Genomic DNA, 56,906 nt, shown 5'->3' with positions numbered 1-56,906 from the left:
CACTAACCTTCGCCAGTTCGTCAAGGACCACCACCTGAATCCGTCGAAGACTGGCAGCTTCAATTTCCGGGAGATTTTTGCCCCAAGAGACCAAGACGACCTGCGCTACAACACGCCCCGGATGTGGTATGGGCAAAAGCTCTTTAACCCGGAAGTGGATCAGGCAATCGACGACTTGGACATGCCGTTTTGCCGGGTGCCAGCCAAGAAGATCGCCATCGAAGACGTGCAATTTTACCTGAGCAGCCACTACGAAAACACGGAATATGACTACTTAACTAAGGAAGAAAGCCCGGTCAAGAATGCCTACCGGCCAATTTCCGTGACGGTATCCCAGGAATGCTCCATCATGCAGATCAGAAACGACCGGCCAGAAGGCTACAAGTCCATCCAGTGGCTCTGCTTCGGCCTTTACGCCGCAGCGCCTTGGGTGCCTTTCTACACCAACATCAAGGACACCCCGGCCAACTACCAGATCAAGACCGGCCAGGCTGACCCGATGGGTAGCGCCTACTGGCTCTACAAGTGCATCCAGGCCCTGCTTGAAGGCAAGCAGCAGGATTGGCAGAGAAAGCTCCGGGCCTTCCAGGCTGACTGCCAGAGCCTGGCGATCCAGCATGTTGATGAAACTGACAGAGAAGCTGAAAAGTTAAGCCAAGCAGACCTGGTAGACTTTTTGACGGAAGCCAATAATGCGATTGCTGATAAAATCACGGCCAAGGGCAAAGAACTCTTCGACCAGCTGGTAAAGGACAATCTCAACAACTCGATTTACAAGTACCGGCCCTAATTTCTTGCCAAAAATAGTACAATAGAAATGTTGTAAGTTTTTAATGTAAAGTAAGAAATCGTAAGGAGTTTTTTATGGAAGAAGAGATGACCTTAATCAGCGCCAAGGGCAAGTTAAAAGGGACTTGGGGCGAAGCAGTCAACCCAATTGAAGGGCTGACCCCCTTGGTAATTTTGGCCAAGATTGGCGATAAGGACCAGGCCCGGTGGCTGAGCCGCTACTTAAATGACGCCGGCATCTTGACCTTCACTTTTGAAGCAGAAGATTCAGCCAGCGCCATCAGCGGCTACCACCTGGCCTTTGACGAACTCAGAAACGACGACCGGGTAGCCAGTGAGTACATCGTTTTCGCCGGCTATGGGGAAGCTGGAGATGCTGCCGCGGTGGCCGCCAGTGAAATCGGCCGCTCAGTCCGGGGAATCTTCCTTATGTCACCAGTTATCAAGGACTGGGACAAGATCAAGGGCTACCAGGGCCGCAGCTATATTGTTGCCGGCAGCGAAGACGACCAAGCTCCTTTGGCTAGCCTGGAATTGATGGCCAAGCAAATGAAGCAGGGCGAACTTTTGCAGATGCGGGGCGCCGGCCACGACTACCGGGAAGAAGACTGGGAAAGGGCAGGGATGCTGCTCAGAACCTGGGTCTTGACTGGACTTAACTAAAGTAGAAAAGAGAAGGAAGCAGCGATGACGGATGTAAAGATTGACCAGGTCGCTGAAAAAGATCTGCCGGCCTTGGTGGCCATCAGCCGGGAGACTTTCGCCGACACTTTTGGCGAGTACAACAGCGCCGAAGACATGGCCAAGTTTTTGGATGAAAACTATAATGAAGAAAAGCTTGGGGGAGAAATGGCAACTCCAGGCAGCTTCTTCTACTTCTTGAAGGTGGACGGGGAAGTTGCCGGCTACTTAAAGCTGGACGTTGCCGACGCCCAAAACGAAGATGTCGACCCAGATGGCTTGGAAGTTGAGCGGATCTACCTGCGCAAATCCTTCCAGCACCGGGGCCTGGGCAAGCAGCTCTTTGAGTTCGCGGAAGAAAAAGGCAAAGAATGGGGCAAGTCCGTCCTCTGGCTGGGCGTTTGGGAACACAACGAAAACGCCAAGAACTTCTATGCCAGCCGCGGTTTGACCCGGTTCAGCGAGCATGTCTTCGTTCTTGGCGATGACCGTCAGACAGATTTTTTGTTAAAAAAGCCTCTCGTCTAGTCCTGGCTGATTAACCAGTCGGACAAAAGCTTTTGGTACTTGGCATTTTCCTGGACAAAAGGCATGTGGCCGCAGCCGGCAAAGAGCTCCCAGCGGGCGTTCGGCAAGTGGTCGTACATGCTTTTAGCCACCAATGGCGTGCACAAGTCGTCAGTGCCGCTGGTAATCAAGACCGGCAAGTGCAGGTCCTTTAAGCGGTCAGTGTACTCATAGCCGTGCAGGTTGCCAATCGGCGTATATTCATTAGGGCCCCAGCCGGTCAAGTAGGCCAGGCTGCCGCCCTTTTTTTTGCGCAAAACTGGCTCCGGCATGTCCGGCGTAAGCTTGATGGCGTGCTGATCCATGAAGTGGGCATTGGCCGCCTGGTAGGCCGGGGAGTCATAGTTGCCACTTGCTTCAGCTTCCTTGATAGCGGCCTGCTCGTTTTCTGGCAGGTACTTGATCAAGCGGTGCAATTCCTGGCTCCAGAGCTTGGCGGAGGCTAAAGTAGAGGAGAGGATCAGGCTTTTGACCCCTTCAGGCTGGTAGTCGCACAGGTAGATCAAAGCCAGCATCCCGCCCCAGCTTTGCCCTAGGAGGTGGATCTCGTCAAGGCCCAGCTGCTTTCTGACATTTTCCAGCTCCTTGACCCAGGTCTGGGCCGTGTAGGCCGTCTCTGCCTGGTCGTCGGGGATGCTGGAGTTGCCGCAGCCTAGTTGGTCATACATGATGACTTGCCGGCCGCTTTTTTCAGCAACTTGGTCGAGGACTTCAAAATAGTTGTGACTGCTGCCGGGCCCGCCGTGGAGAAGCAGGAGCGGGGCGCGGTCAGTCGCCTCGCCCACGATCCGGCAGTAAGTTTGCCAATTTCCGAACGGAAGATATTTTTCTGTGATTTGCATCATTATTTTACCTACTTTAAACAACTTCATTTTAAAAAAATGGTAACATGAATAATGAGTAAAATGAAGGTGGGGACAGCCATGATTAAGCAACAAATTTTTCCAATTGAAACTGACTTTAACTGGTACGACGTCAATGGCTTGAATGAAGCTGACAGCCGGCGCCTGCAGACGGAGTTTTATTTCACCCCGGAAATCATTTCCTACGTTTCCGACCGGCATGAACGGCCCCACTACGACTACGACCAGTATACCGACACCCACCTGCTGGTTTATGACGTGCCAGTCTGGCCAACGACGACCAGCAAGCACTTCACTTCCCGGCCAATCACTTTCTTGTTGCAGGACAAGAACCTTTTTTCTTTCCATACGATCGAGACCAGCTATGTCTTTGACGAGTTCAACGATCCCCAGGTTTTGCGCCGGCTGTCCCACGCCCAAGACGTGACGGAGCTGCTGGCGACTTTTTTGATGTATGCTTCCCAGTACTTCCAGCGGGCCATCACCCAGCTGGATGCTGAGCGCAACGACCTGGACGTCAAGCTGAGCGATGACATTGACAACAAGGACCTGGTGGAACTGTCCAATATTGAAAAGAGTCTGGTCTACCTGTCCAGCTCGATTCAGACTGACCAGATGATGCTGCACAGCCTGCAGCACTCCCGGCTGACTTTTTCCAAAGCGGCCAAGGAAAGACTGGACGACGTCTTGATCGAATCCAGCCAGTCTTCAGAAATGGTGCAGATTTCCCGGCAGGTGACCAAGACTTTGTCATCGACTTCCAATAACATGATGAACAACAACCTGAACGACACCATGCAGTTCCTAACGGTTTGGTCCATCGTTTTGACCATCCCGACTATTCTGACCGGTTTTTACGGGATGAACGTGAAGTTGCCGGTTTTGGGGGCCAACTATGACTGGGTGATCATTATCTTGATCACCGTCCTTTTGATGGTCTGGCTGATCTTCCTCATGCGCAAGCACCATCTTTTTTAAAGGAAATTAGGAGCTAGAAACAAGGAGTTACATGAAGAACAATATTGTAGTCGGGGCTTTGATCGCCTCCCTGCTGGCTTTTGTCGTCTACACCAGCACCAACAAAGATGCTGAAATGCGGAAGGTCACGGTGGTGCAGGTAAAGAAGTCCGGCAACGTAAAAAAGACGGTTTCTTCTACTGACAAGGAACCTAATGTCAATTCCATTGAATATGACAACCAGGTCAAGAGCAGCAAGGGCAGCGACAAGCAGCTGGTCAAGGCAATCAAGAAGGCCATGGGCCAGGACGTCAGCTACCAGGTGGCGGCATATGACTTAAGCAAGAGCAGCCATTTCGCGGAAGTGGCCAACACCAAGAGCAGCCAGGATTCCCAGAAGATTTTTTACCTCTATCTCTTGATCGCCCTTTATGCCCAGGAAAAGTCCGGCAAGATCGGGGCCAGCACGGCTATCAAGATTACCAAGGCTGACAAGGCTGGGACAAGTACGGCGATCGCGGTCGGGATCAGCTACGGGCCAAGCTACTTGCGCGAGCAGATGCTGAAGGGCAACAAGACCGCGGCTAACGCGCTTTTGCGGACAATCGGGACTAAGCAGGTCAATAAGGTGTTGAAGCAGTTGGGGGCCAGCCAGACCAAAGTGACTGGAACCTTCTCCAAGTCCGTGGTCGGCAAGACGACAGCCAGTGATCTGGCCAAGATCATGGTTTCCATCTACCAAGGCAAGCTGGTCGGCAGCTACAATCAGCAGGTTTTGACTGCTATGACAGGGAAGACCAAGCTGGCCAGCAAGGCTAAGGGGACTGTCTACCAGTATGCTGATGGCAATTTAGAGGTCGCCTTGATCAGCAATAACGGCCACAATTACGTGGTCAGCGCCTGGTCCAGCAAGACTGATGACTTTGCTTCCTTAGGACAAGCCGTCAAGAAAGTCATGGAAAAGTAAAGGCAGACCAAACTGAACAGAAGAAATAGAAGTTACTTCAAGACACCTCCAAAATGACAGAGTTTATTTTTGGAGGTGTTTTTATATCAAAAAAGTAGGGTGAAATTATGGCAACGATTAGGGATTTAATAGAAGTATTTAAGGACACGCAACGATTTTATCGTAGCAGTCCGATTTTAAAAAAAGCAATAGAGTATTCTATTTCCAATACTGAGATCATTGCCCCGGGATTTACAACTGATTTGCAAAAGAGATATGTTCACACGGATATTGTGGTGAACAGCAATAGGAGCTTTGAAGATGCTCAGTCTATCAATAAATCCGATCCAACAGAAAGAACTTGTGTCCATAATTTTGCTTCATTTGAGTATCCAGGTGGCGGAGTGGTTAATGGGTCAAGAGCTCAAGAAGAGAGCCTCTGTCGTGTTTCGACCTTATATCCTGTTTTAACTTCAGCCAAGCCGATGGAGAAATATTATCTTCTACACCGCATTAATCCACAGCCTGCATATTCAGATGACTGTATTTATTCTCCGGATATCATTAATTTCAAGTCTGATGAAGATCTTCCCCAGTTGATGGAGGAAAAAGATTGGATTAGGGCAGACGTAATTACTTGTGCTGCTCCTAATTTGCGCACTTATTCTGGCCGTCTTCTTAGCCCAGAGGATCAATACGCTATCCATGTTCAGCGTGCCCGCCAGATACTTAACGTTGCTGCTGCACATCAAGTTGATTATCTTGTCCTTGGTGCATTTGGTTGCGGTGCTTTTAGCAACAGCCCGACTATTGTTGCTCATGCCTACAAAAAAGTTATTCCAGAATACGATGGAGTTTTCAAGGAAATCCACTTTGCGGTTTATACTAACCCAAAAGGGCTTCATGGTGATAAGAACTACACGGTCTTTAAGAAAGTCATGGAAAAGTAAATCCAGAACGAATAATTAGAACAGAAGAAATGAAAAACGACTCTACAGCCAGACAGTAGAGTCGTTTTGTGCTTTCTTGCGTTTACGTGGTTTATAAGTTTTCTTGGCCAGCCACATGTACCAGGCGAATTGGAATTCCCCGATCATAATGCAGATAGCCAGCAGCAGGAAGGTCACCACGAAAGGATTGATGCTGCTGCCGTCAGCGTAATGAAAATTGAACATGAAAACATTTAGATAAATCAGTAAACTGAACCAGTAAAAGTTTGCGAACCACCAGATTTTCATTTTTAGTTTTCATCTCCTATCTGAATATATGATAGCGCTTTTAGGAACCGTTTTCAACAAAAAAGAGGATTAATTTACAATCTGTAGATTGAAATCTTCAGTCAGTAGTTATATAATTGCTACAGTTGAAAGGAAATGGTAGAAAGTATGACTCAAAAAAGAACTTTGGACTTAGGCAAGGTCATCGCCAAAGCCACGGAAATGATCGAAAGCCGGGGCTTAAGCGAGACGACCATGCCAAATCTTGCCAAGGCTCTGGGCGTTCGCAGCCAGTCGCTCTATCATTACGTGAAGAACCGTTCTCAACTTCTGTCGCTGGTCGCGGCCAGCCGGATCCGCCTGCTCTACCAGGACTTGCTCAAGCAGCTTGTTGGTTTGTCAGGCCACGAAGCATTGTTTAAGTTTGCTGACGTGGTCCGCGACCGCCTTTTGGAAGACCAGGCCCTGGCGACTCTGCTTTACCATATGGATGAATTTTCAGATGATTCAGACCTGGTGCAGGAAGTAGTCAAGATCCTGGACTTGGGTGAGCAGCTGCAGGTGGACACGGGACACGTGGTTTCCCAGCACGCCTTGGTTGGCGCGGTCCTGGGCTATGTCTTTTTAGACAGGTTTGCCAAGGACCAGGGAAGCCGGGATTTTCCGGAAAGCCCGCAAGAAGCAGAAGAGAACTATCACGAAATGGTCTGGCGGCTGGTTTCGCCCAGCACCCAGCAGTCAAATGCCTAGCTTAGTAGACTGATTGTAAAAGACAAAGAAAGGAAAAAGGACGTTGAAGAAGTTACTGAAGAACCACCTTGGCGCTTTGATCGCCTGGGTGCTCATTCTGGTGATTTCTTTGGTTGCCCTGCCAAACGTTGACTCACTGACAAGAGCTCACAGCGAGATCTCTTTGCCAAGCAGCGTGGAAAGCGAAGCAGCCAAACTAATCAAGAACGAATGGGGCAGTAAGAAAAAGAATACTTACGAAGTCGCGGTTGTTTTCAACAAGAAATCCGGTAAGCTGACCGAGACCGACCAAGGCAACATTGAAGCCTCGATCGACCGCTTGACCAGCAACAAGAAGAAATACGGCATCAAGGATTACCTGGCGCCGCAAGATAACATCGCGACCAAGAAGCTGCTCAAGTCTAAAGACGGAACGACTTGGGTAATGCAGATGAACATCTCCAAGAGCCATGGGACCATCTCCCAGGTTTACGACGAGATCAACAAGGCCGTCAAGACCAGTGGGGTCAGAACCTACGTTACTGGGGCAGACGTCCTCAACAATGACTTTACCAGCTCGATCCAAGAAGGGATCAAGAAGACGGAACTGATCACGGTGGTCTTCATCTTCATCGTGTTGATCATCGTCTTCCGGTCACCGGTTGTCCCGCTTGTGTCACTTTTGACGGTTGGGATTTCCTTCCTGGTTTCCTTCTCAATCGTGACCAACCTGGTCAACCAAATCAACTTCCCGTTCTCCAACTTCACCCAAGTCTTCATGGTGATCGTCTTGTTCGGGATCGGGACCGACTACAACATCCTGCTATACAACCACTTTAAGGAGGACCTGGGCAATGGCCTGGGGGTGGCTGAGGCCACGAAGGACTCGATCAAGAAGGCCGGCCGGACTATTCTTTACTCCGGCTCCTCAATCCTGATTGGTTTCTCCGCTTTGGGCTTAGCTAACTTCTCCGTTTACCGGTCCGCTTCCGGCGTTGCCGTCGGCGTTCTGGTTCTGCTGGTTGTTTTGCTGACCTTGAACCCATTCTTCATGGCCACTTTGGGCAAGAAGATGTTCTGGCCAAGCAAGGAATTTGCCGGGGAAAACCCAAGCAAGATGTGGCACGGGATTTCCAGTGCTACTTTGAAGCGGCCGATTGTCTTTTTGGCAGCAGTAGCAGTTGTCGTTGCTCCGTTCTTCGTTACTTACTCCAACGTTTTGAACTACGACGACACGGCGGAAATTTCAGATTCAGTTCCTTCCAAGCAAGGGCTGAACCTGGTGCAAAAGCACTTCTCCAAGGGGATGGCTATGCCGTCATACCTTTACATCAAGAGTGACCACAAGCTCGACAATGAGAAGGACTTGAAGCTGATCGACGAATTGACGCGGAAACTGCGCAATTCTGAAGGCGTGGACAAGGTTATGTCCGCGACTGAGCCATACAACGAAAAGATCAAGCTGCTCTACGTTAAGAAGCAGCTGAAGTCAGTTACCGACGGGACCGCTAAATTGGAAAAGGGTGTCGGCAAATTGACTAAGGGCAGCGAGCAGGTGACCAGCGGGGCCAAGAAACTGGCTAACGGGGCCGACCAGCTTGACGAAGGCACCGGCACTTTGAGTGACGGGGCCAAGGACCTGTACACGGGGACGGTTAAGCTTTACAACGGTTCAATCGCCCTCTACGATGGGGCAGGTACCCTCTTTAACGGGACCAAGACCCTGTCAGTTGGGGCAGATGCCCTTTACTCCGGCACTAAGAAATTGTCCAGCGGGGCCAACACCCTGTCTGCTGGTACTCAGAAGCTGAAGAGCGGGACCAGCTCCCTGGCCAGTGGGTCAAAGACTCTGGCTAACGGGACCGGTTCTCTGGCAACTGGTGCTCAAACCTTGAGAAACGGTGCCGGCACTTTGAAGAACGGTACCGCCAGCCTTTACACTGGTGCAGGTACTTTAAAGAACGGTACTGCCAGTCTTTACACTGGCGCTGGTACTTTGAAGAACGGTACTGCCCAGCTTTTGACTGGCAGCACTAGCTTGAAGAACGGCACCAGCTCTCTTGTGACTGGTGCAAACAGTCTTTACACTGGCACTCAAACCTTGACCAATGGCGCCAAGGACTTGACGGCCAATATGAACACTTTGGTTGCCGGTCTTGACCAGTTGAAGAGCCAGCTGTCAGAGAATGCCAGCTCCTTGAACGCTGACCAGCTTGACCAATTGTCATCTGGTTTGACCGACCTGAACAACGGCTTGCAAAGCTTGAACAGCAAGGTCAGCCAAATCAGCGTGCCAAACATCGACACTTCAAAGATCTCTAGCCTGGTCAGCGGCCTGCAAAGTCTGCAAGGGCAAGTTTCATCACTTGAATCTGGTTTAACCAATGCCAAGAGCGGTTTGACCACTGCCGGTACTGGTCTGGGAACTGCCAGCTCAGCTGCAGGCAGCCTGGCAAGCTCAATCAGCAAGGTTTCAGACCCAACTTTGAAGGCAGAACTTGAAAAGGAACTCCAAACCCTTAATAGTGGCCTGTCTTCTACTAAGAGCGGTTTGGGCACTGCAGGCAGCGGTTTGACTACTGCGGGTTCTGCCGCAACCAACATGAAGAGTGCTTCATCCAGCATTCAATCAGCAGCTGGCAGTTTGAGCAGCAGCAGTTCTACTGCTTCAACGGCTGACTTGAGCGCTGAAGTTCAGCAACTGCAAGCGGCTGTTTCTCAGCTTGCTTCTGGCTCAAGCACTTTGAGCACCCAGGCAGCCAGCGGGATTAGCAGCTTAAAGTCTGGTTTGAGCAAGATCAGCCAGATGCAGTCAGCAGTTGATGCCCTAGCAACCGGCGCCCACAAGCTTTACACTGGTTCAAACTCAATTTACAGCGGTTTGAGCAAGGGTATGGCAGGGGCCTTGGCCTTGTCACAAGGTGCTACTAAGTTAAACAGTGGTGCCGCATCCCTTTACAACGGGATCAGCCAAGTCAACACTGGTGCTTCAAGCCTTTACACTGGTGCCGGACAAGTTAACTCCGGCGCTTCCAGCCTTTACACTGGCGCCGGCAAGCTGAACACTGGTGCCGCAAGCCTTTACTCCGGCACTGGCACTTTGGTCAGCGGGGCTAACCAGGTCAACTCTGGTGCATCCTCTGTTGCAAATGGTGCCAGCCAAGTCAACACTGGCGCCAGCCAGGTTAACTCCGGTGCCGGCCAATTGGCTAACGGCTTAGCCAGCGGCGTCAGCGGCGCGGCTCAACTGGCTAACGGCGCGAGCCGCTTGACCAGCGGTGCAAGCTCACTTAAATCCGGTGCTGGTCAATTGCAAAACGGCCTGGCTCAAGGCGTCAACGGTTCAAGCCAGTTGGCTGAAGGGGCTGACAAGCTGCAGTCCGGTACCAGCCAACTCTCAAGTGGCGCAAGCAAGCTGGCCACTAAGACGCCAGCCATCACCAGCGGCTTGACTGCCGTCAACAATGGTCTGGTTTCCGCCGGCTCATACTTGAACGGCCTGCGCAAGTCCAAGGCTTCCGACACCTTCTACGTGCCAAGCTATGTCTTAAAGCACAACGCCGACCTGCAGAAGTCCCTCAAGGTCTTCCTCAGCCCGGACAAGAAGAGTGCCATGATCATCATCATCCTGGACAGCAACCCAAGTTCTGAAAGTGCTGCAGAGCACTCACAAGCTTTGAGCGCCATGGCCCGCAAGTCCCTGAAGGGGACCGACCTGGGCAAGGCTGATGTCGAAATGGGCGGGCAAAGCTCAACCATTGAAGACACCAAGAACACGGCCAGCGGCGACTTTACCAGAACTATGGCTATCATGCTGATCGGTATCGGCATTGCCTTGATCTTCGTCACCCGGAGTCTGCTTCAGCCGATCTACATCCTGGGGACTCTGCTTTTGGCCTACATCAGTTCTCTGTCAATCACCCGCTGGGTTGTCAGCGGCGTGATGGGCCGGAGCACCCTGGCTTGGAATGTGCCGTTCTTCACCTTCATCATGTTGATCGCCCTCGGGGTCGACTACAGCATCTTCGTCATGATGCGTTACCGCGACAGCGATCCGCACGCCTTGCCTAGCGCAAGAATCCTGGAGGCATGTACGGTTATCGGGACGGTTGTCATCTCAGCCGCCGTCATCCTGGGTGGTACTTTCGCGGCCTTGATCCCATCAGGCGTGCCAACCTTGATCGAAGTGGCCATCGGGGTCATCATCGGTCTGGCTATCTTGGTCTTCTTGATGCCAATCAACCTGTCAGCTGCAACCAAGCTGACCTACGAAGGCTTCCCATGGTTAAAGTGGCCGATCCGCAAGAATGGCTTCAGCTTCAGTAAGAAGTCTTAAATGAAAGCTAAATAATGCATTAAGAACCCGTCATCTTTGGCGGGTTCTTTTTTGCCGCTGCTAGGAAAATGCTATAATGTGGAAAAAGAAACACTAGCAAAGGACGATTACTATGAAAAAGTGTCCCAACTGTGGACAGACCCTGACTGGCCAGGAAAAGACCTGCCCAAACTGTGGATTCAATGTGGAAAAATACCGCCGCGACTACTTTACTGAAGAAACCGCGGAAGAAAATGTGGAAAGAACTGAAATAAACAGGGAGGAAGCCGACCGGACTTTGGAAAAAGATCCATCCGGCAAGCTCAGCCGGTCCGCCTACCGGCAAAAGCAGGAGCAGAATGCCTTTACCGGCAACCCAACCGTGGAAAAGATGATCCAGTGGCTGAGAGACAACACCACGATTGCCTTCCTGGTTGGCGTGGGCCTCTTGATCATCATGAGTTTCTCCCGGCCCCTGGGCTGGACGGCTTTTGCTGTCTCCATGGCTCTGCTTATCTGGACCGGTCACCGGGACTCCCAGGGCGAATACACGGCTGACCGGAACTTGACTGAGTATATCCGGAATTGGGGCTCCAAGGTCTTCAATGCCTTTGACGACAAGGAAAACGAAATTGAGGAGAAGAATGAAGAGTTTACCGAGTCCCACCCGAAATTTGAAGCCAAAGTGGAAAAGGTGAAGAAGAAGACCAAGAAGCCGCGGAATTTTGGTGTCATCCAGCTCTCCATTCTCTTGACCAGCTTGATCACCTTGGTCCTCCTTTTCCTGGGGACAGGCTTCGTAACCTCCAGCAGCAAGCTGACCGTGGCCAGCGTCTTCTTTGAAGTTGCCAACAGGCAGATCACGGCGGGCAAGATCGTTCCCGCCTTGATTCTTTACCTCTTCCTGGCGGTTTTCCTGCTTTTGCCGGTCTTCATCATGCTGGCCGTCAGCCAGAATACCAGGGTTTCCCGGGTCCGGGCCTTCGCCTTGTCCCTTGTTGAAAGCCTGGTCTTGATCTACCTCTTTTACCAATTGGCCCAGACGACTAGCGCGACCAGCTACTTAAGCCAGGCTGTTTCCAGCTTGAAGAGCTATGCCGTGGCTATCGGCATTTCCGGCTACCTCTTGATCCTGGTCTCTTGCTTGACTACGGTTTTGGCCGGCATCAACATGTTCCAGCCAATGGCCAAGGCAGATCAAAATAACGAAGAATAGTTTTTGTTAGCAGAAAAAAGGCTGCTGGTCTGAGTGACCAGCGGCCTTTTCTTGCTATTTTTCTACTTGGAGATTCGTGAAAAACAAAAACTAAAGAGTGGAAAATTTGAATTAGTACAAAAGAAACACTAAAAAGAAAGTAGGTAATGTAATAAAGATTAAAAGAAAAAAGTAAAAGTGAGTGTAATTGAAAGAGATTGATTAAATTCCGTTTATTGCTTGTTTTGGTCAGTAAAGTCGATAACCAGGTGCTCGTTGACGAAGGCGTCCAGGCCCAAAGGACTGAGCTCGCGGCCGTAACCTGACTTCTTGACCCCGCCGAATGGCAGGCTGCCGTCAGTGATCCAGCGGCCGTTGATGACTGTCATCCCGGTTTCAATCTGGCTGGCTACTTCTTCAGCATGCTTGATATCACTGGAGATGACGGAAGAACCCAGCCCGTAGCTTGAGTCGTTGGCTAAGGCAATGGCTTCAGCCTCGTCTTTAACCTTGTAAACCACGCAGACTGGCCCGAACATTTCCTGGTCAAACATTGGGTTGTCCTTGGCCATGTCCGTCAAAATAATTGGCCGGCTGAAGGCACCTGGGGCGTCAATTTCCGGGTACTCGTAGTAAACCTTGGCTCCGCCGGCAATTGCCGCTTCAACCTGCTTGGCCAGCTTCTCTTTTGCGGCTTGGGAGTTCATCGGCGGCAGGGTAGTGGAGTCTTCTAGCGGATCGCCCCACTTAAGGCCAGAGTAGATTTCCTTCATGTCTGCCAAAACTTCTTCATAGCGGTCGGCCAAAACGATCATCCGCTTGGATGAGGTGCAGACCTGGCCATTATTGTAGCTGCGGGCGTCGCTCAAGGCTGCCTTCAAAACTGCTGGGTCAGCGTCGCTTAAGACGATGAAGGCATCGTTGCCGCCCAGTTCCATAGTGGACTTCTTCAAGTTCTTGCCGGCGTTTTCGGCTACGGACACCCCGCCTCTTTCAGACCCGGTCAAGGCCACCCCTTGCACGCGCGGATCAGCGATGACCTGGTCCAGTTGGCTGTAGCTGAGGTAGAGGTTGATCAAGCTGCCTTCCGGCGCCCCGCCAGCTTTCACGATCTTGGCGGCCAGGGCAGCAGAAGTTGGCACATTGTGGGCGTGCTTAAGCAGCATTGGGTTGCCGACCACGAAGTTCGGGGCAAAGACCCGGATGACTTGGTAAAGAGGGAAGTTCCATGGTTCACAGGCCATGATCACCCCGGTAGCCTGCTTTAAGTAGTAGGCGCGGCCGTATGGGTTGGGCAGGTCGACCGGCTTTAAAAGTTCTGGGCCGTGGTCGGCGTAGTAGTTGAGGATGCCGATGCAGATCTCAACTTCTTCCTTGGCCTCACTGAGCTTCTTGCCCATTTCCAGGGTCATGGTCTTGGCCATTTCTTCTTCCTTTTCCTGGAACTTGGCCGCGATGTCCTTCAAAATGGCTGCCCGGCTGCTCGGTTCTTCATGCCGCCACTTCTTGTAGAGGGCGTGGGCTAAGGCCAGAGATTCTTCAATCTGCTGGTCAGTCGGGTTCTCGTAGCTCGCGAAGACTTCATTGGTATATGGGTTCACTGATTCGTATTTTGCCATAGCTGTTTTCTTCATCCTTTCGAATTAAAAGTTGATCAGACCGGCCTTTAGCGCCAATCTAGTGTAAGATTCACAAATATCCCTCTCTCTAGTATAAACCGCTTTCTGATTTTTGGTATAGCTAAAGGCTGAAATAATTTTATTATCTGAAGGAATATTTTAACGGCAATTTTTTCAATTTTTTGGTAAAAATCTCTCCTTTAATGAAAAAATCCTGCCAGCATGGTAAAATATTTAAAAATTGAAAGGACGAGATTATGCGGATCAACGTTTTGCAGCACACCCCGAATGAGGGGCCGGGGGCCATCAAGGCCTGGGCCGAAGACCGGGGCAACAAAGTCTATGTTTACCATCCGGAAACTTTCGGTATTTTTCCGAAAGCTGATGAAACCGACATGCTGGTCGTTTTGGGCGGGCCGATGAGCCCGGGCGACGACCTGCCCTGGCTTAAAGAAGAACGGCAACTGATCAAGGACTGCCTCAAGCAGCACCTGCCGATTTTGGGCATCTGCCTGGGTGCCCAGCAAATTGCCATCTGCTTAGGCAGCAGCGTGCACCCGGCCGCCCACAAGGAAGTCGGCTGGGCTCCGGTCTACAAGCAAAGTGATGCTATTGCTGATTTGCCAGACAAGCTCCTGGCCCTGCACTGGCACCAGGACATGTTTGAAATGCCAGCTGGCAGCCACTTGCTCTATTCCAGCGACCTCTTGGCCAACCAGGGCTTTTTGGTCAATGGCAACGTGATCGGCCTGCAGTTTCACTTAGAGCCCTTGGCTGACAACGTCCGCGAAATCGTCATCAATGACGGCGCCTATGCCGAAAGCGGCAATGACTTACACCAGACACCAGCCGAGATTCTGGCCCAGCCTTTGCCAAGTGCCAATAAGCGCGCTATTTACACCATGTTAGATTATTTAAGCGTCCACTAGGAGGATTCATGACGGCAACTGCACGTATTTATTTAGGTTCATCTTTTCACCGCGACCACCATCAAGCCCGGGCCAAGCAGGTCCGCGAATATCTGGCGGCCAACCCGACGGTCGAGCACGTTCATTTTCCTTTTGACCAGCAGGTAACCGACCCGGCGGAAGACCCGAATGTTGGTTTTGGGGATGAACGGAGCCTCTTTTGGAAGCAGCAGACTTTCCAAAACGACATCAACGGCTTGTCCATGGCTAATTGCGGCCTCTTCCTTTACGACATGGATGAACTGGATGACGGCTGCGCCTTTGAAATCGGCTTTTTGCGGGCGCAGAACAAGCCGGTCATCATCGTACCTTTCACTAACCACCCGGAAAAGAAGCCGATCATGAACCTGATGCTGTCTGAAGGGGCAACGGCTTTTATCAAGGGCGACCAGGAACTGGAACTCTTGAAGACTTACGACTTTAACAACTGCCCATGCCGGCCGCTGACCGGTTACGGCACCATTTAAGGCAAAAATAAACGGTCAATCTCGCGATTGACCGTTTTCTTATGCTTTCTCTTCGAGTTCTTTGAGGAGCTTGCCGCCTTCTTTGAGGATAACCTCGTTTTTGTTCAAACGGGCGAAGGCCAGGGCGTCGTGCAGGTGTTCCAGGGTGGTATTTATGGACCGCTTTTGGGCCAGGTCGTCTAAGGCCAGCTGGTAAAGGACCCGGGCCAAAAAGTAGACCACATGATGTTCGGAAGCCAGCTCGTAGGCATAGTTGAGCAGGTCGTCAGCATGTTTGTACTGGCCGCTTTGCCCGTAGAATTCGCCGGCCGCCGTCAAAATGGACATGACCTGGAGTTCTCTCAAGCTGTCTTTGATTTCGACTTTCTTGATCTGGTCCAGGATCTGGTCAAAGTAATGAGAGGCCTTGCCTATGTCCTGGCTGGCATAAACCTGGCTGCAGCCTTTAAGGGCCAGGAGGCGGTAGATGTTGCCGGCCTTAAGGTTGTCGGTTGTCAGGATATTGTTGAAGTAGAAAAGGGCCGAGACTTCGTTGTGGTCCCCGTCCAGAGCCAGCTGCCCGCAAAGGTAGTTGTAGTGGAGAAGGTCTTGCTTGTCGCGGATCTTTTTCTCATTGACCTGCTTGAGGATCTTGCGGACCTGGTCATAGTCATAAGTGATGAAGCAGAAGTCCGCGGAAAAAAGCTTCTGGGCAATTTCGCTTTCCGTGCTGGTCAGCATGATGTCAGATAAGGAGATGTTCATCCGCTCGCAGAGCTGCTTGAGGATCTTGAAAGAAGGAATCTGCCCGTTGTTTTCGAACTTGCTCAAGGTTGACTGGGTGCAGATCCCATTGCAGAGCTCATTTTGCGACAGCTTGAGCGACTTGCGGATTTTGATGAATTTTTCAATGTTTATCATGGTTAATCGCTTCCTGTTTTCAGACTGAGGGCATAGTTGAGATAAGTTATGCTTTCCCTGAGATAATCCCGGCCGTAGTCCATGGCGTGGCCATGACCGGGGATGATTTCCAAGTCAACCTGGTGGCCGCGGCCAGCCAGGCGGCCGGCAAATTCAGTAACGCCGGCCAGGTCGGTCAGTTCAGCCGCTGAGTTCATCATGAGCAGGCGGCTCAACTTGGTATAGTCGTAGCTTTGGGCATCCAAGTCGGCCAAAAGGTCAGAGTCCTCGCTGCCGGCGTAGGTCAAGACAAAGTACTTGTAAAAGGCTTCATTGATGGCCTGCTGGGTGGTCAAGCCCAGTTCTTCCTTGCCATTGACTGAAGGCTTGACCTCTTGGTGGTCGGCCAGCCAGCTGCTGAAGTCGACAGGGGCTGACCAGGTGACCGTCGGGAAGCCGTACATGCCGGCGACTTTCAAGGCCAGGGTGCCGCCGGAGCTGGCGCCGATCTGGACGATGTTGTTTTCATCGCCCTCATCGGTGTAGTTTGATGCCAAAAGCCAGGCCGCGAAGTTAAGGGCATCCTCGTGGGCAGCTGGGAAATGGTCAGCTGGAGCCAGCCGGTAGTCGGGCACGAAGGTCATGAAGCCAGCGTTGGCCAGGTCGATTGCCACGTCTCTGATGCCATTTTTGCTTCCCCTAAACCAGCCGCCGCCGTGCCAGAGGATGAGGATTTTTGTCTGTGAGTCGGTATCGTTGGGATAATAGATGTCGGTCTTTAGGCCGTGCTTGAGGTCATAAGCGATATTGTTAACAGTCACAACCATAATCTCATTTTTCCTTTCTGATCTGATTTGAATTCTGATTTTTTATCCTAACTTAATTATATACTCAAAGCAATAACTTCTGCTTGCTTTTTGTCTTTTTTCGCAAGGGAAAAGAAGGCAGCATACATAAGTTTATTTAAAGCCCGAAGCAAACTAGTGTGGAGGGGGGAGGCTTTTTGCTAAAATTATCCTGGAATTTGTTTTTAGGGGGAAAAGACCATGAGTTACGAACAAAGCCGCAAGCTGATCAACCGGCTGACCATTATTTCAACCATCGTGATCATTGGCCTCTGCATCTATTGGTACCAGCTGGGGATTTTTACCAGCCAGGCCAAGATGAGCGCCTATTTGGCTGACAAAAAGATCCTGGGTCCCTTTATCTTTGTTTTGATTCAGATCATCCAGGTCGTGATCCCGATTATCCCCGGCGGGGTCTCCCTTTTGGCCGGGGTTGTCTTCTTCGGCGCTGGACCTGGTTTTATCTACAACTATATCGGGATCGTCATCGGCTCCTTGATCAACTTCTTCCTGGCCCGCTACTATGGCAAGTCCTTCATCCTGCACATCGTGTCGGAAGAGAGCCTGGAGAAGTATACCAAGTGGACCAAGAACCAAAAGAAGTTCAACTGGTTCTTCGCCATCTGCATCCTGGCCCCGGTTGCCCCGGATGACCTCCTCTGCCTTTTGGCGGGTCTGACGGAAATGAAGCCTTGGACCTACTTCTGGATCATCGTCCTCTGCAAGCCTTGGACCATCGCTGCTTACAGCCTGGGCCTGGTCTACGGGGCCCGCTGGATCATGAGGCTGATGTGATGGAGAGCGAGCGGATATATTTGCGGCCGGTCGGGTTAGGGGATGCTGACCTGCTTTTGTCTTGGGGGCAGGATCCCTACTACCAGAAAACGGCAGGCTTTGCCCACTACCGGAACATGCTTGAAGCTGAAGAAGGTGCCTTAGCTTACCAGAGACGACCGGCCAGTTACATGATTTGTTTAAAAAACGGCCAGGCAATCGGCTTGCTGGAACTCTACCCCCGGGATGGCCAGTCCCGGGAACTGGGCTTTCTTTTGGACAAAAAATTCCAGGGGCAGGGCTACATGACTGAAAGCATCAATTGTCTTTTGGCGGAAGCTTTTAAAGATCCGGAGATCAAGGAAATCTGGGCCGGCTGCCGGTCGGATAATTTGCGGCCTCAGCATTTATTGCAAAAACTGGGCTTTCGGCAGATGTATGAAGTCGATTACCGGAAAATTCCCCCTTTTTTGGATTTTTCGGCCAAGTATTATTTGCTAAAACGGACCGAATAGCATAGAATAGAGACAAACACGAAATCCTTAGACTGCCGACAGAGAGTCCGCGTATGCTGAGAGCGGACGGCGGTCGCTTCCAGATTTCATTAGTGTGGGCAATTAATCATTGCACGGCCGGGCACCGTTAGCGCCCAACTGAGTGCGGCTCTTTGAGCCGAAACTGGGTGGTACCGCGAACCGTGCGCCGATTCGTCCCAAGACTGGGACGGACCGGCTTTTTTATTTTTTCGGAGGTTATATATGCTGGATATTAAGGTCATTCGCGAGAATCTTGACTGGGCAAAGGAAAAGTTGGCAACTCGGGGCATCAAGCCTGAGCAATTGGATGAACTGGTAGCTATCGACGCCAAGCGCCGGCAAGCTATGGTAGAAGCTGAAAACTTGAAGGCAGAAAGAAACGAAGTTTCAAAGAAGATTGCTGCCGCTAAGCGGGAAAAGGCAGATGCCAGCGAAGCTATCGCCAACATGCGTGAAGTCGGTGCCAAGATCAAGGAATTGGACCAAGAAGTTGATGAACTGCAGGAAAAGCAAGAATACATCCTGCTTCGTTTGCCAAACTTCCCAGCTGACTCAGACCCAATTGGCCCTGACGAAAGCTACAACGAAGAAGTCCGCCGCTGGAGCGAACCAACCAAGTTTGACTATGAACCAAAGGCTCACTGGGACCTGGGCACTGACTTGAACATCCTGGACTGGGACGCGGCAAGCAAGGTTTCCGCAGCCCGCTTCGTTTACTACAAGGGTGCCGGCGCTCTCTTGGAACGGGCCGTTTACAACTTCTTCCTGGATGAAAACACCAGCGAAGGCTACACTGAAGTCATCACCCCATCCTTGGTCAACAACGACTCAATGCAAGGTACTGGCCAATTCCCGAAGTTTACTGAAGACGTCTACACCATCGTTGAAAATGACGACCCAGAAGTACCGCGGAACCTGACTTTGATTCCAACTGCTGAAGTTCCTTTGGTCAACTACTTCAGAGGCGACATCATCGATGGCAAGAACTTGCCAATCAACGTGACTGCTTTGTCACCAGCCTTCAGAAGTGAAGCTGGTTCAGCTGGCCGCGACACCCGGGGCTTGATCCGGATGCACGAATTCCGCAAGGTGGAAATGGTTAAGGTCGTTAAGCCGGAAGAATCCTGGAAGGAACTGGAAAACCTGACCCACAACGCTGAACACCTGCTGCAAAAGCTGGGTCTGCCGTACCGGGTCGTAGCCTTGTCAACCGGGGATGCATCCTTCACCAGTGCCAAGACTTACGACTTGGAAGTCTGGATGCCAGCCCAAGACACTTACCGGGAAATCTCATCCTGCTCCAACTGTACTGACTTCCAGGCCCGCCGGGCACAAATCCGTTACCGGGACGAAGACGGCAAGGTTAAATTGACCCACACTTTGAACGGGTCAGGCCTGGCTGTTGGCCGGACGGTTGCCGCTATTTTGGAAAACTACCAAAACGAAGACGGCACGGTTACCGTACCAGAAGCTTTGCGCCCATACATGCACGGCATGACCAAGATCACGCCAGAAGTTAAGTGGCACTAGTCATAAAGGAACTCCGCGGAGGGGTTCCTTTTTGCGTGGAAATTTTTTCTAAAAAACTTTTTGCAAAAGTGTAACCTTTCAGCTCCCTTAGGTGTCTATTAGGGTAGAGGAGATGAGGGCCTCGAAAAACAAAAAGTAAAAGGACGGAAAAAGACAGTGAGAGAAACTGAAATCATCGAGCAGTTCTTCGCCAGAGACGAAGCTGCGCTCACTTCAGTCCAGAGTGAATATGGGGCATATTGCTCAACGATTGCCCGCAACATCTTGCGGGATAAGGAGGACGTTGAGGAGTGCCTGAACGATACATGGCTGAAAGCCTGGAACACGATTCCGCCAAAGCGGCCGCAGAGCCTCTTGGCCTACCTGGGGCGCGTCACGCGCAACGGAGCCTTGAACATGGTCCGCGACCAAAACCGGCAGAAACGGGCTGGGGATCAATATACCGCCTCGCTGGATGAAATTGGAGAATCATCCGGCGCGGTCCAGGAGCAGCCAGAGCTGGAAGGGATTGAGAGCAGCGCTTTGACGGAGATCATCAATGATTTTCTGGCAGGCCTGCCAAAAGAAAAAAGAATTATTTTTGTTCAGCGGTATTTTTACATGGACGCCATCAGCGACATTGCCGCGGCTAACGGGATGACGGCATCGGCCGTTAAGGTAGCTTTGATGCGGATGCGGCGCAAGCTGGGCAAAAAACTGCAAGAAGAAAAGTTTATTTAAAGGGGATACTATTATGAAAAACACTGACTTAATGGATGCAATGGGCGGAATCAAGACTGAGTATATCGTGGAGGCAGCAGCCGGCCGGGGGCAAAAGAAGGTCGTTCCTTTGTCCGCCAAGCGCAAGCCGTGGGTCCGCCTGGTGGCAGGGATCGCGGCAGCGGCAGCTTTCAGCGTGATTTTGCCAAACACGAGTCCGCAGGTGGCTAATGCCATGCAGAACTTGCCAGTTGTGGGTAACTACTTCAAGCAGGTGACCTTCCGCGATTACCACTACGAAAGCCGCAAGCATTCAGCCGATATTTCCGTTGACAAAGTTGCTGTCAGCGGGGTGACCGGGCCGGCAGCCAAGGAGGCCAAGAAGAGCAGCCAGGCAGTCAACCGGGAAATTGCCAAGGAAACTGACAGTTTGACCAAGGAATTCAAGGCTTCTCTGAAGAAGGGTGGCTATGGTTCTTTGACAGTCAAGACTAAGCAAGTGACTAACAACCGCTACTGGTACGTGATCAAGCTGACGGCCGTGCAAACCCAAGCCGACAGCGGCGAAAGCAGCCGCTACTATGTCTTCAGCAAGGCCAGCGGCAAGCGGGTCAAGCTGGGCGACTTGTTCAAGAGCGGCAGCAACTACCAAAAGGCCATCAGCCAGAACATCATCAAGCAGATGAAGCAGGAGATGAAGGCTGACAAGAACAAGAGCTACTTCCTTAAGCAAAATGGCGACCCGGACGGCTTCAGCCAAATCAAGAAGAACCAGCAGTTCTACATCAACAAGAAGAACCAGGTGGTTATCGTCTTTAACCAAGGTGAAGTTGGGCCAATGTCCATGGGCAGCCAGAGCTTCGTTTTGCCAAACAAGCTGGTAGCCAAGCTGCAGAGATAAGTTGAGCAAGATAAGAAAAGAGAAAAGAAAAAAGAAAAAGAATACAAAAGAGAATAATGGAGTGAAGAAAATGGTGACTTAGGTCGCCATTTTTCTTTTGCCCAGTTTTTTAGAAAAAATCGCAGAAATTTTTCCGGCTTTTCCAGAGAAAAACAAGCAAATTAAGAACAATCTTCTGTTAAAAAAAGAAAAAATACAGCTAATCCGATTTATTGCAACTGGAAGAGAAAGGTGCGTAACAACAACACCGCCGGGTGCACCAATCATAAAACGAATGAAAAAGCAAATTTGACGAATCAAAAAAAGCTAGTATACTAATATTTGTTGCCGCGTGAGACAAGCAAGTCTCGCGGAGGCAAAAAGAAAATATCAGAAAGCTGTTGACAAGAAGTCGACAAGCGAGTAAGATATAAGACGTTGCGTCACTTGACGCAAGTTGGTACTTTGAAAACTGAACAAAGTTTCGCAGTGTGCGGGTCAAACAAAGTTTGATCCAAACAAATAAGCGAAGTCAATTCGCAAGCAAATAATCTGGAGCAGATTAAAAAGGCTCAATTTTCAAATTGAGAGTTTGATCCTGGCTCAGGACGAACGCTGGCGGCGTGCCTAATACATGCAAGTCGAGCGAGCTGAATTCAAAGATTCCTTCGGGATGATTTGTTGGACGCTAGCGGCGGATGGGTGAGTAACACGTGGGCAATCTGCCCTAAAGACTGGGATACCACTTGGAAACAGGTGCTAATACCGGATAACAACATGAATCGCATGATTCAAGTTTGAAAGGCGGCTTTAGCTGTCACTTTAGGATGAGCCCGCGGCGCATTAGCTAGTTGGTGGGGTAAAGGCCTACCAAGGCAATGATGCGTAGCCGAGTTGAGAGACTGATCGGCCACATTGGGACTGAGACACGGCCCAAACTCCTACGGGAGGCAGCAGTAGGGAATCTTCCACAATGGACGCAAGTCTGATGGAGCAACGCCGCGTGAGTGAAGAAGGTTTTCGGATCGTAAAGCTCTGTTGTTGGTGAAGAAGGATAGAGGCAGTAACTGGTCTTTATTTGACGGTAATCAACCAGAAAGTCACGGCTAACTACGTGCCAGCAGCCGCGGTAATACGTAGGTGGCAAGCGTTGTCCGGATTTATTGGGCGTAAAGCGAGCGCAGGCGGAATGATAAGTCTGATGTGAAAGCCCACGGCTCAACCGTGGAACTGCATCGGAAACTGTCATTCTTGAGTGCAGAAGAGGAGAGTGGAACTCCATGTGTAGCGGTGGAATGCGTAGATATATGGAAGAACACCAGTGGCGAAGGCGGCTCTCTGGTCTGCAACTGACGCTGAGGCTCGAAAGCATGGGTAGCGAACAGGATTAGATACCCTGGTAGTCCATGCCGTAAACGATGAGCGCTAGGTGTTGGGGACTTTCCGGTTCTCAGTGCCGCAGCAAACGCATTAAGCGCTCCGCCTGGGGAGTACGACCGCAAGGTTGAAACTCAAAGGAATTGACGGGGGCCCGCACAAGCGGTGGAGCATGTGGTTTAATTCGAAGCAACGCGAAGAACCTTACCAGGTCTTGACATCCTGTGACAAACTTAGAGATAAGTCTTTCCCTTCGGGGACGCAGAGACAGGTGGTGCATGGCTGTCGTCAGCTCGTGTCGTGAGATGTTGGGTTAAGTCCCGCAACGAGCGCAACCCTTGTCTTTAGTTGCCATCATTAAGTTGGGCACTCTAAAGAGACTGCCGGTGACAAACCGGAGGAAGGTGGGGATGACGTCAAGTCATCATGCCCCTTATGACCTGGGCTACACACGTGCTACAATGGGCAGTACAACGAGAAGCGAACCTGTGAAGGCAAGCGGATCTCTTAAAGCTGTTCTCAGTTCGGACTGCAGGCTGCAACTCGCCTGCACGAAGCTGGAATCGCTAGTAATCGCGGATCAGCACGCCGCGGTGAATACGTTCCCGGGCCTTGTACACACCGCCCGTCACACCATGGAAGTCTGCAATGCCCAAAGTCGGTGGGATAACCATTAGGAGTCAGCCGCCTAAGGCAGGGCAGATGACTGGGGTGAAGTCGTAACAAGGTAGCCGTAGGAGAACCTGCGGCTGGATCACCTCCTTTCTAAGGAAAACAGATGGATGGAGAGCAGAAATGCTAAGAGAAATCCATCAGTTACGGAAGCACACTGCAAAAGAAACTTTGTTCAGTTTTGAGAGTACCAACAATAAGAACTTGGGCCTGTAGCTCAGCTGGTTAGAGCGCACGCTTGATAAGCGTGAGGTCGATGGTTCAAGTCCATCCAGGCCCATTGAAATGCAAAGAAAAGTCTTTACATTTCGGCCAAGATGGAGTAACATCTTAAAAGTTGATATTTACGGGGGCATAGCTCAGCTGGGAGAGCACCTGCTTTGCAAGCAGGAGGTCATCGGTTCGATCCCGTTTGCCTCCATTGGCCGCAAGGCCAAGTTTGTACGTTGAAAACTGAATATCTTAATTCCAAGAAAAAACCGAGAATCATTGAGATCAATGAAAACATTGCAAAGCGACCGAGAGAGTTCGAAAGAACAAACTTGCAAGGTCAAGTGAAGAAGGGCGCACGGTGAATGCCTTGGCACTGGAAGCCGATGAAGGACGCGACTAACCGCGAAAGTCTTCGGGGAGCCGTAAGTAGGCTTTGATCCGGAGGTCTCCGAATGGGGGAACCCAGCATGTGCAGACATGCTATTCTTGTGTGAATACATAGCACAAGAAAGGAACACGCAGTGAACTGAAACATCTAAGTAGCTGCAGGAAGAGAAAGAAATATCGATTTCCCAAGTAGCGGCGAGCGAACAGGAAAGAGCCCAAACCGGCAGATTTATCTGCCGGGGTTGTAGGACTGAAACATGGCACTTCAGAGGATAGCAGAAGCGTTTGGGAAGACGCGCCAGAGAGGGTGAGAGCCCCGTAAGCGAAATCCAAAGAAGGCCTATCAGTATCCTGAGTAGGGCGGGACACGTGAAATCCCGTTTGAATCCGCGAGGACCATCTCGCAAGGCTAAATACTAACCAGTGACCGATAGTGAACCAGTACCGTGAGGGAAAGGTGAAAAGAACCCCGGGAGGGGAGTGAAAGAGAACCTGAAACCGTGTGCCTACAAGTAGTCAAAGCCCATTAACGGGTAATGGCGTGCCTTTTGTAGAATGAACCGGCGAGTTGCGTTAGTCAGCAAGGTTAAGTCAGAAAAGACGGAGCCGCAGCGAAAGCGAGTCTGAAGAGGGCGAGCAGTTGGCTGACGCAGACCCGAAACCAAGTGACCTACCCATGACCAGGTTGAAGGCGCGGTAAAACGCGCTGGAGGACCGAACCCACGTAAGTTGAAAATTGCGGGGATGAGTTGTGGGTAGCGGTGAAATTCCAAACGAACTTGGAGATAGCTGGTTCTCTCCGAAATAGCTTTAGGGCTAGCCTCGCAAAGAGGATGCTGGAGGTAGAGCTCTGTTTGGACTAGGGGCCCGTCAAGGGTTACTGAATTCAGATAAACTGCGAATTCCAGACATTTATGTGCGGGAGTCAGACTGCGAGTGATAAGATCCGTAGTCGAAAGGGAAACAGCCCAGATCACCAGTTAAGGTCCCAAAATTCATGCTAAGTGGAAAAGGATGTGGAGTTGCGCAGACAACTAGGACGTTGGCTCAGAAGCAGCCATCATTCAAAGAGTGCGTAATAGCTCACTAGTCGAGTGACGCCGCGCCGAAAATTTACCGGGGCTAAGCATGATACCGAAACTGTGGATGTGCATTATGCACGTGGTAGGAGAGCGTTCTAGCGGCGGTGAAGCATGACCGAGAGGACATGTGGAGCTTCTAGAAGTGAGAATGCCGGTATGAGTAACGAAAGACAGGTGAGAATCCTGTCCGCCGCAAGACTAAGGTTTCCTGGGGCAGGCTCGTCCGCCCAGGGTAAGTCGGGACCTAAGGCGAGGCCGAGAGGCGTAGTCGATGGACAACAGGTTGAGATTCCTGTACTGCACCGAATCGTTATGAGCGATGGAGGGACGCAGGAGGCTAGCAGCGCGTGGTGCTGGATACCACGTTCAAGCGTCAAGTCTGAGAGCGAGTCAAATGCTTGCTCTCATAAGGACAAGGCGTGATGAGGAGCGAAATTATAGTAGCGAAGGCTGCGACGTCACACTGCCGAGAAAAGCTTCTAGCCAGAGACGGTGCACCCGTACCGCAAACCGACACAGGTAGTCGAGGAGAGTATCCTCAGGTGAGCGAGAGAACTCTCGTTAAGGAACTCGGCAAAATGGCCCCGTAACTTCGGGAGAAGGGGCGCTGGTCGCAAGATCAGCCGCAGTGAAAAGGCCCAAGCAACTGTTTATCAAAAACACAGGCATCTGCAAAATCGTAAGATGAAGTATAGGTGCTGACACCTGCCCGGTGCTGGAAGGTTAAGAGGAGAGCTTAGCGCAAGCGAAGGTTTGAATTGAAGCCCCAGTAAACGGCGGCCGTAACTATAACGGTCCTAAGGTAGCGAAATTCCTTGTCGGGTAAGTTCCGACCTGCACGAAAGGTGTAATGATTTGGGCACTGTCTCAACGAGAGACTCGGTGAAATTATAATACCCGTGAAGATGCGGGTTACCCGCGACAGGACGGAAAGACCCCATGGAGCTTTACTGCAGTTTAATATTGGGTATCTGTCAAGCATGTACAGGATAGGTAGGAGCCGGAGAAGATAGGACGCCAGTCTTATCTGAGGCGCTGTTGGGATACTACCCTTGCTTGACGGATGCTCTAACTCAGGCCTGTGATCCAGGCCGAGGACAGTGTTTGACGGGCAGTTTGACTGGGGCGGTCGCCTCCTAAAGTGTAACGGAGGCGCCCAAAGGTTCCCTCAGAATGGTTGGAAATCATTCGCAGAGTGTAAAGGTAAAAGGGAGCTTGACTGCGAGAGAGACAACTCGAGCAGGTACGAAAGTAGGGCTTAGTGATCTGGTGGTACCGCATGGAAGGGCCATCACTCAACGGATAAAAGCTACCCTGGGGATAACAGGCTTATCTCCCCCAAGAGTTCACATCGACGGGGAGGTTTGGCACCTCGATGTCGGCTCGTCGCATCCTGGGGCTGAAGTCGGTCCCAAGGGTTGGGCTGTTCGCCCATTAAAGCGGCACGCGAGCTGGGTTCAGAACGTCGTGAGACAGTTCGGTCCCTATCCGTCGTGGGCGCAGGAAATTTGAGAGGAGCTGTCCTTAGTACGAGAGGACCGGGATGGACGCACCGCTGGTGTACCAGTTGTCTTGCCAAAGGCATCGCTGGGTAGCTATGTGCGGACGGGATAAGCGCTGAAAGCATCTAAGTGCGAAGCCCCCCTCAAGATGAGATTTCCCATTTCTTCAAGAAAGTAAGACACCTCAGAGACGATGAGGTAGATAGGCCGGGAGTGGAAGAAGCGTGAGCTTTGGAGCGGACCGGTACTAATCAGTCGAGGACTTGACCAAAAGAGCGAAGCAATGAAGGTTTTGACTTGGAAGAGATATTCAGTTTTGAGCGTGCAAGCTCAAAGAGAGTGCGGTGGCAATGGCAAGAAGGATACACCTGTTCCCATGCCGAACACAGCAGTTAAGCTTCTTAACGCCGAAAGTAGTTGGTGGGAAACTGCCTGCGAGGATAGGAAGCTGCCGCGCGAGACAAGAGTCAGATGGAAGTCTGGCTCTTTTTGTTTTATTTTCTTTTTTTGTTTTCTATTTGTCTAATTTTTACTGTTATTTGTACTGTTTCTGAGTAGAATAATATTGTAAGCGGTTAATATCTAGAATAAAAAATAGGATTAATAGGAAAACAGGAGAAAAAGATGAACTGCCGAACTTTTGTAAACGGGAAAATTTTTACCGGGGAAAATGAGACGGCCTTTACCGATTCAATTACGGTTGAAGACGGCAAGATCGTGGCTATTGGGGAAAAGGGCCGGGGGGAGATCATTGATCTTCAAGGTCAAACCGTCCTGCCAGGTCTGATTGACAACCATACCCACCCCAAGTACATTGCCGATGCCCTGCATGGGGCAGCTTGCACCCCGCCTTTGGTCAACAGTATTAGTGAGATGCAGGAAGCCCTCCGCCACACTCCGGAATATGGCCAGGGGCCGGACACCTGGATTGAAGGCTGGGGCTTTGACGAAAGCAAGCTGGCTGAACACCGGAGCCCGACCAGAAATGACCTGGACCAGGTGTCAACCACCCAGCCGATCTTTTTGTACCGGTCTGACTGCCACTCTTCAGTGGGCAATTCCCGGGCCCTGGAATTGGCAGGAATCGATGAAAATACGCCAGATCCAGAGGGCGGGAAGATTGAAAAAGATGCTTCCGGCCGGCCAACTGGCTTCATGCGGGAGGTCGCGGCCAGCCAGCTTTTGATTCGGGCCAAATCTGCCTTGTCTTATGAAAACGACGTGGCCAACCTGGTCAAGTCATCCAGCCACTACCTGGAAAACGGCCTGGTGGCCATCGGCGAAATGATGGGTCGCCTTCACCCTTACGCCACCCTTTCTTTGTACCAAGATGCCTACAAGCAGGGCTTTAAGCCTAAGTCGGCCATCTATTATGTGGCTGATGAAATTTCCGGACCCTTTGAGATCGAAGAGAGCGACCGCCTGCGGGTAGCCGGGCTCAAGGTCTTTATGGATGGCAGCATTTCCGGTGAAACGGCCTTGATGAAGGATGCTTTCCCATCTGGCAAAAAGGGGGTAGCCTTAACCAGTGAGGACCGCCTGCGGGAAATCATCGCTTATGCCAGAGAAAAGAAGCTGCAAGTCGCGGTTCATGCCATGGGCGACGCGGCTATTCAGCGGGTGATTGATGTTTGCCAAAATATGGACCCTTGGCTTGAAGGTCAGCCGTCAGTCAGAATCGAGCATGCTTCACTTTTGTCTGACTCCATGCTCAAGGAGCTGAAGGAGGCAAAAATTGGCCTGGCGGTTTCTACCCAGCCGATCTTCTTCTTCGCCGAAGAAGATTCCTACCGGCAGTTTTTGTCAGCAGACCAGCTGAAGATGGCCTACCGGATCAAGAGCCTGGCTGACAAAAATATTCTCTTCAGCCTCAGTTCAGACGCTCCATGTACTCCATGGGCTGAACCGGACAGTCCATTTTACGGAATCTACGCGGCAGTGACCCGGCACACGGCAGCAGGCGGCTTCATCAACGAAGATGAAGGTATTTCCGTTGCCCGGGCCATTCTGGCATACACCAGAGACGCGGCTAAGATGGGCGGCTTTGTCAACAACGGGACCTTGACCCCGGGCAAGGACGCCGACTTTGTCATCTTGGACAGAGACATCTTCAGCCAAAAGGCGGCTGACTTAGCCAAGGTCAAGCCGGCTTCCACCTGGATTGGCGGAGAAAAGGTCTGGAGCCAGGAAAAGAATTAATGTAATTAAAGAAATATAGGCAATAGAAAAGTCTTACCTTTGACAGGTAAGACTTTTTTGATCTGTGGAAAACTTGTTGATAATTTTTTAGTCAACGTCTACGCTTGGCGCGTCCTTGGTTAAGACAACAGACTTGTCCGGCTTGATGCCGAAGAATTCTTCCAAAAGCTTTTCCAAGTCGCTCATGGCTTCGTTAGCCCGCTGCGCCTGGTCAGCGTTGACAGATTCAATTACGATTACGCCCTTAGTTGAATCTTCATCCAGCATGGTTCTTTGGGCATCCCGCCAGTTGAGGCAGCGGCAGACGGCACCTTGGTCGTCGTACCAGGCAACTTCGCCTTCAAGGGTCGGTTCGTCCTTGTCAGCGCCGACTGGCTGGAAGGCCAGGCCTTCATGAACTTGACCCAGGTGCATGGTGCCGGCCAGCTTGTCTTGGTCTTCGATGCCGATTGGCACCCCATGAGCCAGGGAAACTGAGTTGTAGACATCAACCAATGGTGAAATCGGCCGCAAATCTTCGCCCTTGTCGATCCGCTTCAAAAGAGCTTCGATGGAAGCCCGGACGCCTTTCTTCTTTTTGAATTGCTGGTAGGCTTGCCGCCATTCAGCAACAACTGGGTTCTTGGCAAAAGCTGCGGCACCCAGGAAGTCTTCCGCCTTGTCGCTGCCTTCTCTGAGCAGCTTGCGCCGGCGGGCCAGATTGTCGTCAGTGTCGTGGTTGTCGATGCCGCTGACGAGCATGATGTTTACTTGCGCGTCAGGGAAGAGCTCCCAAAAGCTTGGGTCAACGGTAACTTTTTCTAACATGTTGAGCCTTTCTTTCTATAATAAAAGAGATAAGATTTTTCCTTACTATCCAATTGTACTATAAGCAGAAAGCTCCTTACCAGAGCTCATTGTCGCTGCCTCGCTTGACCCGGTAGCTTTCTTGCAGCAGACCGTCAAAAAAGTGCTGCAGGGAAATCTGCCCCCGTTCCAGCTCCTTGCCGTTTTGGTGCTGCATTTCCACGTGGATGTTCTGGTACTCAAAAAGGTTGTTGGCATAGTCCAGCAGCATTTCATTGTCCGGGTAGTCGATGCACATGGTGGCCAGATTGACGATCCCGATGTGCAGGGTCCGGCGGATCCGCTGGTAGATAACCTTTTTCTCCCGGCCGCTGATGCCAAAACTTTCTTCCAGGTCGATCTGGTCAAAGCTCATGTCCTTGTCGACCATCAAGCGGATGATCTTCATGATGTCTTCATAGCCTTTTTCAGATGCAATGCCCAAAAAGCGCAGGGTGTCAGTCACATGGTCTATTTGCTGCCGGCGAGTGGTCTGCTGGCGGCCGGATGGATTGTTCAAGCTGCCCGAAAGTTCGCTGATCACCCGCATATTGCTCAAGAGCTGCAAGGTTGTACTGATAATCTTGGAAATATGGGCGATTTCCTCAGAATTGAGCTGGTGGTGGATGAAAAAGTCGCAACCGTTTTGGTAGGCAGCCGTGATCAAGGATTCTGACGGGGTATTGGCCGTCATAATCACCCGGGGCAGGATGTTGGCCTGCTTGAGCCGCCTTAAGAGGGTTAGGCCGTCAAAGGGTGCCAGATCATAGTCGACAACCAATACGTCAACTCTGAGTTGGCGGAGGTCGTCAAAGGTCCTTTGGGCATCGGTTGACCGGCCGACGACAATGTTTTCGAAGTTCCGCTCCAGGGCGTCACCAATTAGTTGTAAGTTCCTGGTGCTCTTGTTTGTGATATAAAAGTGCATTTTTGTATTTTCTCCCTGTTTTTGAAGCAAGTTGAAGTCTACTGAGTCAACTATCCAATTGTAGCACAAAGGAGACTTAAAATAAAAAAGTGTATAAACATGGTAAAAGTACCCAAGGGGCCGTATAAGCGGCCTTCTATTCACTTAAAAAATTCGATTATACAGTTCAGAAAAACTAATTAATTGATTTCTATTTTTTTCTGGTAAATCTTTTTGTTTTTTACTGTTGTGGTCTGAAAACGCTTTCTATAATGATAATCGTAAACAAGTGAAAAACACAAAACAATAGAAAACAGGAGGAAGCTATCATGGCTTTTAATTTACGCAACCGCAGTTACTTAACTCTCGCAGACTTCAACACTCGTGAAATGGAATACTTGCTTGACCTGGCAGAACAACTGAAGAAGGACAAGTACGCTGGTGTTGAACAACCTCGTTTGAAGGGCAAGAACATTGCTTTGATCTTCGAAAAGGACTCAACCAGAACCCGCTGCTCATTCGAAGTTGGTGCTCACGACCAAGGCGCTCACGTAACTTACCTTGGGCCAAGCGGCTCACACTTCGGCCACAAGGAATCAGTTAAGGACACTGCTCGCGTATTGGGCGGCATGTTCGACGGTATCGAATTCCGTGGCTTCTCACAAGAAGCAGCTGAAACTTTGGCTAAGTATTCCGGTGTCCCAGTTTGGAACGGTTTGACTGACGCTGACCACCCAACTCAAGTTTTGGCCGACTTCTTGACTGCTAAGGAAGTTTTGAAGAAGGAATACAAGGACATTAAGTTTGCCTTTGTTGGTGACGGTCACGACAACGTATCAAACGCTTTGATGCTGGGTGCCGCAGTTATGGGTATGGAATACCACGTTGTAACTCCTCCAGAACTGAACCCAAGCGAAGAAACTTTGGCAAAGGCTAACGCAATCGCTAAGGAAACTGGCGCCAAGATCGTTGTTTCAAACGACATCAAGGAAGGCGTTAAGGGCATGGACGTAATCTACGGCGACGTTTGGGTATCAATGGGTGAATCCGACGACAAGTGGAAGAAGCGGATCGAATTGCTTTCACCATACCAAATCACTATGGACGTTCTTAAGGCTACTGAAAACCCTAACGTTATCTTTGAACACTGCCTGCCAGCCTTCCACAACCTGGAAACTGAAGTTGGCCGCGAAGTTTACGAAAAGTTTGGCTTGAAGGAACTTGAAGTAACTGACGAAGTCTTCGAAAGCAAGCACTCAGTTGTCTTCCGTGAAGCTGAAAACAGAATGCACACCATCAAGGCTGTCATGGTTGCTACCTTGGGCGACTAATCAAGAAGAGGTGCTCTTATGTCAAAAGTTGTTGTAGCATTGGGCGGCAACGCCCTCGGCAAGTCACCAGCCGAACAATTGGAATTGGTTAAGAACACAGCTTCCTCACTGATCGGTTTGATCAGCGCCGGCAACGAAGTAGTTATCAGCCACGGTAACGGCCCGCAGGTTGGCCAAATCAACCTGGGCATGAGCTACGCTGCTGAACATGGCCAAAGCGCGGCCTTCCCATTCCCTGAATGCGGGGCAATGAGCCAGGGCTACATTGGCTACCACCTGCAGCAAAGTCTGCAAAACGAACTCCACAAGCGCGGCATGACCAAGGACGTGGCGACTATCGTAACGCAGATCGTTGTTGACCCGGCTGACTCAGCCTTCCAAAACCCAACTAAGCCGATTGGGGCCTTCTACACTAAGGAAGAAGCCGACTCAATCGCTGAAGACAAGGGCTACATCTTCAAGGAAGACGCTGGCCGCGGCTGGCGGCAGGTTGTCCCTTCACCGACTCCAAAGAGAATCGTTGAATTGAACAGCATCAAGACCTTGATTGAAGCAGATGAACTCGTTATCGCCGGCGGTGGCGGCGGGGTGCCTGTAGTTGAGACCGAAGAAGGGCTCAAGGGCGTGCCAGCCGTTATCGACAAGGACCGCTCCAGCGCATTGTTGGCAGACAATGTTGGCGCGGACAAGCTGATCATCTTGACCGCCGTTGACTACGTGGCAATCAACTTCAACAAGCCAGACCAAAAGAACTTGGAAAACATCTCTGTTGAAGAAGCCAAGAAGTACATTGACGAAGGTCAATTCGCTGCCGGCAGCATGCTTCCTAAGGTTCAAGCCTGCATGTCATTCGTTGAAGGCCACCCGGAAAGAGAAGCCATCATTACTTCTCTGTCAGGCTTAGACGCCGCTCTTGCTGGACAGTTGGGGACTGTTATCCACGCATAAGCACGTTAGCTCATCGACCGGTTTAAATTTTAGTGTAAAAATCTCTCTTTAAAAATTACGAACAACTAGTTAGTTAAGTCGTTAGTAGGTTGACTTGACGATTTATAACCACACAAATCATTAGGATATTAGGTAAATTAGCAATTATAGGAGTGTAAAGATCATGACAAGTCCTATTCATGTAACTTCAGAAATTGGTAAGTTGAAGACAGTTATGCTGCACAGGCCAGGGCGCGAAATCGAAAACATCACGCCGGATTCAATGGAACGTCTCTTGTTTGACGACATTCCATACTTGCCAATCGCGCAAGAAGAACACGACTTCTTCGCACAAACCCTGCGCGACAACGGTGCCGAAGTTATCTACACCGAAGACTTGGCTGCCGAAGCCTTGGCAGACGAAGCTGTCAGAAACGAATTCATTGAAAGACAAGTAGCAGAAGCTGGCTTTGTTGCCGGCGTAACTCACGACGCTTTGGTTGAATACCTTAAGGCTCTGACTCCAACTGAACTGGTAACCAGAATCTACGAAGGTATCCGCAGAGATGACCTGGAACTGACCACTCTTGACTTGGCAGCAGTGTCAGAAAACACTGAATGGCCATTCTTGATGGATCCACTTCCAAACGCCTACTTCACCCGTGACCCGCAAGCTTCAATCGGCGAAGGGATGTCAGTCAACAAGATGACTTTCCCAGCTCGTCAGCGTGAATCAATGATCACTGAATACATCTTGAAGTACAACGCTCGCTTTGCTGGCAAGGTTAAGGTATGGCGCGACAGAAACCACGAAAGTCACATCGAAGGTGGTGACGAACTGGTATTGAGCGACCACGTAGTAGCAATCGGTATTTCAGAACGTACTACTGCTGACGCAATTCAAGACATCGCTAAGAGCTTGTTCGCAAACTCTGACTACGACACTGTAATTGCCATCTCAATTCCGCACAACCACGCAATGATGCACCTTGACACGGTGTTCACCATGATCAACTACGATCAATTCACTGTTCACCCAGACATCTTGACTGAAGATGGCAAGGTTGACAACTGGGTACTGCACCCAGGCAAGGACGGGGAAGTTACCTTCGAACACCACACTGACATCAAGGAAGTGCTGAAGAAGGCCTTGGGCAAGTCAGAAATCGACCTGATCCCAACTGGCAATGGCGACCCAATCGTAGCTCCGCGTGAACAATGGAACGACGGTTCAAACACTTTGGCAATCGCTCCAGGTGAAGTTGTAACTTACAACAGAAACTACGTTTCCAACGCTTTGCTGAGAGAACACGGGATTCTGGTCCACGAAGTTCGCTCAAGCGAATTGTCAAGAGGTCGTGGCGGCCCACGTTGCATGTCTTGCCCAATTGTCCGTGAAGACATCTAATTGGTTTTTGAATCTAAAATCGCGGAGCTGGTCTATCGCTCAAGGGCTTAGACTATCTCCGCCTTTTTAGGTGGAAAGAGTATTTGGGAGGTAAAAATCATGGAAGAGAAAGTAAACAAAAACGGGATAGGCCTTGTTGGCCTGACCGCTTTGATCGTCAGTTCCTCTATTGGGACTGGGATCTTCGGCATTACCAGTTCCATTGCTTCATCTGCCGCTCCAGGGCCCGCTATTTTGTCCTGGCTGCTGGTTGGCTTTGGTTTCTTGATGCTTGTTCTGTCATTGAACAATTTGACTGAGAAGAGATCCGACCTTAAGGGTGGTATCTTCGCTTACGCCGGGGCCGGCTATGGCCCATTGGGTGAATTCATTTCCGGCTGGGCCTACTGGCTGAGTGCCTGGCTGGGCAACCTGGCCTTTGCTACTATGCTGATGAGCGCGATCGGGACCTTTATTCCGGTCTTCAAGGGCGGTTCAAACCTGCCATCAATCATCGTAGCCATCATCTTCTGCTGGGCCTTGACCTTCTTGGTTAACAACGGTGTTGAAAGTGCCTCATTCGTTAACACGATTGGTACTTTCTGCAAGGTTGTGCCATTGATCATGTTTGTTATCATCTGCATCGTTTCCTTCAAGGGCGGGATGTTTACCGCTGACTTCTGGGGCAGAGTTGCCAACAACCTGTCCAAGGGGACGACGACTGGTGGTTTGTGGCCACAGATGAAGGGGACTTTGATGACCCTAATCTGGGTATTTATCGGTGTTGAAGGGGCCTCAGTCATGGGCTCACGTGCCAAGAGCCTGAAGGAAGCTCAACAAGCAACCATGCTTGGTTTCGTCCTGCTTTTGGTCTTCTACATGCTGATCTCAATCCTGCCATACGGCTCACTTACCCGGGCTCAATTGGCCAGTGCTGCACAACCAGCTTTGGGCAGCGACTTGAAGATGATCGTCGGCGACTGGGGCGCTATGATCATCAACATTGGTTTGATCATTTCCACTATCGTTTCCTGGCTGTCATGGACTATGCTGCCAGCAGAAACCATGCTTTTGATCGCTGAAGACGGTGCTGCTCCTAAGTTCTGGGGCAAGCTGAACAGCAAGAAGGCGCCAACCAACTCACTGTTCACTACTGCTATCCTGCAGACCATCTTCCTCTTCTCCTTGCTCTTCACTGACAAGGCTTACGAATTCTGTTACACTTTGGCTTCAAGTGCCATCTTGTTCTCATATCTGTTTGTCGGCTTGTACCAAATGAAGTTCAGCCGTGAACGCAAGGAATGGGGCCAATGGACCTACGGTCTGCTGGCAGCCCTCTTCCAATTCATGTGCATGATTTTGGCCGGCTGGCAATACGTCCTGGTTGTTTCCTTGAGTTACATCCCAGGCTTGATCGTTTACTACCAAGGCGTTCGTGAACAAGGCAGAAAGCTCAACAAGAACGAAAAGATCACCTTTATCGTTATTGCAATCCTCTGCGTTCTGTCCATTGTTCTGATTGCCAACAAGACGATCGACATTATGTAATCGAAATTAAAATCTTTCCCAAAACAGCGGTTTTCCGCTGTTTTTTTGTGCTGTGGCTTATTTTTTCAAAATAAAAAAAGGAAAAAAGACTTGCATTCCTGGCTGAATACGATATACTAGTATTTGTGCTTACGGCCTATGCCGTAAACAAGTCATATGGAGGATTAGCTCAGCTGGGAGAGCATCTGCCTTACAAGCAGAGGGTCACAGGTTCGAGCCCTGTATCCTCCATCGAGTCGTTAGCTCAGTCGGTAGAGCATCTGACTTTTAATCAGAGGGTCGAGGGTTCAAGTCCCTCACGACTCATGGCCCTGATCTGCGGGTGTGGCGGAATTGGCAGACGCGCTAGATTTAGGTTCTAGTGTTTTCGGACGTGCGGGTTCAAGTCCCGCCACCCGTATTGTTTTTATAACATGCCGATTTAGCTCAGTTGGTAGAGCATCTGTCTTGTAAACAGGGGGTCGTACGTTCAAGTCGTATAATCGGCATTGTGCGGAAGTAGTTCAGTGGTAGAACATCACCTTGCCATGGTGGGGGTCGCGGGTTCGAATCCCGTCTTCCGCTTTTTATTATATATATGCCGGAGTGGCGGAATTGGCAGACGCACAGGACTTAAAATCCTGCGGTTGGTTTCAACCGTACCGGTTCGACCCCGGTCTTCGGCATGCTTGCACCCATAGCGCAACTGGATAGAGTGTCTGACTACGAATCAGAAGGTTGTAGGTTCAAGTCCTACTGGGTGCATAGATCCGGGAAGTGGCTCAGTTTGGTAGAGCACCTGGTTTGGGACCAGGGGGTCGCAGGTTCAAATCCTGTCTTCCCGATTTGTAATTTAATATTTTCCATATTGGTTACAGTATGGCGGTGTAGCTCAGCTGGCTAGAGCGTCCGGTTCATACCCGGGAGGTCGAGGGTTCGATCCCCCCCGCCGCTATTTTGTAAACTTGGACCTTTAGCTCAGTCGGTTAGAGCAGACGGCTCATAACCGTCCTGTCGTAGGTTCGAGTCCTACAAGGTCCATTTTTTGTCAGCGCGGGATGGAGCAGTCTGGTAGCTCGTCGGGCTCATAACCCGAAGGTCGTTGGTTCAAATCCAGCTCCCGCAATTGCTTTTAAATAAGCTGGCTCGGTAGCTCAGTTGGTAGAGCAATGGATTGAAGCTCCATGTGTCGGCGGTTCGATTCCGTCCCGCGCCATAAATTGAATATTTGCGGGTATAGTTTAGTGGTAAAACCACAGCCTTCCAAGCTGTTGTCGCGAGTTCGATTCTCGTTACCCGCTTATGGGCCTGTAGCTCAGCTGGTTAGAGCGCACGCTTGATAAGCGTGAGGTCGATGGTTCAAGTCCATCCAGGCCCATTGGAGTAATACTCAAGTGGCTGAAGAGGCGCCCTTGCTAAGGGTGTAGGTCGGGAAACTGGCGCGAGAGTTCGAATCTCTCTTACTCCGCTTGATAAAGAGCTGCCCTGCAGCTCTTTTTTTGTATCTAAGTCTAGAAATAAGAAAGAGAGCAGGGGAAAAGGCAAAAAAGTGGCTCTTTTTTTCTAAAAAAGGCTTGCAAAAGACAGGATTTTTCTGTATTCTAGTATTTGTTGACGCGCGAGCGTCGACGCAAGTGGCCTTTGAAAAGATTGAGAAAGCTGCTTGACAAGATGAACTTAAGCGAGTATCATCTTAAGAGTGCTTATGACGGCCCGTTGGTCAAGTGGTTAAGACACCGCCCTTTCACGGCGGTAACATGAGTTCAAATCTCGTACGGGTCATTGCCGGAAGGCAAGAATTGAATATTTTCTATCCATCATCTGGAGGATTACCCAAGTGGCTTAAGGGGACGGTTTTGAAAACCGTTAGACGGGGCGACTCGTGCGTGGGTTCAAATCCCACATCCTCCTTTTTATTATCGCGGGATGGAGCAGTCTGGTAGCTCGTCGGGCTCATAACCCGAAGGTCGTTGGTTCAAATCCAGCTCCCGCAATATGGTCCATTGGAGCAGTGGTTTATCTCGCCTCCCTGTCACGGAGGAGATCGCGGGTTCAAATCCCGCATGGACCGTTTGATGGCTCGGTAGCTCAGTTGGTAGAGCAATGGATTGAAGCTCCATGTGTCGGCGGTTCGATTCCGTCCCGCGCCATTGAAAATGGAGGAATAGCGAAGTGGCTAAACGCGGCGGTCTGTAAAACCGCTCTCTCTGAGTTCGGTGGTTCGAATCCACTTTCCTCCATAATAGGGATATAGTTTAAAGGTAGAACTACGGTCTCCAAAACCGTCGGTGTGGGTTCAATTCCTACTATCCCTGTTAAGAAAATATGGCGGTATTGGTGAAGTGGTTAACACACTGGTTTGTGGATCCAGCATACGTGGGTTCGATTCCCACATACCGCCCTAGCCGAAGGGCAGAAAAGAATAATCGTGGCGGTGTAGCCAAGTGGTAAGGCAGAGGTCTGCAAAACCTTAATCGTCGGTTCGACTCCGATCCCCGCCTTAGGCTTAACGGCCAAGTAGAATAGCATGGCGGTGTGGCGGAATTGGCAGACGCGTCAGACTCAAAATCTGGTGTCCATTACGGACGTATCGGTTCGACCCCGATCACCGCTATTCAAGTTTAATATTACGGCGGTGTGGCGGAATTGGCAGACGCGTCAGACTCAAAATCTGGTGTCCATTACGGACGTATCGGTTCGACCCCGATCACCGCTATTGCTTGAAACGACTCCTCTTGGGAGTCGTTTTTGTTTTATCTGTCTCCTTTTCCCTTCCCCTTTTCCCCTGCTGCAAATATGTTTTATTCTTTGTATTTTGGTTAAGAAATTTGCACCTCTTTTGCCGATTCTCTATAATGTCTTTTAGTATGGAGGTAATGAGCGCACATGAATATCGGTTTGTTTACAGACACCTACTTCCCGCAAAACAGTGGGGTGGCGACGTCGATCAAAACCCTTAAAGAAGCTTTGGAGGCCCAGGGGCACAATGTCTTCATCTTTACGACTACTGATCCCAACGTTGACAAGGACACGGTTGAGGCCAATATCTTCCGCTTCAGCTCCGTGCCCTTCATTGGCTTCTCTGAGCGGCGAATTGCTTTCCGGGGTCTGTTTGAAGCAGTCAAGGTGGCCAAGGAAGTCAACCTGGACATCGTCCACACCCAGACCGAATTTTCCATGGGCACAATTGGCAAGTACGTGGCCAAGCAATTGGGCATCCCTGCCATCCACACCTACCACACCATGTACGAGGACTACCTGCACTATGTCTTAAATGGCCACCTGCTCCGGCCGGTCCATGTCCAGCAGTTTACCAAAAGCTACTTGAAGAACATGGACGGCGTCATCGCACCCAGCCAGCGAGTAGCGGCTTTATTGACCCGCTACGGGGTGGAAATCCCCATGCGGGTGATTCCTACCGGGGTTGACCTGGACGCCATCAGTGCCCCGGACAAGGCTGATCTGCGGGAAAAATTGGGGATTGCCCCGGATGCTCAGGTGATCATCACCCTGGGCCGGGTAGCCGCGGAAAAGAAGATTGACCGTATTCTTCGGGTCATGCCGGACCTTTTGACGGAATTCCCTAAGCTGGTCTTCGTCATTGCTGGCGATGGGCCGGACGTGGACGTTTTGAAAGATCAAGTTGAACGCCTGACTTTGGAAGACCATGTAATTTTTGCCGGCAATATTGCTCACGACCAGGTCGGCAGCTACTATAAGATGGCAGACTTCTTTGTTTCAGCCAGCGACACGGAAACCCAGGGGCTGACTTATATCGAAGCCTTGGGCAGCGGGCGCAAGTGCGTGGTCTACAAGACCGACTACACCGACCAGGTCTTTGATGATCCGGCCTACGGCATGACCTTTGAAAGCCTGCGGCAAATGAAGGAAGAAATCGCGGCTTTCCTGCGGCAAGGCCGGAAAGAAATTCCGCCGCAATTATTGGAAAAGAAGCTGGAGGAAATCTCAGCCAGCCACTTTGCCAGCGAGGTCTGCAAATTTTACCAGTACGCGATTGACAACTATCAAGTGAAAAAAGAGGATAGCAATGATTAGAATCAACATGTTTTCCCAGGCGGACTCAGTCGCCGGGCAGGGCGTCGGGGCAGCCTACCTAGAACTGATCCGGCTTCTAAGGACCCACCTGGTCGATGACTTCTACGTGACCATCAACAAGTATGGCCGAAGCGACTTGACCCACTACCACACCATCAATCCAACCTACTTTGCCAACAGCTTCTCACCAGCCAGAGGCCGCAAGATCGGTTATGTCCACTTTTTGCCAGATACCCTGGAAGGGTCAATCAAATTGCCAGGAGTGGCTAAGAAGGTCTTCTATCAGTACGTGATCGACTTTTACAAGCGGATGGACCAGATCGTGGTCGTCAACCCGATCTTCATCGACAAGCTGACTGAATACGGCCTGGACAGAAACAAGATCCGCTATATCCCGAACTTCGTGGCCAAGAGCGAGTTCTATGAACAGACCCAGGCCAAGAAGAACGCCACCCGGCAGGAATTGGGCATCCCCCAGGACAAGTTCGTCGTCTTCGGTGACGGACAAGTCCAGGCCAGAAAAGGGGTCGATGACTTTGCCAAGTTGGCGGAAGCCAATCCCGACTACCAGTTTATCTGGGCCGGCGGCTTCTCCTTTGGCAAGATCACGGATGGCTATGACCACTTCAAGAAATTGGTCGAAAACCCGCCAAAGAATCTGACCTTTACCGGGATCATCGACCGGGAAAAGCTGGTTGACTACTTGAACATGGCCGACCTCTTTATCTTGCCGTCCTTTGACGAGCTCTTCCCGATGTCAGTTCTGGAAGCCTTCAGCTGCGGGACCCCGGTCTTGCTCAGAGACCTGGACCTCTACCGGGCCATCATCGATGGCTACTACTTGTCTGGCAAGGACTTTGCCGAAATGAACGAGCAGCTGCGCTTCGCGGCTACTCATCCGGAAGTCCTGGCCCGCCAGCAGGAGCTTTCCCGCAAGGCCAGCCAGCAGTACTCTGAAGACCACCTGGCTGAAATCTGGCGGGACTTCTACCAAGAGCAGTACCAGCTGGGCCGGGAATTGGGGCAGATCAGCTATGAATAAGAAAAATCTGTGGGGAGTTCTGATCGTCTTATTGATCAGCTCCCTTGTTTTATACTTTGACCTGCGGTCAACGCCAATGGCCACTTTAAAGGCGGCAGCCGGAGAGATCATTCCCTGGCGCCTGGCCCTAGTCTTTCTAGCCATGGCCCTGTCCTATGTCTGTGAAGCCTTGATCCTCCGTCTTTTGGCCAAAAGGCCGGGGACAGCCAAGCGGAGCTTCTGGTCTTATATGCGGATTCCACTCATTCAGGCCCTTTTCAACGGGATCACCCCGATGGCGACAGGCGGGCAACCGTCGCAATTAGCAGCCATGGTGGAAATGGGCATGGCCGGCGGCCGGGCAACTTCAATTTTGATGATGAAGTTCATCTGCTACCAGCTGGTGGTCTTATTTGCCTACTTGACTGCCTTTATCTTTGGCTTTCACTTTGTGGCTGGCAAGTTCGCGGCTTTGGCCATCTTTATTTTCCTGGGCTTTGCCCTCCACGTTTTCTCAATCATCCTGCTCCTGCTAGCCATGTTCGCCCATGACTGGACGGTTAAGGCGGTTAAGAAGCTGATGAAGCTTTTGGGGCGGATTTTTGGCCAGGAAAGGGCCCAAGCTTGGGAGAAATCGACCCTGGAGCAAGTGGAAAGCTTCTACCAGGAAAGCCAGGCCCTCAAGGCGGAGAAGAAAAAGCTCTGGGGCGTGGTGCTCCTAACGATTGGACAGCTTCTTTGCTACTACTCAGCTCCATATTTGACCTTGCGGGCTCTGGGCCAGCCGGTTGACTATGTCCAGGTGACCTTGATGACGATCTTAATCATCATGTTCATGGCCGTGATCCCCTTGCCTGGGGCCAGCGGCGGGGCGGAATTCAGCTTCCAGACCCTTTTTGCCAGCTTCATCAGCCAGCCGGGGGTGGTCGTTTTGGCCATGTTCTTGTGGCGGTTCGCGACCTACTTCTTTGGCATGATTCTCGGCATCTTTGGCTGGTCCTTCAAGCCGGCTAAGTTGCGGGACTGATTTTTTCGAGGTGAAAGAAATGCAGAAAATCAAGGCATTTGGGACCTGGCTTAGGACCTCTAAGAACGGCTTCTTTGCCCTGGCGGTCTTCGGCTACTGGCTCAAGTGTTACCTAATCTATCTGACCAAGTTTACCCTGGGGGCGACGGGGCCGATGCAGAACTTCCTCTTGCTCATCAACCCCATTCCGTCGGGGATGCTGATTCTGGGTCTGGGGATGCTGATGAAGGGGCGCAAGTCCTACTGGACCATGATTGTCCTGGACTTTCTCTTGGCCACCTGGCTTTTTGCCAACATCCTTTACTACCGGGAATTCTCCAACTTCCTCTCTTTCTCTTTGCTGCAGAATTCGGGCAGTGCTTCGGAGAATTTGGGCAAAAGCATTGCCGGCATCCTCAAGGGCAGTGACTTTTTAGCCTTCGCTGACCCCTTGATTTTGCTGGGGCTTTTATTGGGGAAATTTTTCAAAATGGACCTCTACGCCCAGTCCTGGAAAAGGAAGGTCGCGATTGAACTGACGGCCCTCATCTTGATGGGGGGCAACCTCCTTTTGGCCCAAAAGGACCGGTCAGGGCTGCTCACGCGGACTTTTGACAACAACTACATCGTCAAGTATTTAGGGATCAACGAATATGCCCTTTATGACGGGATCAAGACGGCCCAGACCAATGCCCAGATGGCCAATGCCAAGGTGTCGGATTTGAGCTCGGTCAAAAAGTACCTCAAGGCCAATTACGTTCAGCCAAACTCAGCTTATACGGGTGCAGCCAAGGGGAAAAACGTCATCGTCATCCACCTGGAAAGCTTCCAGCAGTTTTTGATCGGCTACAAGTGGAAGGGCAAGGAAGTCACGCCTAACTTGAACAAGATCTACCATTCCAAGCATACCCTGGCTTTTGACAACTTCTTCAACCAGGTGGGGCAGGGGAAGACTTCTGACGCGGAACTGATGCTGGAAAACTCCCTCTTCGGGGTCCAGTCCGGCTCAGCCATGTCGACTTACGGGACCAGCAACACTTTTGAATCCATGCCAGCCATTTTAAAGCAAAAGGGCGGCTACACTAGCGCCGTCATGCACGGGGGGACGGGGTCCTTCTGGAACCGGAACAATGCCTACAAGTCTTTTGGCTACGATTATTTCGCATCCTTGAACTACTACCAGTACCAAAACAGCTGGTACTTGGGCTACGGTTTAAAGGACAAGATCTTCTTCAAGCAGTCGGCCAAGTATATCTCTGAACTGCCCCAGCCTTTTTACCTGAAGATGATCACGGTCACCAACCACTATCCATATACCCTGGACAAGCAGAACCAGTCGATCAAGAAGACCACGACCGGTGACAACACGGTTGACGGCTACGTGCAGACGGCCCACTACCTGGACCAGGCGATCGGTGAATTCATGACCTGGCTGAAGAAGACCGGCCTGGACAAAAAGACCCTCTTGGTCTTCTACGGAGACCACTATGGGATTTCCAACAACCACAACGAGGCCATGGCCCAGCTGACCGGCAAGAAAAATTACGGTGAGTTCGACGACCAGCAGCAGCAAAGAGTGCCGCTCATGTTCTACTCAAGCAACTTAAAAGGCGGCATCAAGCATACCTATGGCGGGGAAATCGACGTGATGCCAACCCTGCTCAACCTGCTGGGGATCAAGAGCAAGGACCTGATTTTATTTGGTCATGACCTTTTAAGCAAAAAGAACCCGCAAGTTGTGGCCCAGCGAAACGGGAACTTTATTACCCCGGTCTACACCAAGGTGGGGAGCAGCTACTATTACACTAAGACGGGCAAGAAGGTTACGAATGCCAAGGAAAAGAAGGCCTGCCGCTTGATCGCCAACCAGGTTTTGACCCAGCTGACCCTGTCTGACCGGGTCGTCACCGGGAACTTGCTCCGCTTCTACCACCCATCCTGGTTTACTCCGGTCAAGACCAGTGACTACGACTACAACAAGACCGACTCTTTAAAGAAGCTGGAGGAAGCCGGAAAGAGCAAGACCAGCTTAAAGAGCCAGCTGGGCAAGAAGGACGCAAGCAGTCTTTATAAAACTGACGCGCCTGAACTGAAAAAAACTAAGACAAAGTAAGTCTATCTATGATAGAATAGTAAAGTAATTGTAGAATAAATTGGAGGCAGTGCATTGTACAACTTTATTATGACGCTGTTGATCATTGTTTCAGTGCTGATCATAATTGCGACAATGATGCAACCACAGAAGCAGCAAGATGCCTTGAACGCTTTGTCAGGCGGTGCCGTCTTTAGCGGCCAGACCAAGAAGCGGGGCTTTGAAGCCTTTATGGAAAAAGTGACGTCAGTTCTACTGGTATTGTTCTTTGCTTTTTCGATTATTTTGGCAATCCTGTCTTCTAAATAATCATTAACCTCCCGATCACTTGCTTGATGGGAGGTTTTTTTTAACGAAAATACAGATGGAGAAAATAATGGCGCAAAATGAGACTGTATTGGCGGGCGTGCTGGAGATCTTCCGGCACAACCCGCAAAAGCAATTCAGCGTTGACCAAATTGAGCGGCAGGCCCGCCGGGACCGCTTGGGCAACTTTACCGACCTGGTCAAGGCCCTGGCCTACCTGGAGCAGGAAAAGCAGATCATCACTGATGGCAACGGCCGCTACCAGCTGGCCCAGGAAAATACTGAAGTTGAAGGGGTCTTCCGGGCCAACGACAAGGGCTTTGGCTTTGTCCGTTTGGATGATGAAGAAGCCGATGACGTGTTCATCAACTCTGACGCTACCAAGCTGGCTTTAGACGGGGACCGGGTCAAGGTCAAGATCACGGCCGGCGGTAACCCTTGGAACGGGAAGGGGCCGGAAGGACAGGTTGAAGAAATCTTGGAGCGCGGGGCCAGCAGCATTGTCGGCGAATACACGCCTTTAGAAGACCTGCAAGTCAAGATCAGCCACTTTGCCGGCTACGTGATTTCAACCAACAAGAAGTTCAAGAAGTACCGGGTCTATGTATCAGAAAACGGCTTGATTCCGCAAATGGGGGACATGGTCAAGGTATCTCTGAAGACCTACCCGACTGAAGACTTGCCAGACCAGATGACCGGGGCAGTTGTCGAAATTATCGGTAACAAGAACGACCCAGGCGTGGATATCATGTCCATTGTGGCTGAACACGACATCCGGACTGAATGGCCAGAAGATGCCTTAGAGCAGGCTAATGCCATCCCGGACCACGTAACTGAAGAAGAAAAGCATGAACCAGGCCGGCGGGACATCACTGACCAGCCAGCCGTCACGATTGACGGGGATGACTCCAAGGACTTTGACGACGCGGTCGTTTTGTGGAAGCTGGACAACGGCAACTACCATCTGGGCGTCCATATCGCTGACGTGGCCCACTATGTTAAGGAAGGAACTCCACTAGACCGGGAAGCTTTTGCCCGGGGCAACAGTACCTACTTGGTCGACCGGGTTATTCCAATGCTGCCGTTCAGACTGTCCAACGGGATCTGTTCCTTGAACGAAGGCGTTGACCGTTTGGTTCTGTCCTGCGACATGGAAATCACCCCGGAAGGTGAGCGGGTATCTTATGATATCTACCCGGCCTTGATGCGGTCCCACGGCCGATTGACCTACAACAAGGTCAACCAGGCCTTGCGCGGCGACGTGCCGGACAGCGACTTGGAAGACAAGTATGTCAAGGTGCGGCCAATGCTTAAGGACATGGCGGCCTTGCATGAAGCCCTGTATAACCAGCGCCATGCCCGGGGGGCCATCGACTTTGAAGAACCAGAAGCCAAGATCATCGTGGATGAAAAGGGCAAGCCGGTGGATATCGTCCTGCACAGCCGGGGGACGGCCGAAAAGATGATCGAATCCTTCATGCTTTTGGCCAATGAAACGGTAGCGGAAGCCTACTACAGAAAAAAGGTGCCTTTCCTTTACCGGGTGCACGAAACGCCGGAAGCTGACCGGATCAGCAGATTTTTTGAATTCTGCAGTGCCTTCGGCTTGAACGTCAAGGCAGATCCAAACGACATCAAGCCGCTGGACTTGCAGAAGGTGGTTACCAAGACTTTGGGCACGCCGGAAGAAGCGGTTGTCCAGATGATGATGCTGCGGAGCTTGAAGCAGGCCCACTATTCAGAAGATCCGCTGGGGCACTTCGGGATCGCGGCCAAGTACTACACTCACTTCACTTCCCCGATCCGCCGGTATTCAGACACCATGGTCCATCGGATGATCCACGCCTACCTGGAAGAAGGAACAGGCGAGGAAGTCAAGGAGCACTTTAAGGAAGAACTGCCAGAAGTAGCTGACCAGACTTCAACCCAAGAGCGGCGGTCAATCGACACGGAACGGGCAACCAACGACTTGAAGATGACCGAATACATGGCTGACCAAGTTGGCAACAAGTTTGACGCGGTCGTTTCATCAGTCACCAGCTTTGGGATGTTCGTTCAGTTGGAGAACACGGTGGAAGGTTTGATCCACATCTCCAACTTGAAGGACGACTACTACTCATACGATGAAAAGACCATGACTTTGACCGGCCGGGCAACCCACAAGAAATATAAGGTAGGGATGCCGATCAAGGTTGTCTTGACCAATGCTAATGTTGAGCAGCACCAGCTGGACTTTGAAGTTTACGATCCAGATGCCAAAAAGCGGGCCCACAATGACCGCGGGATGGGCAGAAGAAACGGGGACCGGAACTTCAAGGGCCGGCGCAATTACGGCGGCCGCGACAAGAGCGGTGACAGACGCCACAAGCCAAGCCGCAACAACCGCGGCCAGCGGCTGGGGCAAAGCGAGCGAGGCAATCGCCGGCGGCCAAACCGCTAGAAAGTAAGCGGGAGGATTTTTTATGAAACAAAAAGCCAAGGATGAAAATGTCCTCGCGCAGAACCGGCAAGCCCGGCACGACTACTTCATCAAGGATACTTATGAAGCCGGGATTGCTTTGACGGGGACGGAAATCAAGTCAGTCAGAGCCCGGCATGTGACCTTGCGTGACGGCTATGTGCAGATCATCAACGGGTCGGCCTTCCTGGAAAATGTTCATATCGATGAATATAAGGAAGGCAACCGCTACAACCATGACCCGCTGAGAAGCCGCCGACTCCTTTTGCACAAGAAGGAGATTGCCAAACTGGCCGATGTGAAGGCCCAAAAGGGGATGACCATCGTGCCGCTCAAGGTTTACTTGAAGCACGGCTTTGCCAAGGTCTTGATTGGCGTAGCGCAGGGTAAGAAGGAATACGACAAGCGCGAAACGATCAAGAAGCGCGACCAGGACCGGGAACTGCGCAGAAAATACAGAATTTAGGAAATCCGCCGGAAGGCGGATTTTTTGTATTCACGTATACTTATCTACATATTAAGCTTTCAAAAAAGTCCTTGAAAAGGCCAGCATTAGTTGTAGAATGGATATAAGCAAAAAAATTAGTTTAGAGTGATAGAAAGAGGATAGCAATGGGTTTTTGGATGATGCTTTTGTCTGGCTTGATTGGTCTGGGCTTGGTAATTTTTGGGGTTGAAAAGGATATGCCAAAGGGGCAGAAGATCATTTTTTGGGGGATCGGTGCTGCTCTGCTGATCTTCGCTGTGGCCTTGGCTCTGCCAAATGGTCTGCAGCTTTAGTTAACTAAATTAAGTCAATCGCGAGGTACTGGCAAGACCAGTGCCTTTTTTCTTTGCAAAAATTCTTCCAGCTTGCTTTCCGAAATATTTTTCGCCCTTGCGAAATACTTTTCTCAATCTGAAATATGGTCCGTTGTTTTCGTAAACGCTTTACATATCTGGAAGCGGTGACATAATTAAAGTGTAAGCTAGCTCACGGGAGGTCGGGGCGCCTGAAAGGCCCCATGTGATGAAACAATGTCTTTTGTAAGGAGCAATTGATTTATGTCAGACAAGAAATTTTCAGTAGTTATTGCCGGCGGTGGCAGTACCTTCACCCCTGGCTTTGTCATCAGTCTCTGTGCCAACCAAGACAAGCTTCCCCTGCGGAAACTGAAACTGTACGACATTGATGCTGACCGGCAAAAGAAGATCGGTGACGCCTGCGCCATCATCGTCAAGGAAAAGGCACCGCAAGTCGAATTCGAATATACGACTGACCCGGAAGAAGCCTTCACTGACGTTGACTTCGTCTTGGGCTCAATCAGAGTCGGCAAGTACGAAATGCGCAGCCAGGATGAAAAGATTCCTTTGAAGTACGGGGTCAACGGCCAGGAAACTACCGGCCCCGGAGGCATGGCCTACGGTTTGCGGTCAATCCCGGCCATCATTGAAATCATCGACTTCATGGAAAAGTACTCGCCAAACGCTTGGATGGTCAACTACTCCAACACGATCGCGATTGTTTCTGAAGCCTGCCGGCGCTTCCGCCCGAACTCCAAGGTCGTCAACATCTGCGACATGCCAATCGATGACATGGGCAGAATGGCTGCCATTGCCGGGCTCAAGAGCTTCAAGGACCTCGACTTTACCTACTACGGCTTGAACCACTTCGGCTGGTGGAAGAGCGTCACCAACAAGAAGACCGGGGAAGACCTGATGCCGCTTTTGAAAGACTATGTCAAGAAGAACGGCTACTATGTGGGTGGAGACTTCGACAAGGAAACCGAAGCCAGCTGGGTCGCAACTTTCAAGAAGGTTGCTGACTGCTACGCCTTGGACCCGACGACTCTGCCAAACAACTACATGCAGTACTACTACTTCCCGCAATACGAAGTGGAAAACGCCAACCCGCACTACACCAGAACCGATGAAATCCTGGAATACCGGCAAAAGATCGTCTTCGGTGAATGTGCCCGGATCGTCAAGGAAGGCACGGCCAAGGGCAACCTTTGGGAAAGCGAAGTGCACTCCAACTACATCATTGACATCTGCCACGCGATTGCCTTCAACACCCACGAGAAGTACCTGGCCAACATCCCGAACAACGGGGCCATCAGCAACTTCCCAGACGACGCCATCGTTGAAGTGCCTTGCCTCTTTGGCTCAGACGGCGTGCAACCATTGGTAGTTGGTGAAGCCGGCCGCTTCCAATTAGGTCTGATGATGGAACAAGTTACCTGCGAAAAGCTGGTTGTTGATGCTTATGAGCAAAAGTCCTACATCAAGATGCTGCAGGCCTTTGCCTTGAACAAGACTGTTCCAGACGCTAGCGTTGCCAAGAAGATCCTGGACGACATGATGGTCGTCAACAAGCCTTACTGGCCGGATTTGAAGTAGTCAGAATGAATTGAAATAAGAAACAACAAGCAAGATACTTGCAATAAGCAGCAAGGGAGGAAGATTGCTTATGATGCAGAAACTGCAGAAATTCGGGGCGGCTATGTTCGTGCCTGTCCTGCTTTTCTCTTTCGCCGGTATCGTGGTTGCCTTGACCAGCCTGTTCAACAACCCGTTGATCTTTGGCTCGCTGGCAAACACTAATACCTTCTGGTACGGTCTTTGGGACACCGTTCAACAAGGTGGCTGGACCGTCTTTAACCAAGTCGACATGCTCTTCGTGGTCGGCCTGCCAATCGGGCTGGCTAAGAAGGCCCATGGGCGGGCAGCCATGGAAGCCATCGTTACCTACTGGACTTTCAACTACTTTATCGCTGGTTTTCTGACCCACTGGGGCGCCTTCTTCGGCCTTAAGGACTACGTCAAGACCCAGATCGTGGCCAACTCAACCAACAATGGTTTGACCATGATTGCCGGGATCAAGACCCTGGACACCAGTATCGTTGGTTCCCTGGTCATTGCCGGTATCGTGGTTTGGCTGCACAACCGCTACTTTGACAAGAAGCTGCCGGACTTCCTGGGTACCTTCCAGGGCTCAGCCTTCGTTGTCATCCTGGGCTTCGTGGCTATGTTCCCAGTTGCCTTCCTGACCTGCCTTATCTGGCCAAAGGTGCAAATGGGTATCACTGCTTTGCAGGAATTCATGGCTTCCAGCGGCTTGATCGGGGTTTGGATCTTCAACTTCCTGAACCGGGTTCTGATCCCAACCGGCCTGCACCACTTGGTCTACATTCCATTCCAATACGGCCCAGCCGTTGTTGCTGGGGGGCTGCAGCCATGGTGGCTCAAGCACTTGACTGAATTTGCCGAAAGCACCAAGAGCTTGAAGAGCCTGGCTCCAAACATGGGCTTCATGCTTTACGGGAATGAAAAAGTCTTCCTTGTGCCAGCCATCTGCCTGGCCTTCTACCACACCGCCAAGAAGAACAAGAAGAAGCAGACTTCAGCCTTGCTTTTGCCAGCTGCTTTGACTTCATTCCTGGCTGGGATTACCGAACCTGTTGACTTTACCTACCTCTTCGCGGCTCCAATCCTCTGGGTTGTCTACTCAGTTCTGGCCGCAACCATGAACACGACCATGTACATCTTCGGCGTTGTCGGCCAAATGACTGACGGGGCCATCGGGATTGCTTCTATGAACTGGCTGCCACTCTGGGCTAACCACTGGCACACTTACATGGCCCAATTCATCATTGGTCTGATCTATGCCGTTATCATCTACTTCGTCTTCCGCTTCATGATCGTCAAGTTCAACTACGCTACTCCAGGCCGGGAAGCTGACGACCAGGAAGTCAAGCTGATGAACAAGAAGCAATACAAGGAAGCCAAGGCTGCTGAACAAGCAGCTGAAGCTGCCGGGCAAAACTCCTCTGACCCATACATCGCCAGAGCTACGGCTTACACGACTCTCTTGGGCGGGCCGGAAAACATTGCTGAAATCACTTCCTGCGCTACCCGTTTGCGGGTAACTGTCAAGGACCCTGACAAGGTCGGTGCCGACGCTGCCTTCAGAAAGAACCAGGCAGTCGGGGTTGTCCGTCACGGTTCAGCCATCCAGGTCATCGTTGGTCTGGACGTTGCCCAAGTTCTGGAAAGAATTGAAAGCATCATCGCCGACAGCGGCAATACCGTTGCCAAGGCTGAAGCCGATCCTGACGAAGAAAAGGCTACCGGCTACCTGGACCTGCTGGGCGGCAGAAGCAACATCAAGGACTTGACCTCCTGCTCAACCAGAGTAAGAGCCCACGTCTTTGACACTAAGAAGGTCGCTGCTGACGATGACTTCAAGAAGGTCGGGGCCAGTGCCGTTGAAAGACGGGATGACCAGGAAATCGACATCGTGGTCGGCCTGGAAGCTGAACGAGTTGTCGATAAAATGAAAGAAATTATGTAAGTAGTGTAAGCCTTTTAAATTGGTCTGAAAGCGTAAAAGTGCTATTCTGTTAACTAGGTGAAAACGTCAACAAGTTAGCAAGAGGAGACTTTTATGGCAGGACTAAAAGCACGAATCGTGGACAAATCAAGCGATCTCAATCCATCGGATAAGAAGATCTTGAATTACTTGCTGAACAATGCTGCTGAATGCAGCGAACTCAGTCTGGCGAAATTGGCCAAGAAACTTTATGTTTCAGAATCGGCCATTTTTCGCTTATGCAAGAAGATCGGTCTAAGTGGCTACAGTGAATTGAAATACGAGCTGGCGGATTTTTCCAAGGGGGAGAAGCAAATGGTCAAGCAACAGGATACCTTTGCCGAGCGCCTGGTCAAAAATCTCCGTTCAGAGCTCAGCTATTTCAGAACTCTGGATTTTGAAAGCTTCTATTCGACCTTAAACCAGACGAAAAATATCTACATTTACACCACCGGCTGGCAACAGGCATCAATCGCCAGTTATCTCTCCAACCAGCTGTTGGTGAATGTGGGCAAGCCGACGGTCATCATGCCGTCAGCGATTAGTGAATTGAAGATGTCGAAGAATTGGCTGCAAGATCATGACCAATTGATCGTGATTTCCTTCTCCGGGGAAGATCCCGACTTGTGCCAGCTCCTAGAAGAGCTGCACCTGGTCAACGCGGATTTGACGATTACTTCGCTGACGACCATCAAGGAGAGCCGGCTGGCCAGCCTGTCTGACTACAGTCTCTTTTTCCAGCCAAGTCTCTTCCATGAGAGCATCAGCACCAAGAACTGGGCTTTTAGTCCGGCTTACATAATGATTGATTTATTGATTAACGGCTACTGCGAGTGGCTGAGAAAAGAGGATGAATAATGCAGGAGAAAGCTTTGAATTGGCTGGACAGGTTGACCAAGTCAGCAGGTCTGACGCCGAAAAGAATTTTAAAGATCTACACCTTTGTCCTCTTTTTCGCCCCGCTGGCCTACCTGCTGCTTTTGCAGCTGCGGGCCGGGGCGGCCAAGCAGACGATCACTGACTTTATCGCGGCCAGTCCCGCGACCACGGTGTCAATCATCGTGGCAGCCGGTGACTTCCTCTTGGGCTACCTCTGCTGGATTGACGGCGGGGCCCTCTTGGCCGACCGGCGCCAGTATATGAAGTTTATGAAGCTGCAGCTGTGGACCCAGCTGATCGTTGGCAACTGGTTCTGCCTTCTCTTCGCCATTTTTGCCCTGCGGCGGGGAGGAGATCTGCCTGAAGAGAGCAAGGTAAAGCCGAGCCAGCTGCTGTCCTTGACCTACTTGATTGCTTCTTTATTCGTAATTTGTTTTGTATTCTATGTAGTTCTCGCCTTTAGAGCGGTGAAAGGGTGATGTTCATGTTTAATTTCTTTAAAAAGTCCAAGTCAAAAGGCAATGAAGTCAAGGCGCCCATCAAGGGCAATCTGATTCCCCTGTCCGAAGTCAGCGATGACGTCTTCTCCCAAAAGATGCTGGGCGACGGTTTTGCCGTTAAGCCGACCGGCCAGGAAGTAGTTGCCCCGGTTTCCGGGACCATTACCACTCTTTTTCCAACCAAGCACGCCATCGGCATCAAGACGGCTGAAGGGCTGGAAGTCCTGATCCACTTGGGGATCGACACGGTGGAACTGAAGGGGGAACCCTTCAAGCTTTTCGTCGACCAAGGCGATTCTGTCAAGGCCGGCGACAAGCTGGCTGAAATGGACATCAAGGCAGTTGCTGACCACGGCCTGGACAACACGGTCATGGTGGTTTACACAAACATGGACCTGCTTAAAGAAGTCAAGGATGTCGACCCGCGCCCTGTAGAGGCGGGTGACGACGCGCAGGAAATTGTCTTTAACTAACGCGCGGCGCGATGATTTTTACCATTTTTAACATTACTCTTTAATCCAAATCTTTTATTTTTACTCCTCTATTTAATAAAACTTTCTTTACTAACTCACAAATCGCCAGACTGCTCCGGGACCTTTCCCGGGGCAGTTTTTTGCATGAAAAAAGCAGCCTTGCGGCTGCTTAGGCGAGGGATTTAGCCATCATTTGGTGGGGGATGCCGGCTTCCATGAAGACGGGGCCAACATCGTGGTAGCCATTGGCCAGGTAGAAGTCCCGGGCACTGGCCTGGGCGTGGAGGTAAAGCTCCTGGGTCAAGTCGTTTTCCAAGACATAGTTCTCAATGGCCTTTAAAAGCTGGCTGGCGATGCCGCGGTGGCGGGCAACTTTTTGCACGGCGACCCGGCCGATGTAAAAGCGGCCTTCTTCGTTAAAGAAGCGGGCGGCGGCCAGGGCATTGCTCTTGTCCTCGTTTAAAAGGAAAACGTGATAAGCGGAAAGGTCCTGGTCATCCAGTTCAGGAACCGTGATTTCCTGCTCGGCGACGAAAACGTCATCGCGGATTCTGGACAGGCAGAAGACCTCCCGGGCAGAGAGCTCGTTAAAAGGCTTGACTTGGATTTCTTTGGCAAAGTCGTTTTTTTGACGTTTTTTCACGGTTGACAGAGTTCCTTTCCATAACTGCTTGATTATGTTTAGCTATTGTAGCAGGCTAAAAAGATTTGTCAAATCACTTGCTTATTTTCTGAAAAAAGTCGGATATTTTTCTGCTGATTTGCAATCTTTTAAAAAATCGCATATTTCTCCTTTTGCCCTCTGTAACCACTAGGTCTTGTGTGCTATAAATAGACGTGACACTAAATTTTGTAGATAACTAGTTGAGGTGAGTCATGTCAGAGTTAGCAATCACTGATTTGCACGTAGAAATTGCCGGCAAGGAGATTCTCAAAGGGGTCAACCTCCAGCTTAAAACCGGAGAGATCCATGCCATTATGGGGCCAAATGGGACGGGGAAGTCAACCCTGTCAGAAGCCATTATGGGCAACCCGGCATATAAGGTGACCCAGGGGTCTGTCAAGCTGGATGGGCAAGAACTGCTGGATTTGCCAGTTGACGAGCGGGCCCGGGCCGGCCTCTTTTTGGCCATGCAGTACCCGGCTGAAATCCCCGGCGTCAGCAACGCCGAATTCATCCGGGGCGCCTTGAACGCCCGCCGGCCGGAAGGCGATCCAGTCCCGGCCAGGGAATTTCTCCAAGAGCTCTATGAAAAGATGGACTTTTTGGACATGAAGGCTGAAATGGCCCAGCGCTACTTGAACCAGGGCTTTTCCGGCGGGGAAAAGAAGCGCAACGAGATCTTGCAGATGCTGATGATCAAGCCTAAGTTCGCGATTTTAGACGAGATCGACTCGGGCCTGGACATCGATGCCTTGAAGGTGGTCTCAAAAGGGGTCAACGACTTGCGGGGGCCGGACTTCGGCGCCTTGATGATCACCCACTACCAGCGCCTTTTGGACTACGTGGTGCCTGACAAGGTCCATGTCATGATGGGCGGCCGGGTCGTGGCTGAAGGCGGGCCGGATTTGGCCAAGCGCCTGGAAAAGGAAGGCTATACCAAGCTGCGCGATGAGCTGGGCCTGGATATTGAACTGACAGATGAAGACGTTTAAGGAGGTAGCATGACCGCACAAGCATGGTTTGCAAAAATGCAGGCAGAAGCCGCTGCCGCTTTGCCGGACTTGCCTAGGCCCGACTTTGCCAAGGTGGACTACCGGGCCTGGCCCCTGTCTTTGACCCGGCCCTTGCAAAAGACGGCAGCTTTTTCCATTGAAGCTGGAGCTGAATTTTGGACAAAAGGCTGCGTCGCCTGCGACTGGGAGACGGCTTTAACTGAGCACGGGGACCTGGTGGAAAAGTACTTTGGCCGGGCGGCCAGCTTTAAGGAAAACCGCCTTTTAGCCGAAAACGTGGCCAAAATGGAGCAAGGGCTCTTCGTCTATGTGCCAGACAACGTAGCCTTGGCTGAACCCTTGACGGTGACTTATTTGCAAGATGGCCAAAAGCAAGAGGACTTTGCCTTGCACGTCTTGCTCGTCGCCGGGAAGAACGCGGATTTTTCCTATTTTGAAAAAGTGGCCAGCCAAGGAGACAACGAAGCTACCGCCAACCTGGTGGTGGAGATCTGCGCCTTAGCCGGCAGCCGGGTTAAGTATGCCGGAATCGACCGCTTGAGCAAAAACACGACCGCCTACTTAAAGCGGGTGGCCTGGGTCGGCCGGGACGCCAAAGTTGACTGGGCCATGGGGATGCTGAGCGACGGGAAGATTCTGGCTGACTATGACTCCGACCTTTACGGGCAGGGAGCCAGAGCTGAGATGAACGTGATCGCCATCACTATCGGCGACCAGGTCCAGGGCCTGAACACCGTCGTCAATAATTACGGCAAAAAGTCAGATGGCCGCATCCTCCAGCACGGGGTGATCCTGCAGAAGTCCTGCCTGGTCTTCAACGGGATCGGCCATGTCATGAAGGGGGCAAAGGGGGCCAACGCCCAGCAGGAAAACCGGGTCTTGATGCTGTCCAGGTCGGCCAGAGGGGATGCCAACCCTATCCTTTTGATCGATGACAACGATGTTTTTGCCGGGCACGCGGCTAGCGTCGGCCGGGTCGATGACCAGCAGCTCTATTACCTGATGAGCCGGGGCCTGCCCAAGCCTTTGGCTGAGCGTTTAGTCATCCGGGGCTTTTTGGGTCCGGTTTTGACCAAGATCCCGGAAGCCAGCCGGCAGCCTTTGTTTGCAATGGTAGAAAGAAAGCTGATCGATGGACAAGAATTGGAATAAATTCCGGCAGGATTTTCCCATCCTGGCTGAAAAAATGAATGGCGAGCCCTTGGTCTACCTGGATAACGCGGCGACCAGCCAGAAGCCCAAGTGCGTGATTGAGGCAATCAATACTTTTTATCAAAAGGAAAACGCCAATATCTACCGGGGAACCTACGCTTTGTCGGCAAAGGCAACTGAGGCTTACGAAGGGGTCCGGCAGAAAGTCGGTGATTTTATCAATGCCGAGGCCAGTGAAATAGTTTTTACCAAGGGAACGACTTCAGCCATCAATTTGGCTGCCTTTGGCTATTTTTCGCGGCATTTAAAAAAGGGAGACGAGATCGCGTTAACTGCCGCCGAGCACCACAGCAATCTGGTCCCTTGGCAGCAGCTTGCCGCCTTGACTGGGGCCAAGCTGGTCTTTTTGCCCCTGGACAAAAAGGGCCGGGTTGACTTAAAGGAAGCAGAAAAAGTCATGTCTGACCGCCTCCGCCTTTTGGCCTTGGCCCAAGTTACCAATGTCTTAGGGACTGAGCAAGCGGTCAAAGAGCTGGCCGCTTTGGCCAAAAAGCGCGGGGCCCTGGTCTTAGTCGACGGGGCCCAGGCAGCGGGCCATTTGCCGGTTGACGTCAAAAAATTAGGCGCTGACTTTTACGCTTTTTCCGCCCATAAGATGCTGGGCCAGACCGGGACCGGGGTCTTGTATGGCCGAAAAGAACTCTTAGACCAGACCCAGCCTTTGGAATTTGGCGGGGAGATGATCCAGGAGGTCAGCAAAACTACAGCAACTTTCAAGCCGGCCCCGCAAAAGTTTGAGGCTGGCAGCCAGAATGTGTCCGGCGTAGTTGCCCTGGGAGCAGCGATTGACTATTTGAATGAAATCGGCTTAGACGCTGTTAAAGACAGGGAAGCAGAATTAGGCCAGGCCATGGCTGCCGGCTTGAGAAAAACGGGAGTCACGGTTTACGGCCAAGGTGGCGGCATCGTCTCTTTCAACCTGCCTGGCGTTCACCCCCATGATCTGGCAACGGCCCTGGACGCCCAGGGCATTGCCATCCGGGCCGGCCAGCACTGCGCCCAGCCCATGATGGACTGGTTAGGAGTCAAGGCAGTTGCCCGGGCCAGCGCGGCTTTTTACAATAACGAAGCTGATGTGGAAGC

45 protein-coding genes, 28 tRNA genes and 3 rRNA genes (2 of these 76 running past the window's edge) are annotated in these 56,906 nt (G+C 51.1%); 68 read left to right on the top strand and 8 right to left on the bottom strand.

Annotated features, from left to right (window positions below):
* The 3 genes from ACYVUT_RS09470 to ACYVUT_RS09460 all read left to right on the top strand — a co-directional run.
* Positions 1 to 790, top strand: the 3' portion of a protein-coding gene (locus ACYVUT_RS09470) for a C69 family dipeptidase (protein ID WP_484501920.1). It extends 614 nt beyond the left edge of the window; the window shows 790 of its 1,404 coding nt (coding positions 615-1,404); its start codon lies beyond the left edge, outside the window; the stop codon is at positions 788 to 790.
* Between the two features lie 74 nt (positions 791 to 864).
* A complete protein-coding gene (locus tag ACYVUT_RS09465) occupies positions 865 to 1,452 on the top strand; it encodes an alpha/beta fold hydrolase (protein WP_484500721.1) in 588 nt (195 codons plus the stop codon).
* Positions 1,453 to 1,476: 24 nt separating this feature from the next.
* Positions 1,477 to 1,998 (top strand): GNAT family N-acetyltransferase, encoded by a 522-nt coding sequence (locus ACYVUT_RS09460; protein ID WP_484500720.1) that lies wholly within the window; start codon positions 1,477 to 1,479, stop codon positions 1,996 to 1,998.
* Here ACYVUT_RS09460 and pepI read toward each other — a convergent pair.
* Positions 1,995 to 2,882, bottom strand: a complete 888-nt coding sequence (gene pepI / locus ACYVUT_RS09455; protein ID WP_484501919.1) for a proline iminopeptidase — start codon at positions 2,880 to 2,882, stop codon at positions 1,995 to 1,997. The genes ACYVUT_RS09460 and pepI overlap by 4 nt on opposite strands.
* Positions 2,883 to 2,960: 78 nt before the next feature.
* Here pepI and ACYVUT_RS09450 point away from each other — a divergent pair, with 78 nt between their 5' ends.
* The 3 genes from ACYVUT_RS09450 (at position 2,961) to ACYVUT_RS09440 (ending at position 5,753) form a co-directional block, all read left to right on the top strand.
* Positions 2,961 to 3,878 carry a magnesium transporter CorA family protein gene (locus ACYVUT_RS09450; protein WP_439776370.1) on the top strand — a complete coding sequence of 306 codons (918 nt, stop codon included), beginning with the start codon at positions 2,961 to 2,963 and terminating at the stop codon, positions 3,876 to 3,878.
* Positions 3,879 to 3,909: 31 nt separating this feature from the next.
* Positions 3,910 to 4,824 carry a serine hydrolase gene (locus ACYVUT_RS09445; RefSeq protein WP_484501918.1) on the top strand — a complete coding sequence of 305 codons (915 nt, stop codon included), beginning with the start codon at positions 3,910 to 3,912 and terminating at the stop codon, positions 4,822 to 4,824.
* Positions 4,825 to 4,931: 107 nt separating this feature from the next.
* Complete coding sequence (locus ACYVUT_RS09440; RefSeq protein ID WP_484500717.1) at positions 4,932 to 5,753, top strand: TIGR02452 family protein; 822 nt, start codon at positions 4,932 to 4,934, stop codon at positions 5,751 to 5,753.
* Between the two features lie 42 nt (positions 5,754 to 5,795).
* Here the strand turns inward: ACYVUT_RS09440 and ACYVUT_RS09435 are convergent, their stop codons facing one another.
* Complete coding sequence (locus ACYVUT_RS09435) at positions 5,796 to 6,041, bottom strand: hypothetical protein (protein WP_439776368.1); 246 nt, start codon at positions 6,039 to 6,041, stop codon at positions 5,796 to 5,798.
* A gap of 147 nt (positions 6,042 to 6,188) precedes the next feature.
* On the opposite strand from ACYVUT_RS09435, the gene ACYVUT_RS09430 reads away from it, so the two are divergent.
* From ACYVUT_RS09430 to ACYVUT_RS09420, 3 genes are all read left to right on the top strand, one after another.
* Positions 6,189 to 6,770, top strand: coding sequence for a TetR/AcrR family transcriptional regulator (locus ACYVUT_RS09430; protein ID WP_484500716.1), 582 nt, complete (start codon positions 6,189 to 6,191; stop codon positions 6,768 to 6,770).
* A 43-nt stretch (positions 6,771 to 6,813) separates the two neighbouring features.
* A complete protein-coding gene (locus tag ACYVUT_RS09425) occupies positions 6,814 to 11,085 on the top strand; it encodes an MMPL family transporter (protein ID WP_484500715.1) in 4,272 nt (1,423 codons plus the stop codon).
* A 112-nt stretch (positions 11,086 to 11,197) separates the two neighbouring features.
* The gene (locus ACYVUT_RS09420; RefSeq protein ID WP_484500714.1) at positions 11,198 to 12,280 is read left to right on the top strand and encodes a zinc ribbon domain-containing protein; all 1,083 of its coding nucleotides are present in this window, start codon (positions 11,198 to 11,200) and stop codon (positions 12,278 to 12,280) included.
* Positions 12,281 to 12,492: 212 nt separating this feature from the next.
* On the opposite strand, the gene ACYVUT_RS09415 is transcribed toward ACYVUT_RS09420, so the two are convergent.
* On the bottom strand, positions 12,493 to 13,878 hold the full coding sequence (locus tag ACYVUT_RS09415; protein WP_484500713.1) for an NAD-dependent succinate-semialdehyde dehydrogenase: 1,386 nt from the start codon (positions 13,876 to 13,878) through the stop codon (positions 12,493 to 12,495).
* Between the two features lie 257 nt (positions 13,879 to 14,135).
* Between ACYVUT_RS09415 and ACYVUT_RS09410 the strand changes: the two genes are divergently transcribed.
* Positions 14,136 to 14,807 carry a type 1 glutamine amidotransferase gene (locus ACYVUT_RS09410; RefSeq protein WP_484500712.1) on the top strand — a complete coding sequence of 224 codons (672 nt, stop codon included), beginning with the start codon at positions 14,136 to 14,138 and terminating at the stop codon, positions 14,805 to 14,807.
* A gap of 8 nt (positions 14,808 to 14,815) precedes the next feature.
* Positions 14,816 to 15,313 carry a nucleoside 2-deoxyribosyltransferase gene (locus ACYVUT_RS09405; protein ID WP_439776362.1) on the top strand — a complete coding sequence of 166 codons (498 nt, stop codon included), beginning with the start codon at positions 14,816 to 14,818 and terminating at the stop codon, positions 15,311 to 15,313.
* A gap of 39 nt (positions 15,314 to 15,352) precedes the next feature.
* On the opposite strand, the gene ACYVUT_RS09400 is transcribed toward ACYVUT_RS09405, so the two are convergent.
* A complete protein-coding gene (locus ACYVUT_RS09400; RefSeq protein WP_484500711.1) occupies positions 15,353 to 16,213 on the bottom strand; it encodes a helix-turn-helix domain-containing protein in 861 nt (286 codons plus the stop codon).
* Positions 16,214 to 16,215: 2 nt separating this feature from the next.
* A complete protein-coding gene (locus ACYVUT_RS09395) occupies positions 16,216 to 17,019 on the bottom strand; it encodes an alpha/beta hydrolase (protein ID WP_484500710.1) in 804 nt (267 codons plus the stop codon).
* 219 nt (positions 17,020 to 17,238) lie between these two features.
* Here ACYVUT_RS09395 and ACYVUT_RS09390 point away from each other — a divergent pair, with 219 nt between their 5' ends.
* The 11 genes from ACYVUT_RS09390 to ACYVUT_RS09340 all read left to right on the top strand — a co-directional run bounded on the left by ACYVUT_RS09390 (position 17,239) and on the right by ACYVUT_RS09340 (position 28,888).
* Positions 17,239 to 17,832 (top strand): TVP38/TMEM64 family protein, encoded by a 594-nt coding sequence (locus ACYVUT_RS09390; RefSeq protein WP_003616018.1) that lies wholly within the window; start codon positions 17,239 to 17,241, stop codon positions 17,830 to 17,832.
* Entirely contained in the window at positions 17,832 to 18,326 is a 495-nt protein-coding gene (locus ACYVUT_RS09385; RefSeq protein WP_484500709.1) for a GNAT family N-acetyltransferase, read from the top strand. Before ACYVUT_RS09390 ends, ACYVUT_RS09385 begins: the two co-directional genes overlap by 1 nt.
* Positions 18,327 to 18,569: 243 nt before the next feature.
* Positions 18,570 to 19,877: a serine--tRNA ligase gene (serS, locus tag ACYVUT_RS09380; RefSeq protein ID WP_439776358.1), complete on the top strand. Its 1,308-nt coding sequence runs from the start codon at positions 18,570 to 18,572 to the stop codon at positions 19,875 to 19,877.
* A 156-nt stretch (positions 19,878 to 20,033) separates the two neighbouring features.
* Positions 20,034 to 20,597 carry an RNA polymerase sigma factor gene (locus ACYVUT_RS09375; protein WP_484501917.1) on the top strand — a complete coding sequence of 188 codons (564 nt, stop codon included), beginning with the start codon at positions 20,034 to 20,036 and terminating at the stop codon, positions 20,595 to 20,597.
* A 13-nt stretch (positions 20,598 to 20,610) separates the two neighbouring features.
* Positions 20,611 to 21,477 (top strand): RsiV family protein, encoded by an 867-nt coding sequence (locus ACYVUT_RS09370; protein WP_484501916.1) that lies wholly within the window; start codon positions 20,611 to 20,613, stop codon positions 21,475 to 21,477.
* 559 nt (positions 21,478 to 22,036) lie between these two features.
* Positions 22,037 to 23,598 (top strand): 16S ribosomal RNA (locus tag ACYVUT_RS09365).
* Positions 23,599 to 23,711: 113 nt separating this feature from the next.
* Positions 23,712 to 23,785, top strand: a tRNA-Ile gene (locus tag ACYVUT_RS09360).
* Positions 23,786 to 23,853: 68 nt separating this feature from the next.
* A tRNA-Ala gene (locus ACYVUT_RS09355) sits at positions 23,854 to 23,926 on the top strand.
* A 127-nt stretch (positions 23,927 to 24,053) separates the two neighbouring features.
* Positions 24,054 to 26,960, top strand: a 23S ribosomal RNA gene (locus tag ACYVUT_RS09350).
* Between the two features lie 69 nt (positions 26,961 to 27,029).
* A 5S ribosomal RNA gene (gene rrf, locus ACYVUT_RS09345) occupies positions 27,030 to 27,146 on the top strand.
* Together the 16S, 23S and 5S rRNA genes with 2 tRNA genes alongside form the textbook arrangement of a ribosomal RNA operon.
* A 167-nt stretch (positions 27,147 to 27,313) precedes the next feature.
* Positions 27,314 to 28,888, top strand: a complete 1,575-nt coding sequence (locus ACYVUT_RS09340) for an amidohydrolase (protein WP_484501915.1) — start codon at positions 27,314 to 27,316, stop codon at positions 28,886 to 28,888.
* Between the two features lie 87 nt (positions 28,889 to 28,975).
* Here the strand turns inward: ACYVUT_RS09340 and ACYVUT_RS09335 are convergent, their stop codons facing one another.
* Both ACYVUT_RS09335 and ACYVUT_RS09330 read right to left on the bottom strand, forming a co-directional pair.
* The gene (locus ACYVUT_RS09335) at positions 28,976 to 29,695 is read right to left on the bottom strand and encodes a B3/B4 domain-containing protein (protein ID WP_439775622.1); all 720 of its coding nucleotides are present in this window, start codon (positions 29,693 to 29,695) and stop codon (positions 28,976 to 28,978) included.
* Between the two features lie 76 nt (positions 29,696 to 29,771).
* A complete protein-coding gene (locus tag ACYVUT_RS09330; protein ID WP_484501914.1) occupies positions 29,772 to 30,641 on the bottom strand; it encodes a DNA-binding domain-containing protein in 870 nt (289 codons plus the stop codon).
* Positions 30,642 to 30,949: 308 nt separating this feature from the next.
* On the opposite strand from ACYVUT_RS09330, the gene argF reads away from it, so the two are divergent.
* From argF to ACYVUT_RS09115, 43 genes are all read left to right on the top strand, one after another.
* Positions 30,950 to 31,951 carry an ornithine carbamoyltransferase gene (gene argF / locus ACYVUT_RS09325; protein WP_025896204.1) on the top strand — a complete coding sequence of 334 codons (1,002 nt, stop codon included), beginning with the start codon at positions 30,950 to 30,952 and terminating at the stop codon, positions 31,949 to 31,951.
* Positions 31,952 to 31,969: 18 nt separating this feature from the next.
* Entirely contained in the window at positions 31,970 to 32,899 is a 930-nt protein-coding gene (gene arcC, locus ACYVUT_RS09320; RefSeq protein WP_439775620.1) for a carbamate kinase, read from the top strand.
* A 163-nt stretch (positions 32,900 to 33,062) separates the two neighbouring features.
* Positions 33,063 to 34,286 (top strand): arginine deiminase, encoded by a 1,224-nt coding sequence (gene arcA / locus ACYVUT_RS09315; RefSeq protein WP_484500702.1) that lies wholly within the window; start codon positions 33,063 to 33,065, stop codon positions 34,284 to 34,286.
* 99 nt (positions 34,287 to 34,385) lie between these two features.
* Positions 34,386 to 35,813, top strand: a complete 1,428-nt coding sequence (locus ACYVUT_RS09310; protein ID WP_484501913.1) for a basic amino acid/polyamine antiporter — start codon at positions 34,386 to 34,388, stop codon at positions 35,811 to 35,813.
* 158 nt (positions 35,814 to 35,971) lie between these two features.
* Positions 35,972 to 36,044, top strand: a tRNA-Val gene (locus ACYVUT_RS09305).
* A 2-nt stretch (positions 36,045 to 36,046) separates the two neighbouring features.
* Positions 36,047 to 36,119 (top strand) — tRNA-Lys (locus ACYVUT_RS09300).
* A 12-nt stretch (positions 36,120 to 36,131) separates the two neighbouring features.
* Positions 36,132 to 36,213, top strand: a tRNA-Leu gene (locus ACYVUT_RS09295).
* A 15-nt stretch (positions 36,214 to 36,228) separates the two neighbouring features.
* Positions 36,229 to 36,301: transfer RNA gene (locus ACYVUT_RS09290), tRNA-Thr, on the top strand.
* A 4-nt stretch (positions 36,302 to 36,305) separates the two neighbouring features.
* Positions 36,306 to 36,377 (top strand) — tRNA-Gly (locus tag ACYVUT_RS09285).
* A gap of 15 nt (positions 36,378 to 36,392) precedes the next feature.
* A tRNA-Leu gene (locus ACYVUT_RS09280) sits at positions 36,393 to 36,478 on the top strand.
* 5 nt (positions 36,479 to 36,483) lie between these two features.
* Positions 36,484 to 36,557 (top strand) — tRNA-Arg (locus ACYVUT_RS09275).
* Positions 36,558 to 36,563: 6 nt separating this feature from the next.
* Positions 36,564 to 36,637 (top strand) — tRNA-Pro (locus ACYVUT_RS09270).
* 36 nt (positions 36,638 to 36,673) lie between these two features.
* A tRNA-Met gene (locus ACYVUT_RS09265) sits at positions 36,674 to 36,747 on the top strand.
* Positions 36,748 to 36,759: 12 nt separating this feature from the next.
* Positions 36,760 to 36,833 (top strand) — tRNA-Ile (locus tag ACYVUT_RS09260).
* 11 nt (positions 36,834 to 36,844) lie between these two features.
* Positions 36,845 to 36,918, top strand: a tRNA-Met gene (locus ACYVUT_RS09255).
* A gap of 17 nt (positions 36,919 to 36,935) precedes the next feature.
* Positions 36,936 to 37,008: transfer RNA gene (locus ACYVUT_RS09250), tRNA-Phe, on the top strand.
* A 14-nt stretch (positions 37,009 to 37,022) separates the two neighbouring features.
* A tRNA-Gly gene (locus ACYVUT_RS09245) sits at positions 37,023 to 37,093 on the top strand.
* Positions 37,094 to 37,096: 3 nt separating this feature from the next.
* Positions 37,097 to 37,170: transfer RNA gene (locus ACYVUT_RS09240), tRNA-Ile, on the top strand.
* A 2-nt stretch (positions 37,171 to 37,172) separates the two neighbouring features.
* Positions 37,173 to 37,260 (top strand) — tRNA-Ser (locus tag ACYVUT_RS09235).
* 242 nt (positions 37,261 to 37,502) lie between these two features.
* Positions 37,503 to 37,574: transfer RNA gene (locus ACYVUT_RS09230), tRNA-Glu, on the top strand.
* A 41-nt stretch (positions 37,575 to 37,615) separates the two neighbouring features.
* Positions 37,616 to 37,703: transfer RNA gene (locus ACYVUT_RS09225), tRNA-Ser, on the top strand.
* Positions 37,704 to 37,712: 9 nt separating this feature from the next.
* Positions 37,713 to 37,786, top strand: a tRNA-Met gene (locus tag ACYVUT_RS09220).
* Between the two features lie 3 nt (positions 37,787 to 37,789).
* Positions 37,790 to 37,863, top strand: a tRNA-Asp gene (locus tag ACYVUT_RS09215).
* 6 nt (positions 37,864 to 37,869) lie between these two features.
* Positions 37,870 to 37,942, top strand: a tRNA-Phe gene (locus tag ACYVUT_RS09210).
* An 8-nt stretch (positions 37,943 to 37,950) separates the two neighbouring features.
* A tRNA-Tyr gene (locus tag ACYVUT_RS09205) sits at positions 37,951 to 38,032 on the top strand.
* Positions 38,033 to 38,036: 4 nt separating this feature from the next.
* Positions 38,037 to 38,107 (top strand) — tRNA-Trp (locus ACYVUT_RS09200).
* 13 nt (positions 38,108 to 38,120) lie between these two features.
* Positions 38,121 to 38,193: transfer RNA gene (locus tag ACYVUT_RS09195), tRNA-His, on the top strand.
* 29 nt (positions 38,194 to 38,222) lie between these two features.
* Positions 38,223 to 38,293 (top strand) — tRNA-Cys (locus tag ACYVUT_RS09190).
* A gap of 28 nt (positions 38,294 to 38,321) precedes the next feature.
* A tRNA-Leu gene (locus ACYVUT_RS09185) sits at positions 38,322 to 38,406 on the top strand.
* Positions 38,407 to 38,423: 17 nt separating this feature from the next.
* Positions 38,424 to 38,508: transfer RNA gene (locus tag ACYVUT_RS09180), tRNA-Leu, on the top strand.
* Between the two features lie 170 nt (positions 38,509 to 38,678).
* Complete coding sequence (locus ACYVUT_RS09175) at positions 38,679 to 39,848, top strand: glycosyltransferase family 4 protein (RefSeq protein ID WP_484501912.1); 1,170 nt, start codon at positions 38,679 to 38,681, stop codon at positions 39,846 to 39,848.
* Positions 39,841 to 40,890 carry a glycosyltransferase family 4 protein gene (locus tag ACYVUT_RS09170; protein WP_484500701.1) on the top strand — a complete coding sequence of 350 codons (1,050 nt, stop codon included), beginning with the start codon at positions 39,841 to 39,843 and terminating at the stop codon, positions 40,888 to 40,890. The genes ACYVUT_RS09175 and ACYVUT_RS09170 overlap by 8 nt, the downstream gene beginning before the upstream one ends.
* The gene (locus ACYVUT_RS09165) at positions 40,883 to 41,896 is read left to right on the top strand and encodes a lysylphosphatidylglycerol synthase transmembrane domain-containing protein (RefSeq protein WP_484501911.1); all 1,014 of its coding nucleotides are present in this window, start codon (positions 40,883 to 40,885) and stop codon (positions 41,894 to 41,896) included. The genes ACYVUT_RS09170 and ACYVUT_RS09165 overlap by 8 nt, the downstream gene beginning before the upstream one ends.
* Before the next feature lie 19 nt (positions 41,897 to 41,915).
* Positions 41,916 to 43,988 carry an LTA synthase family protein gene (locus tag ACYVUT_RS09160; protein ID WP_484501910.1) on the top strand — a complete coding sequence of 691 codons (2,073 nt, stop codon included), beginning with the start codon at positions 41,916 to 41,918 and terminating at the stop codon, positions 43,986 to 43,988.
* Positions 43,989 to 44,042: 54 nt separating this feature from the next.
* Entirely contained in the window at positions 44,043 to 44,276 is a 234-nt protein-coding gene (gene secG, locus ACYVUT_RS09155) for a preprotein translocase subunit SecG (protein ID WP_002876914.1), read from the top strand.
* 67 nt (positions 44,277 to 44,343) lie between these two features.
* Complete coding sequence (gene rnr, locus ACYVUT_RS09150) at positions 44,344 to 46,713, top strand: ribonuclease R (protein WP_484501909.1); 2,370 nt, start codon at positions 44,344 to 44,346, stop codon at positions 46,711 to 46,713.
* A 22-nt stretch (positions 46,714 to 46,735) separates the two neighbouring features.
* Positions 46,736 to 47,197, top strand: a complete 462-nt coding sequence (smpB, locus tag ACYVUT_RS09145) for an SsrA-binding protein SmpB (protein WP_003611142.1) — start codon at positions 46,736 to 46,738, stop codon at positions 47,195 to 47,197.
* Between the two features lie 146 nt (positions 47,198 to 47,343).
* The gene (locus ACYVUT_RS09140) at positions 47,344 to 47,511 is read left to right on the top strand and encodes a hypothetical protein (RefSeq protein ID WP_484500697.1); all 168 of its coding nucleotides are present in this window, start codon (positions 47,344 to 47,346) and stop codon (positions 47,509 to 47,511) included.
* 264 nt (positions 47,512 to 47,775) lie between these two features.
* Positions 47,776 to 49,110 carry a family 4 glycosyl hydrolase gene (locus ACYVUT_RS09135; protein ID WP_484498920.1) on the top strand — a complete coding sequence of 445 codons (1,335 nt, stop codon included), beginning with the start codon at positions 47,776 to 47,778 and terminating at the stop codon, positions 49,108 to 49,110.
* Between the two features lie 70 nt (positions 49,111 to 49,180).
* Complete coding sequence (locus tag ACYVUT_RS09130; RefSeq protein WP_484500696.1) at positions 49,181 to 51,064, top strand: PTS sugar transporter subunit IIBC; 1,884 nt, start codon at positions 49,181 to 49,183, stop codon at positions 51,062 to 51,064.
* A gap of 93 nt (positions 51,065 to 51,157) precedes the next feature.
* Positions 51,158 to 51,940, top strand: a complete 783-nt coding sequence (locus tag ACYVUT_RS09125) for a MurR/RpiR family transcriptional regulator (RefSeq protein ID WP_484500695.1) — start codon at positions 51,158 to 51,160, stop codon at positions 51,938 to 51,940.
* Entirely contained in the window at positions 51,940 to 52,440 is a 501-nt protein-coding gene (locus tag ACYVUT_RS09120; protein WP_439775893.1) for a hypothetical protein, read from the top strand. The genes ACYVUT_RS09125 and ACYVUT_RS09120 overlap by 1 nt, the downstream gene beginning before the upstream one ends.
* Positions 52,441 to 52,445: 5 nt before the next feature.
* Positions 52,446 to 52,934 (top strand): PTS sugar transporter subunit IIA, encoded by a 489-nt coding sequence (locus ACYVUT_RS09115; protein ID WP_439775897.1) that lies wholly within the window; start codon positions 52,446 to 52,448, stop codon positions 52,932 to 52,934.
* Between the two features lie 169 nt (positions 52,935 to 53,103).
* Here the strand turns inward: ACYVUT_RS09115 and ACYVUT_RS09110 are convergent, their stop codons facing one another.
* Entirely contained in the window at positions 53,104 to 53,577 is a 474-nt protein-coding gene (locus tag ACYVUT_RS09110) for a GNAT family N-acetyltransferase (protein ID WP_484500694.1), read from the bottom strand.
* Between the two features lie 233 nt (positions 53,578 to 53,810).
* Here ACYVUT_RS09110 and sufC point away from each other — a divergent pair, with 233 nt between their 5' ends.
* The 3 genes in view from sufC to ACYVUT_RS09095 are tightly spaced (at most 9 nt apart) and all read left to right on the top strand, a layout consistent with a single transcriptional unit that may run on beyond the window.
* The gene (gene sufC / locus ACYVUT_RS09105; protein ID WP_484500693.1) at positions 53,811 to 54,590 is read left to right on the top strand and encodes a Fe-S cluster assembly ATPase SufC; all 780 of its coding nucleotides are present in this window, start codon (positions 53,811 to 53,813) and stop codon (positions 54,588 to 54,590) included.
* 9 nt (positions 54,591 to 54,599) lie between these two features.
* Entirely contained in the window at positions 54,600 to 55,763 is a 1,164-nt protein-coding gene (sufD, locus tag ACYVUT_RS09100) for a Fe-S cluster assembly protein SufD (protein WP_484501908.1), read from the top strand.
* Positions 55,744 to 56,906, top strand: the 5' portion of a protein-coding gene (locus tag ACYVUT_RS09095; protein WP_484500691.1) for a SufS family cysteine desulfurase. It continues 52 nt past the right edge of the window; the window shows 1,163 of its 1,215 coding nt (coding positions 1-1,163); its start codon is at positions 55,744 to 55,746; its stop codon lies off the right edge, out of view. Before sufD ends, ACYVUT_RS09095 begins: the two co-directional genes overlap by 20 nt.

The sequence above is a fragment of the Lactobacillus sp. WILCCON 0059 genome (assembly GCF_057197985.1).
Note: the sequence above shows the minus strand (reverse complement) of the source record. Positions and strands in the feature narration are given on the sequence as shown.

Coding starts and splice junctions, on each gene's coding strand:
- arcA (WP_484500702.1), top strand. CDS start 33,063: ATGACAAGTCCTATTCATGTAACTTCAGAAATTGGTAAGTTGAAGACA.
- ACYVUT_RS09370 (WP_484501916.1), top strand. CDS start 20,611: ATGAAAAACACTGACTTAATGGATGCAATGGGCGGAATCAAGACTGAG.
- ACYVUT_RS09335 (WP_439775622.1), bottom strand. CDS start 29,695: ATGTTAGAAAAAGTTACCGTTGACCCAAGCTTTTGGGAGCTCTTCCCT.
- ACYVUT_RS09435 (WP_439776368.1), bottom strand. CDS start 6,041: ATGAAAATCTGGTGGTTCGCAAACTTTTACTGGTTCAGTTTACTGATT.
- ACYVUT_RS09170 (WP_484500701.1), top strand. CDS start 39,841: ATGATTAGAATCAACATGTTTTCCCAGGCGGACTCAGTCGCCGGGCAG.
- ACYVUT_RS09420 (WP_484500714.1), top strand. CDS start 11,198: ATGAAAAAGTGTCCCAACTGTGGACAGACCCTGACTGGCCAGGAAAAG.
- ACYVUT_RS09390 (WP_003616018.1), top strand. CDS start 17,239: ATGAGTTACGAACAAAGCCGCAAGCTGATCAACCGGCTGACCATTATT.
- ACYVUT_RS09410 (WP_484500712.1), top strand. CDS start 14,136: ATGCGGATCAACGTTTTGCAGCACACCCCGAATGAGGGGCCGGGGGCC.
- ACYVUT_RS09310 (WP_484501913.1), top strand. CDS start 34,386: ATGGAAGAGAAAGTAAACAAAAACGGGATAGGCCTTGTTGGCCTGACC.
- ACYVUT_RS09415 (WP_484500713.1), bottom strand. CDS start 13,878: ATGGCAAAATACGAATCAGTGAACCCATATACCAATGAAGTCTTCGCG.
- ACYVUT_RS09340 (WP_484501915.1), top strand. CDS start 27,314: ATGAACTGCCGAACTTTTGTAAACGGGAAAATTTTTACCGGGGAAAAT.
- ACYVUT_RS09160 (WP_484501910.1), top strand. CDS start 41,916: ATGCAGAAAATCAAGGCATTTGGGACCTGGCTTAGGACCTCTAAGAAC.
- ACYVUT_RS09125 (WP_484500695.1), top strand. CDS start 51,158: ATGGCAGGACTAAAAGCACGAATCGTGGACAAATCAAGCGATCTCAAT.
- sufC (WP_484500693.1), top strand. CDS start 53,811: ATGTCAGAGTTAGCAATCACTGATTTGCACGTAGAAATTGCCGGCAAG.
- ACYVUT_RS09445 (WP_484501918.1), top strand. CDS start 3,910: ATGAAGAACAATATTGTAGTCGGGGCTTTGATCGCCTCCCTGCTGGCT.
- rnr (WP_484501909.1), top strand. CDS start 44,344: ATGGCGCAAAATGAGACTGTATTGGCGGGCGTGCTGGAGATCTTCCGG.
- ACYVUT_RS09135 (WP_484498920.1), top strand. CDS start 47,776: ATGTCAGACAAGAAATTTTCAGTAGTTATTGCCGGCGGTGGCAGTACC.
- ACYVUT_RS09140 (WP_484500697.1), top strand. CDS start 47,344: ATGGGTTTTTGGATGATGCTTTTGTCTGGCTTGATTGGTCTGGGCTTG.
- ACYVUT_RS09430 (WP_484500716.1), top strand. CDS start 6,189: ATGACTCAAAAAAGAACTTTGGACTTAGGCAAGGTCATCGCCAAAGCC.
- ACYVUT_RS09115 (WP_439775897.1), top strand. CDS start 52,446: ATGTTTAATTTCTTTAAAAAGTCCAAGTCAAAAGGCAATGAAGTCAAG.
- ACYVUT_RS09395 (WP_484500710.1), bottom strand. CDS start 17,019: ATGGTTGTGACTGTTAACAATATCGCTTATGACCTCAAGCACGGCCTA.
- ACYVUT_RS09330 (WP_484501914.1), bottom strand. CDS start 30,641: ATGCACTTTTATATCACAAACAAGAGCACCAGGAACTTACAACTAATT.
- ACYVUT_RS09440 (WP_484500717.1), top strand. CDS start 4,932: ATGGCAACGATTAGGGATTTAATAGAAGTATTTAAGGACACGCAACGA.
- pepI (WP_484501919.1), bottom strand. CDS start 2,882: ATGATGCAAATCACAGAAAAATATCTTCCGTTCGGAAATTGGCAAACT.
- arcC (WP_439775620.1), top strand. CDS start 31,970: ATGTCAAAAGTTGTTGTAGCATTGGGCGGCAACGCCCTCGGCAAGTCA.
- serS (WP_439776358.1), top strand. CDS start 18,570: ATGCTGGATATTAAGGTCATTCGCGAGAATCTTGACTGGGCAAAGGAA.
- ACYVUT_RS09175 (WP_484501912.1), top strand. CDS start 38,679: ATGAATATCGGTTTGTTTACAGACACCTACTTCCCGCAAAACAGTGGG.
- ACYVUT_RS09460 (WP_484500720.1), top strand. CDS start 1,477: ATGACGGATGTAAAGATTGACCAGGTCGCTGAAAAAGATCTGCCGGCC.
- argF (WP_025896204.1), top strand. CDS start 30,950: ATGGCTTTTAATTTACGCAACCGCAGTTACTTAACTCTCGCAGACTTC.
- ACYVUT_RS09400 (WP_484500711.1), bottom strand. CDS start 16,213: ATGATAAACATTGAAAAATTCATCAAAATCCGCAAGTCGCTCAAGCTG.
- ACYVUT_RS09450 (WP_439776370.1), top strand. CDS start 2,961: ATGATTAAGCAACAAATTTTTCCAATTGAAACTGACTTTAACTGGTAC.
- ACYVUT_RS09165 (WP_484501911.1), top strand. CDS start 40,883: ATGAATAAGAAAAATCTGTGGGGAGTTCTGATCGTCTTATTGATCAGC.
- sufD (WP_484501908.1), top strand. CDS start 54,600: ATGACCGCACAAGCATGGTTTGCAAAAATGCAGGCAGAAGCCGCTGCC.
- ACYVUT_RS09130 (WP_484500696.1), top strand. CDS start 49,181: ATGATGCAGAAACTGCAGAAATTCGGGGCGGCTATGTTCGTGCCTGTC.
- ACYVUT_RS09405 (WP_439776362.1), top strand. CDS start 14,816: ATGACGGCAACTGCACGTATTTATTTAGGTTCATCTTTTCACCGCGAC.
- ACYVUT_RS09385 (WP_484500709.1), top strand. CDS start 17,832: ATGGAGAGCGAGCGGATATATTTGCGGCCGGTCGGGTTAGGGGATGCT.
- ACYVUT_RS09120 (WP_439775893.1), top strand. CDS start 51,940: ATGCAGGAGAAAGCTTTGAATTGGCTGGACAGGTTGACCAAGTCAGCA.
- ACYVUT_RS09465 (WP_484500721.1), top strand. CDS start 865: ATGGAAGAAGAGATGACCTTAATCAGCGCCAAGGGCAAGTTAAAAGGG.
- smpB (WP_003611142.1), top strand. CDS start 46,736: ATGAAACAAAAAGCCAAGGATGAAAATGTCCTCGCGCAGAACCGGCAA.